The organism is Vibrio salinus, from assembly GCF_021272385.1.
Taxonomy (GTDB): domain Bacteria; phylum Pseudomonadota; class Gammaproteobacteria; order Enterobacterales; family Vibrionaceae; genus Vibrio; species Vibrio salinus.
This window is the reverse complement of record NZ_JAJSDZ010000005.1, coordinates 633613-691283: the sequence shown is the minus strand read 5'-3', so window position 1 is coordinate 691283 and position 57671 is coordinate 633613. Positions and strand designations below refer to the sequence as shown.

Annotated in this window: 53 protein-coding genes (2 of these 53 only partly in view); 24 read left to right on the top strand and 29 right to left on the bottom strand. The window is 42.8% G+C overall.

What is annotated here, in order from left to right:
- A protein-coding gene (gene leuS / locus LRQ06_RS03335; protein WP_232765022.1) for a leucine--tRNA ligase crosses the window boundary here: on the bottom strand, positions 1-1322 show its 5' portion. It extends 1252 nt beyond the left edge of the window; only the first 1322 of its 2574 coding nucleotides appear in the window; the start codon lies at positions 1320-1322; the stop codon falls past the left edge of the window.
- A gap of 122 nt (positions 1323-1444) precedes the next feature.
- Here leuS and LRQ06_RS03330 point away from each other — a divergent pair, with 122 nt between their 5' ends.
- Entirely contained in the window at positions 1445-1915 is a 471-nt protein-coding gene (locus tag LRQ06_RS03330) for a zinc ribbon-containing protein (RefSeq protein ID WP_232765021.1), read from the top strand.
- On the opposite strand, the gene lnt is transcribed toward LRQ06_RS03330, so the two are convergent.
- From lnt to miaB, 5 genes are all read right to left on the bottom strand, one after another.
- Positions 1912-3426, bottom strand: a complete 1515-nt coding sequence (gene lnt / locus LRQ06_RS03325; protein WP_373054804.1) for an apolipoprotein N-acyltransferase — start codon at positions 3424-3426, stop codon at positions 1912-1914. The two genes, LRQ06_RS03330 and lnt, sit on opposite strands and share 4 nt — an antisense overlap.
- A 56-nt stretch (positions 3427-3482) precedes the next feature.
- Positions 3483-4358 (bottom strand): CNNM family magnesium/cobalt transport protein CorC, encoded by an 876-nt coding sequence (corC, locus tag LRQ06_RS03320; RefSeq protein ID WP_232765019.1) that lies wholly within the window; start codon positions 4356-4358, stop codon positions 3483-3485.
- A gap of 84 nt (positions 4359-4442) precedes the next feature.
- On the bottom strand, positions 4443-4907 hold the full coding sequence (gene ybeY / locus LRQ06_RS03315; protein ID WP_232765018.1) for an rRNA maturation RNase YbeY: 465 nt from the start codon (positions 4905-4907) through the stop codon (positions 4443-4445).
- Positions 4904-6007, bottom strand: coding sequence for a PhoH family protein (locus tag LRQ06_RS03310; protein WP_232765017.1), 1104 nt, complete (start codon positions 6005-6007; stop codon positions 4904-4906). Before LRQ06_RS03310 ends, ybeY begins: the two co-directional genes overlap by 4 nt.
- Before the next feature lie 70 nt (positions 6008-6077).
- Positions 6078-7502: a tRNA (N6-isopentenyl adenosine(37)-C2)-methylthiotransferase MiaB gene (gene miaB, locus LRQ06_RS03305; protein WP_232765016.1), complete on the bottom strand. Its 1425-nt coding sequence runs from the start codon at positions 7500-7502 to the stop codon at positions 6078-6080.
- A gap of 237 nt (positions 7503-7739) precedes the next feature.
- Here miaB and LRQ06_RS03300 point away from each other — a divergent pair, with 237 nt between their 5' ends.
- Complete coding sequence (locus LRQ06_RS03300; protein WP_232765015.1) at positions 7740-8897, top strand: 2-octaprenyl-3-methyl-6-methoxy-1,4-benzoquinol hydroxylase; 1158 nt, start codon at positions 7740-7742, stop codon at positions 8895-8897.
- A gap of 66 nt (positions 8898-8963) precedes the next feature.
- Here LRQ06_RS03300 and crr read toward each other — a convergent pair whose 3' ends face one another.
- The 5 genes from crr to cysZ all read right to left on the bottom strand — a co-directional run bounded on the left by crr (position 8964) and on the right by cysZ (position 13863).
- A complete protein-coding gene (gene crr / locus LRQ06_RS03295) occupies positions 8964-9473 on the bottom strand; it encodes a PTS glucose transporter subunit IIA (protein ID WP_232765014.1) in 510 nt (169 codons plus the stop codon).
- Between the two features lie 102 nt (positions 9474-9575).
- Positions 9576-11300, bottom strand: a complete 1725-nt coding sequence (gene ptsI / locus LRQ06_RS03290; protein ID WP_232765013.1) for a phosphoenolpyruvate-protein phosphotransferase PtsI — start codon at positions 11298-11300, stop codon at positions 9576-9578.
- Between the two features lie 140 nt (positions 11301-11440).
- Complete coding sequence (locus LRQ06_RS03285; RefSeq protein ID WP_232765012.1) at positions 11441-11698, bottom strand: HPr family phosphocarrier protein; 258 nt, start codon at positions 11696-11698, stop codon at positions 11441-11443.
- Between the two features lie 289 nt (positions 11699-11987).
- Entirely contained in the window at positions 11988-12950 is a 963-nt protein-coding gene (gene cysK / locus LRQ06_RS03280; protein ID WP_232765011.1) for a cysteine synthase A, read from the bottom strand.
- A 172-nt stretch (positions 12951-13122) separates the two neighbouring features.
- Complete coding sequence (gene cysZ, locus LRQ06_RS03275; RefSeq protein ID WP_232765010.1) at positions 13123-13863, bottom strand: sulfate transporter CysZ; 741 nt, start codon at positions 13861-13863, stop codon at positions 13123-13125.
- A 236-nt stretch (positions 13864-14099) separates the two neighbouring features.
- Here cysZ and zipA point away from each other — a divergent pair, with 236 nt between their 5' ends.
- The 3 genes from zipA (at position 14100) to cueR (ending at position 17475) form a co-directional block, all read left to right on the top strand.
- Positions 14100-14969: a cell division protein ZipA gene (zipA, locus tag LRQ06_RS03270; protein ID WP_232765009.1), complete on the top strand. Its 870-nt coding sequence runs from the start codon at positions 14100-14102 to the stop codon at positions 14967-14969.
- Between the two features lie 63 nt (positions 14970-15032).
- Entirely contained in the window at positions 15033-17048 is a 2016-nt protein-coding gene (ligA, locus tag LRQ06_RS03265; protein ID WP_232765008.1) for an NAD-dependent DNA ligase LigA, read from the top strand.
- A 28-nt stretch (positions 17049-17076) separates the two neighbouring features.
- Positions 17077-17475, top strand: coding sequence for a Cu(I)-responsive transcriptional regulator (gene cueR, locus LRQ06_RS03260; protein ID WP_232765007.1), 399 nt, complete (start codon positions 17077-17079; stop codon positions 17473-17475).
- Between the two features lie 4 nt (positions 17476-17479).
- On the opposite strand, the gene LRQ06_RS03255 is transcribed toward cueR, so the two are convergent.
- The 4 genes from LRQ06_RS03255 to LRQ06_RS03240 all read right to left on the bottom strand — a co-directional run bounded on the left by LRQ06_RS03255 (position 17480) and on the right by LRQ06_RS03240 (position 21072).
- A complete protein-coding gene (locus tag LRQ06_RS03255) occupies positions 17480-17926 on the bottom strand; it encodes an NfeD family protein (protein ID WP_232765006.1) in 447 nt (148 codons plus the stop codon).
- Positions 17927-18193: 267 nt separating this feature from the next.
- Complete coding sequence (locus LRQ06_RS03250) at positions 18194-19048, bottom strand: co-chaperone YbbN (protein ID WP_232765464.1); 855 nt, start codon at positions 19046-19048, stop codon at positions 18194-18196.
- A gap of 267 nt (positions 19049-19315) precedes the next feature.
- Entirely contained in the window at positions 19316-20143 is an 828-nt protein-coding gene (locus tag LRQ06_RS03245; RefSeq protein WP_232765005.1) for an SDR family oxidoreductase, read from the bottom strand.
- Between the two features lie 14 nt (positions 20144-20157).
- A complete protein-coding gene (locus LRQ06_RS03240) occupies positions 20158-21072 on the bottom strand; it encodes a TIGR01777 family oxidoreductase (RefSeq protein ID WP_232765004.1) in 915 nt (304 codons plus the stop codon).
- A 283-nt stretch (positions 21073-21355) separates the two neighbouring features.
- On the opposite strand from LRQ06_RS03240, the gene LRQ06_RS03235 reads away from it, so the two are divergent.
- From LRQ06_RS03235 to yfcE, 5 genes are read left to right on the top strand one after another with little or no spacing between them, the layout of a single operon-like run.
- The gene (locus LRQ06_RS03235) at positions 21356-22090 is read left to right on the top strand and encodes a DUF1538 domain-containing protein (protein ID WP_232765003.1); all 735 of its coding nucleotides are present in this window, start codon (positions 21356-21358) and stop codon (positions 22088-22090) included.
- Complete coding sequence (locus LRQ06_RS03230) at positions 22087-22881, top strand: DUF1538 domain-containing protein (protein WP_232765002.1); 795 nt, start codon at positions 22087-22089, stop codon at positions 22879-22881. The genes LRQ06_RS03235 and LRQ06_RS03230 overlap by 4 nt, the downstream gene beginning before the upstream one ends.
- Positions 22871-23221 (top strand): P-II family nitrogen regulator, encoded by a 351-nt coding sequence (locus LRQ06_RS03225; RefSeq protein ID WP_232765001.1) that lies wholly within the window; start codon positions 22871-22873, stop codon positions 23219-23221. The genes LRQ06_RS03230 and LRQ06_RS03225 overlap by 11 nt, the downstream gene beginning before the upstream one ends.
- Positions 23218-23634: a CBS domain-containing protein gene (locus LRQ06_RS03220; protein WP_232765000.1), complete on the top strand. Its 417-nt coding sequence runs from the start codon at positions 23218-23220 to the stop codon at positions 23632-23634. The genes LRQ06_RS03225 and LRQ06_RS03220 overlap by 4 nt, the downstream gene beginning before the upstream one ends.
- Before the next feature lie 44 nt (positions 23635-23678).
- On the top strand, positions 23679-24227 hold the full coding sequence (yfcE, locus tag LRQ06_RS03215; RefSeq protein WP_232764999.1) for a phosphodiesterase: 549 nt from the start codon (positions 23679-23681) through the stop codon (positions 24225-24227).
- Positions 24228-24273: 46 nt separating this feature from the next.
- Here yfcE and LRQ06_RS03210 read toward each other — a convergent pair whose 3' ends face one another.
- Positions 24274-24795, bottom strand: a complete 522-nt coding sequence (locus tag LRQ06_RS03210) for a regulatory protein ToxS (RefSeq protein WP_232764998.1) — start codon at positions 24793-24795, stop codon at positions 24274-24276.
- A 5-nt stretch (positions 24796-24800) separates the two neighbouring features.
- A complete protein-coding gene (locus LRQ06_RS03205; protein WP_232764997.1) occupies positions 24801-25721 on the bottom strand; it encodes a winged helix-turn-helix domain-containing protein in 921 nt (306 codons plus the stop codon).
- Positions 25722-25993: 272 nt separating this feature from the next.
- Here LRQ06_RS03205 and htpG point away from each other — a divergent pair, with 272 nt between their 5' ends.
- The 4 genes from htpG (at position 25994) to rfaH (ending at position 30469) form a co-directional block, all read left to right on the top strand.
- The gene (gene htpG, locus LRQ06_RS03200) at positions 25994-27898 is read left to right on the top strand and encodes a molecular chaperone HtpG (protein WP_232764996.1); all 1905 of its coding nucleotides are present in this window, start codon (positions 25994-25996) and stop codon (positions 27896-27898) included.
- Positions 27899-28196: 298 nt separating this feature from the next.
- Positions 28197-28841 carry an adenylate kinase gene (adk, locus tag LRQ06_RS03195; RefSeq protein WP_232764995.1) on the top strand — a complete coding sequence of 215 codons (645 nt, stop codon included), beginning with the start codon at positions 28197-28199 and terminating at the stop codon, positions 28839-28841.
- Positions 28842-28959: 118 nt separating this feature from the next.
- Complete coding sequence (gene hemH / locus LRQ06_RS03190) at positions 28960-29916, top strand: ferrochelatase (protein WP_232764994.1); 957 nt, start codon at positions 28960-28962, stop codon at positions 29914-29916.
- Between the two features lie 61 nt (positions 29917-29977).
- Complete coding sequence (gene rfaH / locus LRQ06_RS03185; RefSeq protein ID WP_232764993.1) at positions 29978-30469, top strand: transcription/translation regulatory transformer protein RfaH; 492 nt, start codon at positions 29978-29980, stop codon at positions 30467-30469.
- 103 nt (positions 30470-30572) lie between these two features.
- Here rfaH and asnB read toward each other — a convergent pair whose 3' ends face one another.
- The 3 genes from asnB to nagC form a co-directional block, all read right to left on the bottom strand.
- The gene (gene asnB, locus LRQ06_RS03180) at positions 30573-32237 is read right to left on the bottom strand and encodes an asparagine synthase B (RefSeq protein WP_232764992.1); all 1665 of its coding nucleotides are present in this window, start codon (positions 32235-32237) and stop codon (positions 30573-30575) included.
- 179 nt (positions 32238-32416) lie between these two features.
- A complete protein-coding gene (locus LRQ06_RS03175) occupies positions 32417-34006 on the bottom strand; it encodes a cation:proton antiporter domain-containing protein (RefSeq protein ID WP_232764991.1) in 1590 nt (529 codons plus the stop codon).
- 73 nt (positions 34007-34079) lie between these two features.
- On the bottom strand, positions 34080-35294 hold the full coding sequence (gene nagC / locus LRQ06_RS03170; protein ID WP_232764990.1) for a DNA-binding transcriptional regulator NagC: 1215 nt from the start codon (positions 35292-35294) through the stop codon (positions 34080-34082).
- A 607-nt stretch (positions 35295-35901) separates the two neighbouring features.
- On the opposite strand from nagC, the gene glnS reads away from it, so the two are divergent.
- From glnS to purF, 8 genes are all read left to right on the top strand, one after another.
- On the top strand, positions 35902-37572 hold the full coding sequence (gene glnS, locus LRQ06_RS03165; RefSeq protein WP_232764989.1) for a glutamine--tRNA ligase: 1671 nt from the start codon (positions 35902-35904) through the stop codon (positions 37570-37572).
- A gap of 214 nt (positions 37573-37786) precedes the next feature.
- The gene (locus LRQ06_RS03160) at positions 37787-42775 is read left to right on the top strand and encodes a FimV/HubP family polar landmark protein (protein ID WP_232764988.1); all 4989 of its coding nucleotides are present in this window, start codon (positions 37787-37789) and stop codon (positions 42773-42775) included.
- 68 nt (positions 42776-42843) lie between these two features.
- Positions 42844-43644 (top strand): tRNA pseudouridine(38-40) synthase TruA, encoded by an 801-nt coding sequence (gene truA / locus LRQ06_RS03155; protein ID WP_232764987.1) that lies wholly within the window; start codon positions 42844-42846, stop codon positions 43642-43644.
- 158 nt (positions 43645-43802) lie between these two features.
- Positions 43803-44720 carry an acetyl-CoA carboxylase, carboxyltransferase subunit beta gene (gene accD / locus LRQ06_RS03150; protein ID WP_232764986.1) on the top strand — a complete coding sequence of 306 codons (918 nt, stop codon included), beginning with the start codon at positions 43803-43805 and terminating at the stop codon, positions 44718-44720.
- A gap of 43 nt (positions 44721-44763) precedes the next feature.
- The gene (gene folC / locus LRQ06_RS03145; RefSeq protein ID WP_232764985.1) at positions 44764-46035 is read left to right on the top strand and encodes a bifunctional tetrahydrofolate synthase/dihydrofolate synthase; all 1272 of its coding nucleotides are present in this window, start codon (positions 44764-44766) and stop codon (positions 46033-46035) included.
- A complete protein-coding gene (locus tag LRQ06_RS03140) occupies positions 46035-46625 on the top strand; it encodes an SPOR domain-containing protein (protein ID WP_232764984.1) in 591 nt (196 codons plus the stop codon). The genes folC and LRQ06_RS03140 overlap by 1 nt, the downstream gene beginning before the upstream one ends.
- Positions 46626-46689: 64 nt before the next feature.
- Positions 46690-47181, top strand: coding sequence for a CvpA family protein (locus tag LRQ06_RS03135; protein ID WP_232764983.1), 492 nt, complete (start codon positions 46690-46692; stop codon positions 47179-47181).
- 37 nt (positions 47182-47218) lie between these two features.
- On the top strand, positions 47219-48736 hold the full coding sequence (gene purF / locus LRQ06_RS03130; RefSeq protein WP_232764982.1) for an amidophosphoribosyltransferase: 1518 nt from the start codon (positions 47219-47221) through the stop codon (positions 48734-48736).
- Between the two features lie 79 nt (positions 48737-48815).
- Here the strand turns inward: purF and LRQ06_RS03125 are convergent, their stop codons facing one another.
- Positions 48816-50144: a Na+/H+ antiporter family protein gene (locus LRQ06_RS03125; protein ID WP_232764981.1), complete on the bottom strand. Its 1329-nt coding sequence runs from the start codon at positions 50142-50144 to the stop codon at positions 48816-48818.
- A gap of 37 nt (positions 50145-50181) precedes the next feature.
- Positions 50182-50835 carry a ribonuclease T gene (gene rnt, locus LRQ06_RS03120; protein ID WP_232764980.1) on the bottom strand — a complete coding sequence of 218 codons (654 nt, stop codon included), beginning with the start codon at positions 50833-50835 and terminating at the stop codon, positions 50182-50184.
- Positions 50836-51101: 266 nt separating this feature from the next.
- Here rnt and motY point away from each other — a divergent pair, with 266 nt between their 5' ends.
- Positions 51102-51989 (top strand): flagellar protein MotY, encoded by an 888-nt coding sequence (motY, locus tag LRQ06_RS03115; protein ID WP_232764979.1) that lies wholly within the window; start codon positions 51102-51104, stop codon positions 51987-51989.
- A 42-nt stretch (positions 51990-52031) separates the two neighbouring features.
- On the opposite strand, the gene LRQ06_RS03110 is transcribed toward motY, so the two are convergent.
- On the bottom strand, positions 52032-52454 hold the full coding sequence (locus LRQ06_RS03110) for a winged helix-turn-helix transcriptional regulator (RefSeq protein WP_232764978.1): 423 nt from the start codon (positions 52452-52454) through the stop codon (positions 52032-52034).
- A gap of 124 nt (positions 52455-52578) precedes the next feature.
- On the opposite strand from LRQ06_RS03110, the gene LRQ06_RS03105 reads away from it, so the two are divergent.
- A complete protein-coding gene (locus tag LRQ06_RS03105) occupies positions 52579-53430 on the top strand; it encodes an SDR family oxidoreductase (RefSeq protein WP_232764977.1) in 852 nt (283 codons plus the stop codon).
- 83 nt (positions 53431-53513) lie between these two features.
- On the opposite strand, the gene gloA is transcribed toward LRQ06_RS03105, so the two are convergent.
- The 6 genes in view from gloA to rsxC are tightly spaced (at most 15 nt apart) and all read right to left on the bottom strand, a layout consistent with a single transcriptional unit that may run on beyond the window.
- On the bottom strand, positions 53514-53933 hold the full coding sequence (gloA, locus tag LRQ06_RS03100) for a lactoylglutathione lyase (protein ID WP_232764976.1): 420 nt from the start codon (positions 53931-53933) through the stop codon (positions 53514-53516).
- A 10-nt stretch (positions 53934-53943) separates the two neighbouring features.
- Entirely contained in the window at positions 53944-54582 is a 639-nt protein-coding gene (gene nth, locus LRQ06_RS03095) for an endonuclease III (RefSeq protein WP_232764975.1), read from the bottom strand.
- A 15-nt stretch (positions 54583-54597) separates the two neighbouring features.
- Positions 54598-55296, bottom strand: coding sequence for an electron transport complex subunit E (locus LRQ06_RS03090; RefSeq protein WP_232764974.1), 699 nt, complete (start codon positions 55294-55296; stop codon positions 54598-54600).
- Positions 55296-55931 carry an electron transport complex subunit RsxG gene (rsxG, locus tag LRQ06_RS03085; protein ID WP_232764973.1) on the bottom strand — a complete coding sequence of 212 codons (636 nt, stop codon included), beginning with the start codon at positions 55929-55931 and terminating at the stop codon, positions 55296-55298. Before rsxG ends, LRQ06_RS03090 begins: the two co-directional genes overlap by 1 nt.
- A gap of 3 nt (positions 55932-55934) precedes the next feature.
- Positions 55935-56981, bottom strand: coding sequence for an electron transport complex subunit RsxD (gene rsxD, locus LRQ06_RS03080; protein ID WP_232764972.1), 1047 nt, complete (start codon positions 56979-56981; stop codon positions 55935-55937).
- Positions 56982-57671 carry the 3' end of an electron transport complex subunit RsxC gene (rsxC, locus tag LRQ06_RS03075; RefSeq protein ID WP_232764971.1) on the bottom strand. The gene runs 1647 nt beyond the window's last position, so only the last 690 of its 2337 coding nucleotides appear in the window; the start codon falls outside the window, past its right edge; the stop codon is at positions 56982-56984.

Genomic DNA, 57671 nt, shown 5'->3' with positions numbered 1-57671 from the left:
ACGTTACCGTCTTCTGTTGTCACCATCGGAATCGGTGCGCCCCAGTAACGTTGGCGGGATACGCCCCAGTCGCGGAGACGGAAGTTGACGGTTTTTTGTCCTTTCCCTTCTGATTCCAGCTTGGCTGAAATGGCATCAAACGCTTTTTGGAAGCTCAGGCCATCGAATTCACCAGAATCAAACAGTACGCCTTTTTCGGTGTAGGCTACTTCGCTGATATCTAACTCAGAGCCATCAGCGGGTTTAATTACCGGGATGATATCCAGACCATATTTTGTTGCAAATTCATAGTCACGTTGGTCATGGGCCGGTACCGCCATTACGGCGCCGGTTCCGTAATCCATTAACACAAAGTTGGCGATATAAATTGGCACTTCACGACCATTTAAGGGATGAATGGCGGTTAAACCGGTATTGATCCCTTTTTTCTCCATTGTCGCTAGTTCAGCTTCTGCCACTTTGGTATTTTTGCATTCATCAATGAATTTAGCCACATCAGGATTATTTTTCCCTGCAATCGTAGCAAGAGGGTGTCCGGCGGCAATACCGACATAAGTGACACCCATTAACGTATCCGGACGAGTGGTATAAACTTCCAGATCATCCTGACCGTCAACTTTGAATTTTAGTTCGACCCCTTCCGAACGGCCAATCCAGTTCCGTTGCATGGTTTTAACCATTTCCGGCCAGCCATCCAGATTATCCAGATCATCAAGCAGCTCTTGCGCGTAGGCTGTGATTTTGATGAACCACTGAGGGATTTCTTTTTGTTCTACTGGCGTATCGCAACGCCAGCAACATCCATCTTCAACCTGCTCGTTTGCTAAGACGGTCTGGTCGTTGGGACACCAGTTTACGGAAGAGGTCTTCTTATAAACTAAACCTTTTTCATACAATTTGGTGAAGAAGCCCTGTTCCCAACGGTAATATTCAGGGCGGCAGGTCGCAAACTCACGAGACCAGTCGTAACCAAAGCCCAGCAGCTTCAGCTGGTTTTTCATGTATTCAATATTTTCATATGTCCAGGGAGCGGGTGCCGTATTGTTTTTTACGGCGGCATTTTCAGCTGGAAGACCGAATGCATCCCAGCCAATCGGTTGCATTACATTTTTACCCTGCAGGCGCTGGAAACGGGAAATAACATCACCGATAGTGTAGTTACGAACATGTCCCATATGAAGTCGGCCACTTGGGTATGGGAACATAGACAGACAGTAAAATTTTTCTTTATTCAGGTCTTCAGTGACTTCGAAGATTTTATTTTTTTCCCAGTACTCCTGAACTTTTTGTTCAATTTCCTTTGGATTATATTGTTCTTGCATCGATGATATCCGGTTATCTTGGAATTTGTGAGTTCAATTAGAACAGATATTAGTAGATCCGCATAGAATACCTAAAGCGGGACAGCACAACAATAGCCAATATAGATTGTGGGAGCTCTGTTATGTCAAAACGTCAAAGTCAATACGAAAAACTGTTATCGGAAGTGATCAAAACGTTAAAGCAAAGCCCAAAGGAGATTGAAAATATTATTGATACCTCTGAAAAAGCCATTGAAGCCGCATCTGATATGACTAAAGATGAGCTGGAGCTGATGTCAGCCTATCTGCGCTCTGATTTAAAGGAATTTTCAGAGAGTTTTGAAGAAAGTAAAAGTGGCTCTTTCTATCTGATGATTGAAAATTCAATCTGGGAAGGGCTGGCATCCATCACTGATAAGACCTGTCTCGAATGGAATGAAATGTTCAGTGAACTGGAAAAGCGGGGAGTATACCAGAAAGGCGACCTGATTAGTTTCGGTACGTTAATCTGTGATAAATGTGGTCACAAAGAGGAATATAACCATCCTTGCGAAGTGATTGCCTGCACCCAATGCGGCCATAAAACGTTTAGCCGCATTGGTGTTAAGCACTAAAGCCATTTATCGGAGCGTTTACTGTTTTTTCTGCTGATAAGGCAGGCTGACAGTAAAATGAGTGCGGATAAACCATATAATGGCCATGAACCGAATCGGTAATAAGGCGTTTTGCCTTTTGTTGATTCTATTGTGGCCCGGAGCACTGCGGTTTTAAACTGTGGTAGTTGTTTTATTACTTGTCCTTTAGCGTTTGTAATAGCGGTAATTCCGTTGTTGGTCACCCGGATTAATGGTTTCCCAAGTTCAAGTGCCCTCATTCTGGCAATTTCCATATGTTGAAAAGGCCCTATGGAGTGGCCGAACCAGGCATCGTTAGATAATGTTAAAATAAAATCAGTCTCATTGGTGACATTTTCTCTGACTTGCTCGCCAAAGGCGATTTCATAGCAGAGGGCTGATACGAAATGTCTTCCGTTCACCGATAGGTTGGGCTGAATGTAACTGCCTGCTGTAAATGACGACATTGGCAGGTTAAAAAGGGGGGCCAGCGGTCTCAGCAACGTCTCAAAGGGAACAAATTCGCCAAATGGAAGCAGGTGATGCTTATGATAGCGGTCTTTCAGGTTGAGAGAGTAAGGGGCTTTTTGCCCTGCACCCATCGTCAAAATACTATTGTAGAACTTGCCCGTTTCACTCTGGTTTAATATTCCGGTAACAATCGAGCTGTGCTTTTGTCGGGCTGCATGATCTAAACTGGTAAGAAACCCCGGTAACTCATATTCAAAGGCCGGTACAGCAGCCTCAGGCCAAATGATAATGTTGGCATCCCAGTTTTCCTGAGTTAAATCGGTGTACTTAATGATGGTCGGCCAGCGTTCGCCCGGTAACCATTTTTTTGCCTGATCAATGTTTCCCTGAATCAGGGCAAAAGAGGTTTTGGTCGTATTATCCGGTGTTACCCAGCTTTGGGCATTCAGAAGACTTCCAAGGCTCCAGAATAAAACCGGAAAGATCAGCCACCGGAGTTGTTTTTTCAATATTGAGTTAGCGACAGCACCTGAACAGATAATAATGATAAAGCTAATGGCTTCTACACCTCCAATCGGGGCATATTGGGCGAATGGCGTGTCGACTTGGCTGTAGCCAATCCATAGCCATGGGAAACCGGTAAAAACCCATCCTCGTAACCATTCATTACACAGCCAGAGTACCGGTGCAATAAGTAACAGCCTGAAAGTCGTATTTTGGCTGAACCAGCGGTTTAATACCCAGCCAAATAATGCCGGGTAAATGGCGAGATAACAGGAAAGAAGAAGCATCAACGCAAAACTGACGATTCTCGGTACTCCCCCAAACGTATCAATGCTGACATGAACCCATGAAATGCCGACACCAAAATAAGCGACACCCCACAAAAAGCAAAGCCAGGCGGCATTTTTAGGGGGGCGATCCCTGAGAAGAATTAGTAATCCTGTTACAGATAAAAAGATGATAGGCCAGTAGGAATAGGGGGCAAAGGCCAAAGGGGCAATGGCACCAAAAATAACGGCCAGAAACGGCCGTATCATTATTTGAATTTTATGCATACCAAACTGAAGAAGTATTATGATTATGCAGAACTATATCAGTTCGTTGGTATTTCTGTCACATTTTCTGTATCAGGAGTGGTAACCTGAAGCTGGATAATACGTCGGTTATCCGCGCTGGAAACCTTAAACTGGTATTCGTTGATATGAACGACTTCTCCCCGGCTGGGCAGATGACCAAACGCCGTCATGACGATACCGCCAATCGTATCCACTTCATCATCTGAGAATTCAGTCCCAAATGTTTCGTTAAAGTGATCAATTTCTGTTAATGCGTTGACTGAAAAGGTATGTTTACTTAGCTGTCGAATTTCATTTTCTTCCTGATCGTCCGTTTCATCCTCTATATCACCAACGATTTCCTCAAGAATATCTTCGATAGTGACCAAGCCTGAAACACCACCGAACTCATCGACAACAATAGCCATATGGTAGCGTTCTTCACGAAACTCTTTCAGTAACCGGTCTACCCGTTTACTTTCCGGAACAACAACGGCAGTACGAATCACTTCTTCAATATTAAAAGGGGTGCTTTCCGAGCCAAGGTATTTGAGAAGGTCTTTGGCCAGAAGGATGCCTTCAACATGGTCTTTATCTTCACTGATAATGGGGTAGCGGGAATGTTGGGCATCAGTAATTAACGCAATTAGTGAATCCAAATCGTCGTTTCTATCGATAGTTACCATCTGAGAGCGGGGGATCATAATATCTCTTACCCGCATATCAGATATTTGCATGACACCTTCGAGCATGTCTTTTGTGTCATGGTCAATAAGGTCATTTTCTTCGGAATCCCGAATGACTTCAACCAGCTCTTGTCTATCTTTAGGGTCACCCTGAAAAAGCTGACCAATACGTTCAAGTAAAGTCTTTCGACTCGGACCATCTGAATTTTGCGAATTATCTTCGTTCATTTTTACTCTGTTGGATAACGCTATCAAACGTGTGATAGCTCACATTGTAGATCGGATAATCATTTGTGTGATCTGTTCAACGAACTACAGTTTTTCTATTAAATACGGGTCTTCAAATCCCATTTTTATTAGTATTTCAGCTTCAAGAGACTCCATCTCTTCCGCTTCATTGTCTTCAATATGATCATAACCTAACAGATGAAGACTACCGTGTACAACCATATGCGCCCAATGTGCAAATAAAGTTGTATTTTGTTCCCGGGCTTCTTTTTCAACCACCTGTTTGCATATGACCAGATCACCAAGCAGGTTAATTTCTATTTCTGGTGGCGCATCGAACGGGAAAGATAATACATTTGTTGGTTTATCTTTTCCCCGATATTGAAAGTTTAGCTGATGGCTTTCTTTTTCATCAACAATTCTGACGGTTACTTCTGCATTTTCTTGAAAAGGAGATATGGCGGAAGTTAGCCAGGACTGAAAGAGTTCTAAGGAAGGTAAATCATCTTCTGATTCCGATGCGATTTGTAAATCCAGTTCAATACTCATGATTGATCAGGCTCTTTGTTATGGGTTGAAGTAAGTTCAGATTTTTGGATTTCAAGGAGTTTGGCCTCTCTTTCTTCCCGCCGGCGCTGCTCATAGGCTTTGCGTTCTATCTGATCCTGACGTTCCCATCTTTCATAGGCATTAATAATACTTGCCACAACCGGATGACGCACTACGTCATCAGCCTGAAAGAAATTGAAACTGATTTCGTCAACATCACTTAGGACTTCAATCGCGTGGCGTAAACCGGATTTTGCACCACGAGGTAAGTCTATCTGGGTGACATCGCCGGTAATGACTGCCCGTGAATTAAATCCGATACGGGTCAGGAACATTTTCATTTGTTCTACGGTCGTGTTCTGACTTTCATCAAGAATAATAAAAGCATCATTCAGGGTACGGCCTCTCATATAGGCCAGAGGCGCTACTTCGATAACGTTTCGCTCAATCAGTTTTTCAACCCGTTCAAAACCCAGCATTTCGAAAAGTGCATCATAAAGAGGTCTTAAGTAAGGGTCGACTTTCTGACTGAGATCGCCGGGTAAGAACCCTAGTTTTTCACCGGCTTCAACGGCGGGGCGCGTTAAGAGAATGCGACGAATCTCCTGACGTTCTAAGGCATCCACAGCAGCTGCAACTGCTAAATAGGTTTTACCTGTACCGGCCGGACCAATGCCAAACGTAATATCATGAGTGACCATATGCACCAGATATTGCGCCTGATTTGGTGTTCTTGGCTTAATGATGCCTTTTTTTGTTTTTACGAAGACTTCCTTACCATGGCCAATCGAAGATTCTGTATTTTGTTCTAATACACCACATTCTTTGATCGCCAGGTGAATCTGTTCCGGTTCAATGTCAGGGGTATTGCCGCGTACCGGGGCAGTGTTCACATAAAGGGTTTTCAGAATATCAACAGCCGCGCTGGCTGTGTGAGGTTTCCCTAAAACAGTAAAATAATCACTGCGGTGATTGATTTCCACGCCCAGACGGCGTTCAAGTTGTTTAATATTATCATCGAAGGGACCACACAAGCTGGAAAGACGACGGTTGTCTGATGGTTCCAAAGTTACTTCTAGAGTAATGATTTTATTGCTCAAATTAGCCTCTCTGTTTTGTCATTCAGAAAGTCCGATTACGACCGGACTTCCAATGACAATGTATAGCAGATTAGGGAGTAAAAGTAGCGACTCCCAGTTCATCTTCACGTTTTGTTTTCTGCATCATTTCAGATGGTGACACCACAACACGAAGATTCATATCTTTTTCGGTTCTTACTAGTTCACCACGAAGAGAATTTGGAAATACATCTACAATTTTAACATCAACAAACTGACCGATCAGTTCCGGTACGCCTTCAAAGTTTACGATTCGGTTGTTTTCGGTTCGTCCCCGAAGCTCCATCACATTTTTCTTTGATGTCCCTTCAACCAGTATCCGTTGTTCTGTTCCAAGCATGAGTCTTGAATACCGCATGGCCTGGTTATTGATGGTTTGCTGAAGTTCGTATAAGCGTTCTTTTTTAACCTGTTCACTTAGATCACAGGGATAGTCCGCTGCCGGTGTTCCCGGGCGGGGGGAGAAAATGAAGCTGAAGCTCATATCGAAGTTGACATCTTTGATTAATTTCATCGTATCCTGAAAATCTTTGTCGGTTTCTCCCGGAAAGCCCACGATAAAATCAGAACTGATTTGGATATCGGAACGGGCCTTACGCAGTTTGCGGATGATGGACTTATATTCAATGGCCGTTTGCGGGCGTTTCATCATGGTCAGAATCCGATCGGAACCACTCTGAACCGGAAGATGAAGAAAACTGACCAATTCCGGTGTGTCTTCATAAACGGCAATAATATCATCGGTAAATTCCATCGGGTGACTGGTCGTAAAACGAATACGATCAATACCGTCAATGGAAGCGACAAGTCTAAGCAGTTCAGCAAACGAGCAAATATCGCCATCAAATGTTGGCCCGCGATAGGCGTTGACGTTCTGCCCAAGCAGGTTAACTTCCCGGACTCCCTGTTCGGCCAGCTGTGCAATTTCATACAATACATCATCCAGAGGTCGGCTGACTTCTTCCCCTCGGGTATACGGTACCACGCAGTAGGTACAGTATTTCGAGCAGCCTTCCATAATTGAAACGAATGCTGTCGGGCCTTCCGCTCTGGGTTCCGGCAAATTATCAAACTTTTCAATTTCAGGGAATGAGATATCCATCACCGGGCTATCGGTTGTCTGAGATTGTTGAATCATCTCAGGCATACGATGCAGGGTCTGGGGGCCCCAGATGACATCGACAAACGGTGCCCGATCCCGGATATGCTCGCCTTCCTGAGAAGCCACACAACCGCCCACACCAATGATAACACCAGGCCGGGTATCTTTTAGTGTTTTCCAGCGACCTAATTGGTGGAACACTTTTTCCTGAGCTTTTTCACGAATAGAACAGGTGTTAAGTAATAGGACATCTGCTTCATCTGGATTTTCTGTCAGTTCATAGTCATTTTCTGCACTCAGCAGGTCGACTATTTTTGATGAATCGTATTCATTCATCTGGCAGCCCCAGGTTTTTATTAGCAGTTTCTTACTCATCTCTCTTTCGCTCGTTTCGTTAGTAATAAAAATAAGAGCCGTTCGCTCATAAGCGGCGTATTGTACTGCTTTAAAACTCGGCTGACTAGTCGATCACTGCAATCCGGTACAGGAAAGGATGAATTTCATCTAACCCTTTATTTTTCATGGTTTATAAGAAAATTTAATTCACAATTCTGACCTGATACAATAGATGTCATTGATATGTTTTTATAACTCATTGAGCGGTAGTAAAAAATGAATAATCACCAGGTTGTAATTATCGGTGGAGGGATGGTTGGTGCGGCCCTTGCGTTAGGACTTGCGAAGCAGGGAATGGCGGTGGCGCTTGTTGAAAATAATCAGCCGGTTCCGTTCGAAAAGAGTCAGTCGGCGGATTTAAGGATTTCTGCTGTCTCAATGGCCAGTGTTGAATTGTTAACAGAGCTGGGGTGCTGGGAAGCCGTGGTTTCGATGAGGGCCTGCCCTTACCGGCGTTTGGAAACCTGGGAAGACCCTGAGTGTCGTACCCGTTTCAGTGCTGACCATCTCGGGCTCGAACAATTGGGTTTTATGGTGGAAAACCGGGTGCTTCAGCTGGCACTATGGCAGTCGTTAATCAACGAGCCGTCCGTGACGTTTTATTGCCCGGATATGCTTCAATCTTTCCGTCAGCGTGATGACAGTGTCGAATTAATTCTGGGGTCCGGTGAGAAAATAACGGCTCAGTGGATTATCGGTGCGGATGGGGCAGATTCGAAAGTTCGTCAGTTAGCCGGGATTGGGGTTACCGCCTGGGATTATCGCCAGCATTGTATGCTTATCAATATCGATACACATCGGGAGCAGCAGGATATAACCTGGCAGAGGTTTTATCCTTCCGGGCCCCGTTCATTTTTGCCGTTTGTGGGCAGTCAGGCTTCTCTGGTCTGGTATGATGCTCCTCAACGTATCAAACAGTTGATGATGATGGACAATTCGCATCTTGAAGAGGCGATCAAAGTGGCTTTTCCGGACGAATTAGGGGAATTTACCGTGTTAAACAAAGGAGGTTTTCCTTTAGTCAGACGTCATGCACAACACTACAGTAAAGGGAGAGCGGTGATTGTCGGTGATGCGGCTCATACCATCAACCCGCTCGCCGGTCAGGGCGTTAATCTGGGCTTTAAAGACGTGAAATCGTTATTACAGAAAATAAACAAAGCGTCGGGTATTACCGAAGAAGGGTTGAAAAAATATTATCGTCATCGGGTTGTGGATAACCTTGCGATGCAGTCGGGAATGGACTTCTTCTATAAGACATTCAGTAATGAACTGGGCCCGGTAAAGCTGGCAAGAAATGCATTGCTGAAATTTGCTGACAGGTCAGGGCCTATCAAAAAAGAAGTGCTTAAATACGCGATTGGTCTGAAGTGAGAAGACAACGACAAAAAGGCGCACGGTATGCGCCTTTAGTCTGAACGTCTTACTAAATAATAGGGATTACTTAGTTACACGAAGAACGGGGGTTTCACCAACAACAACAGAGCCTGATAATTTGTTTAGCTCTTTGATTTCATCCATGTTTGAAATAACAACAGGAGTCAGAGTTGATTTTGCTTTTTCTTGTAGGAAAGCAAGATCAAATTCAATGATGGTGTCACCTGCTTTTACGGTTTGACCTTCTTCAGCGATACGTGTAAATCCTTCGCCTTTTAGCTCAACTGTGTCGATACCAAAGTGTACAAACAACTCAACGCCATCATCGGATTCGATAGAAAATGCGTGGTTAGTTTCGAAAATTTTTCCGATAGTACCATTGACTGGAGCAACCATCTTATCGCCAGATGGTTTTACAGCTATGCCATCACCAACAATTTTTTCTGCGAAGACAACATCTGGCACGTCTTCAATGTTTACAATCTCGCCAGAAATTGGTGCGATGATTTCAATTGCACCCGTTTCGGTGTTTTCGTCTGACACTAGCTTCTTAAGTTTATCGAACAGCCCCATTATGCCATGCTCCTAAAAGTTAGAATAATTGTATGAATATAATATACCAGACATATGCAATAGACGAGAAATTTTCACGTCTATTGCATTGGTAAGTTTATATTATTGTGAGTTTTTAGCGATAAAATTGTCAACACAAGCCTGAATTTCTTCAGCTGTTGGCAATGAAAGTGCTTTATCTGCCATTGCTTTTACTTCAGCAAAGTTGGAATTGCGTATGATTTTTTTCACTTTAGGGATAGAAATACCACTCATTGAAAATTCATCCAGCCCCATACCTAACAGAAGTAAAGTTGCTCGTTCATCACCAGCTAACTCACCACACATACCCGTCCATTTACCTTCGGCATGCGATGCGTCAATGACCTGTTTGATAACCGACAGAACCGCCGGAGACAGTGGGTTATAGAGATGAGAAATCATTTCATTTCCCCGGTCAACAGCAAGAGTATACTGAGTCAGGTCGTTTGTTCCGATAGAGAAAAACGCGACTTCTTTTGCTAAATGATGAGCAATCGCAGCGGCGGCAGGTGTTTCAACCATGACACCAATTTCGATATTTTCATCAAATGCAAGGCCCTCAGTACGTAACTCTTCTTTGTATTGCTCGATAGCGGCTTTTAGTTCACGAATCTCTTCAACAGAGATAATCATAGGGAACATGATGCGAAGTTTGCCGTGTGCTGATGCACGAAGAATGCCACGTAATTGATCGCGCAGAATTTCGCGACGATCTAAGCTGATACGAACAGCACGCCAGCCAAGGAATGGGTTCATCTCTTTTGGTAGATCCATATATGGAAGGTCTTTATCGCCACCGATATCCATAGTACGGATGATAACAGCCTGATCACCCATCGCTTCAGCTACTTCTTTGTATGCTTCGTATTGCTCTTGTTCTGTTGGTAATTGGCTGCGATCCATAAACAGGAATTCTGTACGATAAAGTCCAACACCTTCACCGCCATTACGGATGACTCCGTCACAATCTTTAACTGTACCAATATTACCGCAGAGTTCGACCGTATGACCATCGGTTGTTTCTGCATGAAGATCTTTCAGTTTTGCCAGTTCTGCTTTCTCTTCCTGAACAGAGTTGCGAACCTGTTCGGCTTCTGCCAGTTCTGCTTCAGAAGGAGAAATAATGATTTTATTGTTGATTGCATCAACAATAATGGTCTCACCGTTTTTCACTTTTTTAGTGATGTCATTGGTTCCGACAATGGCAGGAAGCTCAAGAGAGCGGGCCATAATTGACGTGTGAGAAGTTCTGCCACCAATATCAGTCACAAAGCCCAGAACGTAATCCAGATTGATTTGTGCGGTTTCAGATGGTGTTAGATCATAAGCAACAAGAATAACTTCTTCATTAATTGCGCTTAGATTAACAACGTTAATGCCTAATGCGTTTTTTACAAAACGTGAACCGATATCTCGGATATCCGTTGCACGTTCTTTAAGGTATTCGTCATCTAAAGATTCCAGTGCAGATGCCTGTTCTTCTATAACGGTATGAATTGCGTTATCTGCGTACAGCTTCTCATTTTTGATCAAAGCCAAAATTTCTTCTTCCAGCTCTTCGTCTTCAAGAAGCATAATGTGGCCTTCGAAGATAGCCTCTTTTTCTTCACCAAAAGTTTCCAGCGCTTTTTGCTTTATCACTTCCAGTTGTGCTTTGGATTTGTTTCTTGCGTCATAAAAACGTTGAACTTCTGTATCAACCTGACTTTCAGAAATAGAGTTTGTATTTAGGACAATTTCATCTTCTTGAAGTAGTAGTGCCTTACCAATAGCAATACCTGGAGATGCTAGGATGCCTGAAATCATAGCTTTACCTTAAATGGTCAACTTTAGTATCGTTTTAAAAATAAGTATCAAATAAAAATATTTGATAAAAATGAAAAAAATCATGTATACATTAAGGCCATTTAGCAGAGCTAGATGGCCTTAATAGTATAGAACATGAATTATTCTAAGTGGTCCATCAGTGCAACCAAATGATCAACAGCTTGTTGGGCCTGTGCACCATCTGCAGAGATAGTGACAACAGTACCTTTAACTAAACCCAGAGTTTGTAGTTTGAACAAACTTTTCGCGCTTGCACTTTTACCGTTAGAAGTAACCGTAATTTCTGCATCGAAACCCTTTGCTTCTTTTACAAATTGTGCTGCCGGACGAGTATGAAGACCATTTTCTGCAGTGATTTCTACTTGCTTCTCGTACATTTTATTTACCCCAATATAATTTATTTTATGTTTGTTTTTTTAACTCTCGCTGTCTTAACCGATTAGCAAAACTAACAAAAAATGTCAGATTCAGATTGTGTCAGCATGAGTTGAAAACTGTTTCGTGGTTGTATCATGTCATTAGATACCCGACGAATTCTATAAATATATATCTTTATTTTGAAGCTTAAAATAAAGTACGCCCGATATTACCAAAGGTGTGCTAAGGATCAACAAAAAAGCCCCATAAATGGGGCTTTTTTTTAATTAAATTTGATTTGACCACGTATTATTGCTCATTCTCTTTGTCGGTAAATATGCCTGCAAAGAGAGCTGTACTTAAGTAACGTTCACCTGAACTTGGAAGAATAACAACTATATTTTTATCTTTAAATTCAGGCAGTTCTGCAAGTTTATTCGCGGCAACGACTGCTGCGCCAGAAGAAATTCCTGCAAGAATGCCTTCTTCTTTCATCAGGCGGCGTGACATTTCAATAGCATCGTCTGATTTTACCGCTTCAACACGGTCAACCAGATCTAAATCAAGGTTAGTTGGGATAAAGCCGGCACCAATACCCTGTATTTTATGTGGTGCAGGTTTTATTTCTTCGCCAGCCAGTGCCTGAGTGATAACTGGTGATTCTGCAGGTTCAACTGCGACGGAAATAATGTCTTTTTGCTTTTTCAGATATCGGCTTGTACCGGTAATTGTACCTCCGGTTCCCACACCTGCGACGAAAACATCAACTTTACCTTCTGTGGCTTCCCAAATTTCAGGTCCTGTTGTTTTTTCATGAATTTCAGGGTTCGCCGGGTTATCAAATTGTTGCAGCATTAAATATTTTTCAGGGGCACTGGCAACGATTTCAGAAGCCTTATCGATGGCTCCTTTCATGCCTTTTGCTGCTTCAGTCAGTTCTAGATTTGCACCAAGAGCTTTTAATAATTTACGACGTTCGATGCTCATAGATTCCGGCATTGTCAGAGTCAGCTTGTAGCCACGAGCTGCCGCGACAAAGGCTAATGCAATACCAGTGTTACCACTTGTTGGTTCAACAAGTTCGATTCCTGATTTTAATTTGCCAGATTTTTCAGCGTCCCAAATCATGTTTGCGCCAATACGGCATTTAACGCTGAAGCTTGGGTTGCGTGATTCTACTTTCGCAAAAATGTTGCCTTTGCTGACTTTATTTAAACGAACAAGAGGTGTATTACCGATTGTTAGTGAATTATCTTCGTAAATCTTACTCATTGCAAAATTCCTTTATTACACGTCTTACCCCGAAAGGGCCGGTGTTTATTTAACACCTTTAGGTTATGTGTATAGAGCTTAAGCACTAAAAAAAAATCGTAAAGAACTAAAAAGTTATATCTTATAGGTATAAAGGATACAGAATGACCAGTCTGTGATACCTATCTACGAGTTATTGATGATGTTGTTTAAACTGCTCAACCCACATCGCGGTTGCACCACAGATGGCGACAGGCATGACGAAGAGATTGATAAACGGAACGGTTGTAAAAAAGGCGACCAGAATACCGAAACTATAAACACATCCTTTCTTTTGTTTCAGATTCATTCTCATTGTATTGAAGCTGACTTTATGGTTATCAAACGGGTAGTCACAATATTGAATTGAGCACATCCAGGAAGCAAAGAGGAACCACACCACAGGTCCGATGGTTTGTCCGATGCCCGGTATAAGAAGTAAAATAAAAAGGCCGATCATTTTTGGCAGAGTATATACAAGTTTGCGCCATTCCCGGGCAAAAATACGGGGAATATCTTTGAAAAAAGCCCCCAGACCTTCGTCTGCCTGTTTATGCCCATCGAGCATACGTTCCACTTTTTCGGCTAACAGCCCGTTGAAAGGGGACGCGATAAAATTCGTTAATGTTGTGAAATAGTACATTGAAACCACTAAAACGGAGATGGTCAACAGTGGCCACAGCAGGTAACTGAGCCAGGATAAAAAGCCGGGTAAATAAGACATAATACTATCGACCCATACATTCATCTCTCCCAGAACGTAATAGAGACCTGCACCAATCAGAATTATATTGGCAAGTAATGGGAGAAGAACAAATCGGCGTAGGCCCGGAGTGGTTGCAAGCTTAATACCGTAGAAAAAATAACCAAAACCGGAACGTTTATTTGTCGACATCCTTTGTTTCCTGTAACTGACATAAAAATTTAGCGTATTCTAACACGCATGAAATCGCTCAAAAGGGATTAAAAGTTAGAAAAATATAAAGTTATATTTAAGTTCTTACATTTAATTGTTCAAAATAGAGCACAAATTTTGTTAAAGTGGGTAGATTAATTGGATAGTATTCTCATATATACTGTCATTTATAACAATATTGATCTCAATTAATCATCAGAAACTGAGAGTTTAAAATGCAGGAATTGCGATTCGTACTCATCGTCGTCGGCTTATTAGCGATTGCAGCGCTACTGTTTCATGGCCTATGGACAAGCAGAAAAGAAGGGAAGTCGAAATTTAATGATAAACCTCTTGGTAAAATGGAGAAGAACGCTTCCTCTGAAAAAACAAAACAAAAAAAGAAACGAAAAGAGCCTGGATTTTCAACTGAAGACTCAGAGGTAGATCCTCTGATTGACAGTTCATTTGATAATATTGACGATCCACTGGTTCAGTCATCTGATGCCGATTATTTAACAAAAACAATTGATGAAGTTGAACATGAACTTGATGAGCAGATAAGGGTATCAGAGCCTGATGTTGAAGATGAACTACCGGCATTTGATGCTTCTTTGCCTGATGATGTTTCTTTCCCAGTGGGTGAACAACCGGCGGCTAAAGAGGTTGCTCCTGATGAAGAGTTTGAAGTGATTGTGCTAAATGTTCATTGTGCCGGCACAACGCCTTTTGTTGGAACTGAGCTATTTGAAAGTATGCAGAATAACGGTCTTCTTTATGGCGAAATGGATATTTTCCACCGTCATGCAGATCTTTCTGGAACGGGTAAAGTTCTATTTAGTGTCGCAAATATTATGCAACCGGGAACATTAAAACATGATGACCCGGCAGAATTTACAACTAAGGGCATTTCTTTCTTTATGACCTTGCCCTGTTTTGGAGACCCGGAACAAAACTTTAAACTGATGCTGAAAACAGCACAGCAAATTGCAGATGATTTAGGTGGAAATGTGTTGGATGAACAAAGAAATCTGATTACACCTAATAAAATTGATCAGTATCGGAAGCAAATTCAACAATTTAAGGCCACAAAACAGAATAGTTAATTAGATTCGATGTTGAAAAGGCTCCTTATGGGGCCTTTTTTCATCATATCGAGAGAAAAATACATGCAAAACGTAGAAAAGCGAATTCAAGAGCTAAGAGAGACGCTCAATCATCACTCTATTTTGTATTATGTTGAGGATGACCCTCAGATACCAGATGTTGAATATGACCGGTTAATGAAGGAACTGATGCATCTGGAGCAGGAGCATCCTGAGTTAGTTACACCAGATTCTCCAAGCCAGCGGGTTGGTGGTGCGCCTTTATCCGGTTTTTCAACTGTTCAGCATGAGATTCCAATGTTATCTCTGGATAATGCGTTTGATGACGAAGGTATCGATAATTTCTTTCGAAGGGCGTCCGAACGTTTGTTGGGGAATGCTATCGATTCTTTTTGCTGCGAACCTAAGCTGGATGGGCTAGCGGTCAGTATATTGTACGAAAATGGTATTTTGGTCAGAGCTACAACACGTGGAGACGGTGCTGTCGGGGAAAATATCACGGAAAATGTTCGTACGATAAATTGCATACCGTTGAAACTGAGAGGTGATGATATACCAGACAGAATCGAAGTCCGTGGTGAAGTATTTATGCCGAAAGCGGGGTTTGATGCTTTGAATGAAGCGGCCGCGAAAAAAGGGGAGAAAACGTTTGTTAACCCCCGTAATGCGGCAGCAGGCAGTTTACGTCAACTGGATTCTAAAATTACCGCGACACGTCCTTTAAGTTTTTACGCATACGGACTCGGTGTTGCGGAAGGCGTTGAGTTAGCGGATAGCCATTACGGGCGTTTAGAACAATTAAGGCATTGGGGAATGCCCATGTGTCCGGAAACCAGGAAAGTGTCGGGTGGTCAGGATGTTAAGTCTTTTTATCAGTCTATAGCCGAAAGGCGGGATTCATTATCCTATGAGATTGATGGTGTTGTGATTAAGGTGAATTCCATTTCACTTCAGGAACAGTTAGGTTTTATTTCCCGGGCTCCTCGCTGGGCTATCGCGTATAAATTTCCGGCTCATGAGGAAATGACCCGGTTAAACGATGTTGAGTTTCAGGTTGGACGAACCGGTGCAATTACTCCGGTCGCTAAACTGGAGCCGGTTTTTGTCGGTGGCGTGACGGTCAGCAATGCTACGTTGCATAATGCTGATGAGATTGAGCGGTTAGGTGTCATGATCGGAGATACGGTGGTTATACGTCGTGCCGGTGACGTGATTCCTCAGGTTGTTTCTGTTGTGAAGGACAGAAGGCCGGAATCCGCAGAGAAGATAGTGTTTCCTGCCCATTGTCCGGTATGCCATTCGGATGTTGAACGTATTGAAGGTGAAGCCGTTGCAAGGTGCAGTGGTGGCCTTGTGTGTCAGGCCCAGAGAAAAGAGGCTCTGAAGCATTTTGTTTCCAGAAAAGCCATGGATGTGGACGGTCTGGGCGATAAAGTCATCGAGCAGTTGGTTGACAGAGAAATGATCGCCTCACCGGTCGACTTATTTAAGTTAACTGCCGGGCAACTGACCGTGCTGGATCGCATGGGACCGAAATCGGCCCAGAATGCGATTCAGGCGCTGAATCAGTCTAAAGAAACGACCTTACCGAAGTTTTTGTATTCTCTGGGCATTCGCGAAGTTGGAGAAGCGACGGCGACGAATCTGGCGAAGCATTTTGGCTCCTTGGACTTGGTGATGCAGGCTTCAAAAGAACAGCTTGTTGAAGTTACCGATGTCGGGGATATTGTGGCCAGTCATGTGATCGGCTTTTTTTCGGAAGAGAAAAACCGACAAGTTGTACAGCAGTTGGTTGAGCAAGGTATTCGTTGGGAGAACCTTGATACGATGGATGTCGATGAGACACCAAAACCGTTAGATGGAAAAGTCGTTGTTCTTACCGGCTCATTATCAAAATTGACCCGTAGCGAAGCGAAAAATGCTTTAGAGCAACTTGGTGCTAAAGTCACGGGAAGTGTATCGAAGAAAACCGATATTCTGTTTGCTGGTGAGAATGCCGGTTCCAAGTTAACCAAAGCCGAAGCTCTCGATATTGAAATCAGGTCGGAGCAGGATTTGTTGGATTTGATCAGTAATTAGTCCGTCTACTATTTAAGGGGAAGTGGATATGAATATCAGTGAAGTGGTAAAACTGACAGGTTTGACCGCTAAGTCGATTCGCCTATATGAAGACAAAGGGTTAATTACCCCGCCTCCCCGGGGTGAGAACGGTTATCGCCACTACAACCGTACTCACTTAGACGAGTTACAACTGATAGGAAGAGCGAAGCGCGTTGGCTTCAGTCTGGAAGAATGTCGTGCCTTAGTGGCTCTGGCGAATGATCCGGAAAGACGAAGTGCTGCTGTAAAAGAAAAAGCTCAGGAAAAACTTGTGCAGGTAGAAGCGAAACTCAGCGAGCTTGAACAGATCAAACAACAACTGGAGCATTGGATCATGGAATGCCCGGGCAATGACGATAGTGATTGTCCTATTATCGATGACCTGACAGGAAGCTGTCATCAGTAGAGAATCATTTTTTTCTGACAACGAGTCTGAATCCATCGTAATCCGAAATCGTCACGATCGAACCGGCAATAATAGGTGTTTTTGTTGTTGCCAGCCAGTTTACCTGACCAATTTGCATTGAAAAGTCACCTTCTAAAACAATTTCGTCTAAACGAAATGTGCGGCCTATCAGTTGTTCTGCATATGGATGTGGAAAATCACTCTTTTTTACCGGGCGGTGATAAAGATTGTTTCTCAGCCATAACCAGCATGTCAGAATGGAAAAACCGGCAAAAGCCTGCCATTGAATATCCCAGGAAACATCATGAATACATAAAAGAATCCCGATGGATAACGCCGAGAATCCGAGCCATAAAAAATAACCGCCGGTGTTGATTAATTCTAAGGTAAGCAAAACCAGCCCTAAACTTAGCCAGTGTATAAAATTGATTTGTTCTACAAGTTCCGCCATTTTGCCCTCACAATGATTTATGCGAAAAATTAAGCGGGAGATTTCTCATGCGCATTTGTTAGCAAATTAAGATAGGTAAAACTGTTGTCTCAAATGTTAGGAAATATGAAGTTTCTTATGTTAGAAACAGGTTGTTTTACTGTAATGATATTACCCCGTTATTCAGAATGATAAGCGAAAGAGGAAGTTCAGAGTTGAGACAAATAAAAAAACAGGCCAGTGTAACCGAAATTACACTGGTTTATCGAAGAGCGGATAATTTCTGAATTAGTAAAGCAGAGAATATAACTGGCGGCGATATTTGTTTGCTAAAGGATTTCCCTGACCAAGTGCATTTAAAATATCCATAAAGATTCGTTTCATTTCACCATCAAGAACGTTTAAATCTCTGTATAAGAATGACCAAAGTAGCTCAAGCGCTTCTTCATCACGATTAACTTCGTGATATTTTGCGGCCAATTCTTTAGCAATGTCCGGGTTACAGTCTGAAGTCGAGAACGAATTTTCCAGTGCTGCAATCTCCGGGCTGTTAGCAGCCTCTGCGTGAAGCTCCAGTTTTGATATCAGACTTTGATAATACGTATCTTTATATTCCAGAGGAATATGTTCAAGAAGCTGAGCCGCAATATCAAATTGATTGGTTTCAATATAACATTCTGCCAATGCCAGTTTCACATCCCCTTTTTCTTTCATTGGTTCTGGTAATGCAGTCAGAATGGGTAACGCATTTGTATGATCTCCGGAGCTGACCATCTGCAGAGCTTGCGTTAGATTCATTTCATCCTGACTGGGTAGGTGTTTTTCCAGCATATTTTTCACGGATTCAAGGGTTTGTGGGCCACCAAGACCATCGACTGGCTGTCCCTTGGAAAATAATGCCAGTGTTGGTAATTCCTGAACACCACATTGCATTGCAATGGTTTGATCAGCCTGGCAATCTATCAGAGCTAGCAGGAAAGCGCCATTGTACTGGTCTGCTAATTGTTTTAGTGGTGCGAGTAGCTGTTGGCTTTCTTCACTTGCCGGAGCCCAGAAATACAAAAGAACGGGTTTCTGTAAGGACCCGGTAATGATATCCCGAAAATTTTCCTGGTTCACATCGACGTAATTATTATTTTGCAGCATAGGGATTCCTTGGCTAAAGCGATTTCAACTTATTAACAAATATGGGCTGAATGCATTAAATTCAAGAGTAAAAAAACCATCCACAAAAGAGGATGGTAACAAAGTAGTAATGCTGTGCGAAATTGTCTTATAGGGAGATTATGACAAGTATTGCAATAAATAGTCCTAGATAATTTAACTGATTAATGCTCATGGTGACTCTGCTAAAATACGCTGATAAAACACGTTCAATGTAACTGGAAATTATTATGACTTGATGACATTTTAAGCAGCTTTATAAAGAATTTTATCGATCATCTTTGTCGGCAAAATTCGTTTTAATATTGCAAAGACCTTTGTTGGTGTCGTTATCCGGTAACGAATTTTGGGTTTCCCTGACTCCAGTGCATGGATCAATGGTGCCATACATGACTCCGGTGGAAGCGTGAACTTATTCGATGATTTTTCTTTATTTAGCCTGGTTAATTGTTTTTTATATTCTTCTTTGTGAACACTGGACTCGATATCGATCCAATGTTGAAAAGCATTCAGTGCATTGGATCTGAACTGAGTTTCTATTGGCCCGGGTTCTAATAACGAGATATGGATATTACTCCCCGTTAATTCAAGTCTTAATGTATCTGTCCAGCCTTCAATAGCAAATTTTGATGAATTGTAGGCACCACGGTATTTCATCGCAGCAAATCCAAGAATGGAACTAATCTGAATGATTCTTCCCGCTTTTTGTTTGCGAAAGTAGGGCAGTAATAGGGTTGTTAGCTCGTGCCAGCCAAAAAAGTTGGTGGTGAACTGGGCTTTTAATGCTTCAATGGGGAGATCTTCAATTGCTCCCGGCTGACCGTAAGCCCCGTTGTTAATGACGGCATAAAGATTATTACCACATATTTCCAGTGCCTGAGCAACACCTTGTCGGATACTGGATGAATCGGCCAAATCTAATTGAATACAGGTTAATCCGGACTTTTGGAGCATTTGAACATCTTGTTCCTTTCTGCAGGATGCAATTACGTTGTATCCTCTTTTCTGCAGCGTTAACGCGGCACAGAGTCCGATACCGGAAGAACAGCCTGTAATTAGAATATATTTTGTCATTATTTTGCCAATGTTTATTTGTGATGTTTTAGAATATCTTCCAGTGCCGGCCTAAGTCTAGGAAAGTTGAATATGAACTTTAAATCCGTCAGGGCTTTGGGTTTTGCCCGGGTGCTGTCAAAAAGCAGACAGGAAGACTCTCCCATAATAAGTGTCAGGACTTCTTTCGGAGTCCAGAGTAAATGTGGTCGGTGCAGTGTTGCAGCCAGTGACTGGCTGAAAAATTTATTGGTCACAGGATGTGGTGCTGTTAGATTAAATACCCCGTGAGCGTAAGGTGTTTTGATTAAAAATAAAATCGCCTGGATCATGTCATGAATATGAATCCAGGGCATATATTGCTTTCCTGAGCCCAAACATCCGCCAATTCCCAGTTTATAAGGTACCATCATTTTTTTTAATGCCCCTCCATTGGCAGAAAGTACAATTCCGGTTCGTAGGATACAGACTCTGGTATTTTCTGATGAAGCCTTTAAAGCGATATCTTCCCAGGTTTTGCATACGGTGTGAGTGAAAGAATTTGAATGTACTTTCAGGGTTTCGTCAAATGGATGCGCCTGTTGATCACCATAATAACCAACGGCTGAACCACTGATAAAAACACTGGGAGGATTAGTACTGGCATGCACTAAAGAGACCAGTTCTTGCGTGATATCCCAGCGGCTTGAACATATTTTTTCCTTTTGCAGTTTTGTCCAGCGTTTGTCTGCGATGGGTTCGCCTGCCAGATTGATGACCACATCAACATCATTGAGATGATCCAGCTTTTTCAAATCAGGAAGAAACGACAAATTCTGAGCGGGAAGATGTCTCAAAATGTGCTTGGCTCTGGGAATATTCCTAGTCAGAACAGATATCTGATTAGTACTTAACTGTTTTAGAAGTGTTGAGCCTATCAAACCGGTACCACCAGTAATCAGTATATTCATGTTCGCTCTTCCTGTTTCCGTATTCATACCCTTAAGGATAATTGATTCAGATATATCTACCAAACACTTAGTTTTATCATGTTGATGCTTTGTAATTAATTTAAGATCACACCACCAGATTATTTCTTCTGCCATTATTTATTAGGGTCAACAGACCCGTATGATTCTCAGCTAAGTTTTTAATCCGTGTCTTGTCCTGAAAAGTCTCTTTTTTGCTGAATAAGTATTTTGGAATTTGGGAAGATAGGATCTGATCTCTGTTATTCTTTCTGGTGGAGGATGGATGAAGCCAATAGTAGCGCTCATTAAAGCATTGATTGACAGCTTTAAAGATTTGTTACCGATTGTGTTCGTTGTTTTATTTTTCCAGATGATCGTCTTAAAGCAGCCAATGCCAAATTATTTTCATATTTTGTCTGGTGTCGGTTTGGTTATTGTCGGACTAACATTTTTTGTCTTCGGTCTCAATATGGCGTTGTTTCCGATTGGTGAAACACTCGCTCATGGGTTAGCGAATAAAGGCAGTGTGACTTATTTGCTGATTTTTGCTTTTTTTCTTGGATTTGGTACAACCATTGCCGAGCCGGCTTTAACGTCTGTCGCTGATAAAGCTGCGGAAGTGGCATCGCAGGGTGGGGTAATTGCCAGTGATCTGTCTGCTCAGGAAAGCTATTCTCACGGACTCAGAATTACCGTCGCTCTGGCCGTTGGTGTGGCGATTGTTTTGGGTGTGCTGAGAATTCTGGAAGGCTGGCCAATTCATATTATGATTATTGCGGGGTATCTGCTGGTTGTGATTCTGACGATATTTGCACCGGCTTCCATTATCGGTATTGCTTATGATTCTGGAGGGGTAACGACATCAACGATTACAGTTCCTTTAGTGACGGCGCTTGGCGTTGGTTTATCCTCAGTAATTAAAGGCAGGAATCCAATGATCGATGGATTTGGATTGATTGCGTTTGCATCGTTACTTCCCATGATATTCGTTCTGGTCTATGGGATGGTTATATCATGATGAGTTTTGAGCATTTCTGGATTACTTTTCTTTCGACAATCTCTGATGTTTTACCCATTGCTTCTGTTCTATTTCTTTTTCAGGTGGTTATTCTGAGAAAGCCGATTTCTCAGTTACCCAAGATAGTTTTAGGTTTTGGTTATGTGATTCTGGGGCTGACATTGTTCTTAATGGGACTGGAGGTGGCTCTGTTTCCTGTAGGGGAAACCATGGCTCATCAGCTGACTGCACCGGATTTTCTTTCGGCAGTTAAAATCAGCCAGGGTCTTGATGTTAAGTGGTTTGATTATTACTGGATTTATATTTTTGCATTTTGTATTGGTTTCAGTACGACAATTGCAGAACCATCGCTGATTGCCGTTGCAATAAAGGCGAATCAGGTTTCCGGGGGGGCGATTGGTACAACCGGGTTGCGATTATCTGTCGCTTTGGGAGTTGCGATAGGCATTTCATTGGGTTGTTATCGAATCGTTGTCGGTGATCCAATCCAATATTATATTATCGGCGGGTATATTATTGTTGTCATTCAAACGCATTTTTCGCCCAAATTAATCGTACCTTTAGCTTACGATTCTGGTGGTGTGACAACATCTACCGTCACTGTACCGATTGTCGCCGCTTTAGGTGTGGGGTTGGCTTCGACGGTTCCGGGACGTAGTCCGTTAATTGATGGATTTGGACTCATTGCTTTTGCCAGCTTATTTCCAATCATTTCAGTCATGGGATATGCACAGGTAACTCAGTGGCTAAATCGTAGAGCCCAGGAAAAGGAGAACAACAATGCGGTTTAAGTTAATCATTGCTTTTGTAGAAGATACAAAAACAACAAAAGTTTTGGATGCAGCCCGGGATGCCGGTGCGACCGGAGCAACAGTTATCAATAATGCGAGGGGGGAAGGGCTTAATAAGAAAAAAACATTTTTAGGATTAACACTTGAAGTTCAGAGAGATGTGGTTCTTTTGGTCGTGGAAGAACATCTGGCCCGCCATATTCTAGAAACGATAGACGATGTGGGAGAATTTGATACGGAGTCAGGTCAGGGTATTGCTTTTCAGATTGATATTGAAGATGTGGTTGGTATCTCGCACCAACTGAGTAAATTAACAAAAGTTGTCGAGGATGAGCTATGACGAAGCATGATATTTTAAAAGTCAGGGATGTCATGATGGATAATACGTACGCGATGGTTGATGGATTAACAACAGTTCATGAAGCAATACATATAGCAAAAAAGACAGAGGTTAAAGCTTTGCTTGTCCGGAAGCGCTATGATGACGATGAGTATGGCATTGTATTAATGAATGATATTGCTAAAAAAGTACTGGCAAAAAATCGTTCTCCGAAACGAACGAATATTTACGAAATAATGACGAAACCTGCGCTATCAGTGAGTCCTGATATGAAATTAAAGTATTGTGCCAGACTGTTTGAGCATTTCGGTATAAGCCGGGCTCCTGTTGTAGAAGATGGGGAAGTTATCGGTATGGTCAGTTACAACAACATTGTGATGAACGGTATGGTAGATGATGACGTTAAGGATTAAAAACCTTACAATCTTTAAATAATTAAAAGAGATAGGGTTGTAGTATGCGTATTTTAATTGCTTCAGATCTTCATGGTTCTTTACCGGCAACAGAAAAGGTATTAAAGGCTTATAAAGAACTGAATGCGGACCATTTAATCCTGTTAGGCGATTTGCTCAATCATGGTCCGAGAAACCCGATACCTGATGGTTATGCACCGGCGAAAGTTGCTGAAAAATTAAATGAAATGGCTGACCATATTCTGGCTGTAAGAGGGAATTGCGATAGTGATGTAGACCAGATGTTACTGAATTTCCCCATGATGAGTGATTTTTCATGGTTAATACTCGAATCTGGTGTTCGTTTGTTTTTGACTCATGGACATCTTTACCATAAAGATGTGTTGCCGCCACTGGCTAATGGTGATGTTTTCGTTCATGGTCATACTCATATTCCGGTAGCCGATCCAGAACGTGAAATTTGGATTTTTAACCCTGGGTCAACCACTTTCCCTAAAGCGAATTTTGTCACCAGCTTTGGTTTATATGAGAACAATACGTTAAAAGTGATGGATTTTGATTATCAGGTGATTAAAGAACTAAAACTGAAGTAACTGAGGTGAAAGAAAAAAGTGCCAGAATGAACTCCGGCACTTTTTATTAATCTGAGTATAATAAAGTTGAATCATGGTTAAGGCCGGTGAAAAGTAAGGTATGATCATTCACGATATCCACTCTCCGGCTTTGTTGAGCATCCATTTTGAAAAACTGGGTAACGATATCCAGTTGTTCAGGTGAAAAGTCTTTACTTTGTTTTGAAGAAATATCTTTGAACTGATTGGGAGAAATCAGGAGATAATTTTCACTCATACTCCATGTACCCGTCTCAGAAATATTGATTGTGCTTTCCGGCTCTTTGCCATTCTCTGCAGAAAATAATTTTATCACGGAAACCCGGATATAATTGGAATTAGGCAGGTATTTGACGTTAGAAGTTATAACCACTTTTTTTAAAGAGTTGACGGATAATTCCTCGTCTTTAGTTTTAATAATGGTGATCATTCTGGATTGCCATTCACGTGACATGACCAACTGCTTTAATTTGACGTTGCTACCCAGATAGATCCATAGACTTAATCCAACGGACAGCAATAATAAAATAACAGCTACTTTTTTATTCATACTTTTTACCGGCAGACTCTAGAGAGTTCATCATGATCAGCGACAATGGTTATTGTAACATTTCTTTCCTGATTCTCAGGCAGGAATACATAATTAAGAGACAGCTTATCTTCCAATCCACCAGTTGCAATCAGACGAGCTGGAGACGGTTGGTCTTTATGCATCTCTTCATATCTGTTCAGGCATAGCTCAATAGATGGAAGCCAGGAAGCTAGCTCTGGATTATTGGCTGGGACTTCAATGCTAACATTTTTATAAATATCAAGTTGATGAAAGGTTGTTGCTTTGGGGTCTCCGGACGAAAAAGCCAAAATTGGAATTAATATGGCTAAAAATAGAGATATGATGGCAGTTTTAGGCCAGTGTTTTGCAGGGTGGGTACCCTTATCCGATAAATTTCCGGTCCCGCGAGCAGACAATTTATTGATTGGCTCCTGTTGTTGTTCTTTGACAATTTGTTTATCCGGTGACTCAGAATGAAGTGGCTGACTGTTGGTGTCTTGGTCAGATGTCTGATGATTGCTGGATTCTGATAATAGTTCTGCGTCTTCTTTATCCTGTGCTTGTATTGCGCTTTTGGATGCGGTTGTTTTTTCGACCGTCGCAATAAATTGATAACCGCGTTTGGGAACTGTCTTCACAAACGCCGGAGATTTAGTCGAGTCGTCCAGAATTTTTCTTAATGTTGATATTGCCTGAGTCAGGCTGGAGTTATCGACTTCAAACCCTTGTTGTCTCCACACAAAGTCATGCAGCTCATCTCGTTTTATTACATCCAATGGGTGGAGAACAAACATTAAGAGTATACGACTTTCATTGCTTCCGAGGCGGACAGACTCTTCACTTGTCTTATTGAAAAGCGTATTGCTGTTTGGGTCAAATATAAATTGATTTGCCAGGATGAACTTTGTGCCTAAGGTATTCATCGATATCTTCTTAATAAGCTTGTGATCAAAATGATTGATTCTGAAAAATTATGCAGAATTCAGAGTTAAGAGCGAGTTAATAAATATATGTTTGTGCTCTCAATGAAGTTGGTTTGGTACTAAGTCTACTGATATTGATGAAAAAAAACAGAGTTTTTTAAATATTCACATCTTGAATTCCGAATTTCCACCCTTATGTTACTAACAATGACATTATTTATTGCTTTAAATTATGCAATAAGACTAATAAACGAATGCTTGTGGAGTAAGAAATGAGCGAAACTGCAACCAGCAATAAAGAAACACGTGGGTTTCAATCAGAAGTTAAGCAATTACTACATCTAATGATTCACTCTCTTTATTCGAATAAAGAGATTTTTTTACGTGAGTTAATTTCTAATGCGTCTGACGCAGCTGATAAATTACGTTTTCAGGCATTGTCTGATTCGGATTTATATCAGGGAGATGCCGATCTTTCCGTGAGGATCGCTTTCGATTCAGATGCTAATACGTTGACCATCTCAGATAACGGTATCGGTATGAACCGTGAAAGTGTGATTGAAAACCTGGGAACCATTGCCCGCTCCGGAACTAAGGAATTTTTTGCTCAGCTTTCCAGCGATCAGGTTAAAGATTCACAATTAATCGGTCAGTTTGGTGTTGGTTTTTATTCTGCATTTATTGTTGCGGATGCTGTGACAGTAAGAACTCGTGCGGCTGACGAAAGTCCGGAACAGGGTAGTCAATGGCATTCACAAGGTGAAGGTGAATATACCATTGAAACTATCACCAAAGAAACGCGTGGTACCGATATTGTTCTGCACATGCGTGAAGAAGGTAAAGAGTTTCTATCTGAATGGCGTCTTAAAGAATTAGTTTCAAAATATTCTGACCATATTGGTATTCCGGTTTATATTCATATTGCGAAACGTGATGAGGAAGGTAAAGAAACCGGGGAAAAAGAGTGGGAAAAAATTAATAAGGCGGAAGCGCTTTGGACCCGCAATAAATCGGATATTTCTGATGAGGATTATAAAGAATTCTACAAACATGTTTCGAATGATTATGGTGACCCACTAGTCTGGAGTCATAACCGTGTTGAAGGCAAAAATGATTACACCAGCTTGTTGTATATTCCTTCAAAAGCACCATGGGATATGATGCAGCGAGATCACCGTCATGGTTTGAAACTTTATGTTCAGCGCGTGTTTATTATGGATGACGCTGAGCAGTTTATGCCATCTTATTTAAGATTTGTCCGTGGTCTGATTGATTCAAATGATCTGCCATTGAACGTATCTCGTGAGATCTTACAGGACAGTAAAGTGACTCAGTCTCTGAGAAATGCATGTACTAAGCGTGTATTGACCATGCTGGAGAAACTGGCCAATAAAGACAAAGAAAAATATCAGAGTTTCTGGAAAGAATTCGGTCTGGTCATGAAAGAAGGCCCGGCGGAAGACATGTCTAATAAAGAAAAAATTGCCGGATTACTCCGTTTTGCGTCAACGCATACAGACAACTCAGAACAGAGTGTTGATCTGAAATCGTACGTTGAGCGTATGAAAGAAGGTCAGGATAAGATCTATTACATTACGGCCGACAGTTACGCCGCGGCAAAAAACAGCCCGCACCTTGAGCAGTTCAAGGCGAAGGGGCTGGAAGTGATTCTGATGTACGATCGTATTGATGAATGGCTGATGAACTATCTGACCGAATTTGACGGTAAGTCCTTCCAGTCTATTACGAAAGCCGGTCTGGATTTATCTCAGTTTGAAGATGAAGCGGAAAAAGAAAAACATAAAGAGACTGAGGAAGAATTTAAATCGGTTGTTGAAAGAACTAAAGAATACCTTGGTGAACGCGTTAAAGATGTTCGCACGACGTTCAAACTGGCTTCGACTCCGGCCGTTGTGGTAACGGATGATTATGAAATCGGTACTCAAATGGCGAAATTACTGGAAGCGGCCGGTCAGGCTGCACCGGAAGTGAAGTACATTTTAGAACTGAATCCTGAGCACTCGCTAGTTAAGAAAATGGCCGATGAGCCTGACGAAGAGTTATTCGGTCGTTGGGTTGAATTGCTATTGGGTCAGGCAACGCTGGCAGAACGTGGTTCTATGGAAGATCCGTCTCAGTTCTTGTCTGCTGTCAATGACTTACTGGTAAAATCTTAATGATTACCGGAATGAATTATCGATGATAGCTGAGAGCTCGCAACCTGCGAGCTCTCACTGTTTTGTACGTTAGTGATTTAATCCGTATTCTGAAGGTGACGACGATTGGAATCTTTATTCTAATTTCGATCCGAACTGACATTTTTTATGGTAGTATTCGTGCCCTGATTTCTTTGTTAGCGGAGTTTTCTTTCCGTCAATAGAAAGAAGGACGTCTGATTTTATACCGAAATTTATCGTTGCTTACTGTATCTCTGTAAGTTTCGGTATAACACATTATTTTTAAAGAGGATTTAACATGCGCATCATTCTTTTAGGTGCTCCTGGTGCTGGTAAAGGTACACAAGCTCAGTTCATTATGGATAAGTATGGTATTCCGCAAATCTCAACGGGTGATATGTTGAGAGGAGCAATTAAAGCCGGTACGGAGCTTGGACTTAAAGCGAAATCGGTAATCGATGCAGGTCAGCTTGTTTCTGATGATATCATTTTAGGACTGATCAAAGAGCGTATAGCACAATCCGATTGCGAGAAAGGCTTTTTGCTGGATGGCTTCCCACGCACAATTCCTCAGGCAGATGGTCTGAAAGAGCTTGGTGTTAATATTGATTACGTTATCGAATTTGATGTTGCGGATAATGTTATTGTTGAACGTATGGCTGGACGTCGGGTCCATTTAGCCTCTGGACGTACTTATCACGTTGTTTACAATCCGCCGAAAGTGGAAGGTAAAGATGATGTGACCGGCGAAGATCTGATTGTTCGTGAAGATGACAAAGAAGAAACTGTTCGTGCACGCCTCGGTGTGTATCATGAACAAACTGCACCATTAATTGAATATTATGGAAAAGAAGCTGTTGCCGGTAATACTAAGTATTTGAAATTTGATGGAACAAAACCGGTTGCAGATGTTAGTGCTGATATTGAGAAAGCCCTTGCTTAATCATTGCTTACATTTCATAAGAAAGCGACTACAAATAGTCGCTTTTTTTATCTTTTAAGCATGATAGTATTTTTAATGTTTCAGGGGATGGGTTTAGGGTAAATGAAAAGGAGGAGTGATGAAGTCTGAACAGGTAGGCGTTCTTTTAGCGAATTTAGGCACACCTGCACAACCGAATACTTCGGGTGTCAGAGCGTTTCTGGCTCAGTTTCTGCACGATAAGAGAGTGGTGGATTTAAGCCGTTGGCTATGGTGCCCGCTTTTGCACGGCATTATCCTTCCTTTGCGTTCTCCTAAAGTGGCTAAATTGTACCAGTCTATTTGGATGGAGGAGGGGTCTCCTCTGATGGTGTATTCAAAACGACAGCGAGATAAATTATCGGCGCGTCTGAATATCCCGGTCGAGCTGGGGATGACCTATGGCGAACCCTCGGTTGAACAGGGGCTAAAAAAATTATTAGATCAAGGGGTAACGTCAGTAAAAATACTCCCGTTATACCCTCAATATTCCGGTTCTACAACGGGGGCCGTTTTTGATGCTGTTGCGAAAGTCTTTATGAATTGCCGTATTGTTCCTGATTTTAACTTTATCCGGGATTATTATTCACACCCGCTTTATATTCGCGCATTAGCCTCTTCCGTCAAGGAATACTGGGAGAAACACGGGAAAGGCGACTATTTGCTGTGTTCTTATCATGGTATTCCCCAACGTTATGCAGATAACGGCGATATTTACCCTGCTCACTGTGAGCAAACAACCCGGTTATTAGCAAAAGAGCTTGGACTCGATAATGATAAAATCGGGCATAGTTATCAGTCGAGATTCGGCCGGGAAGAGTGGATGAAACCCTATACCGATGAAACGTTACAATTATTACCGGAAAAAGGAATTCAAAATCTTGATATTATTTCGCCTGCGTTTTCCGTGGATTGTCTGGAAACGCTGGAAGAAATTGCTGAACAGGGAAAGTCTCAGTTTTTGGAGGCAGGGGGGAAATCGTATCAATTTATCCCTTGTCTGAACGATTCCGATTTGCACATTGATATGATGCAATCACTGATAGAAGCACTCTAAACTAACAGAAGTGCCTGAGAAAAAAGAGATTATAGCCTGAAAAATCGGTTGGCGTAGAATTATGAAAAAATGGTATTTGTTGTATTGCAAACGGGGTGATCAAGCCAGAGCAAAGCAACATCTGAGTCGTCAGAATGTTGAGTGCTTTTATCCGGAAATTAAGGTTGAGAAAATTCTCCGGGGGAAAAAACAGGTTGTTCAGGAGCCATTATTCCCATCTTATGTTTTTGTCAATTTTGACTATGAGGCGGGGCCGTCGTTTACTACGGTTCGTTCAACCCGAGGCGTTGTGGATTTCATTCGATTTGGTAATCATCCGGCAGAAGTGAATGAGCAGCTGATTGATGAGTTACAGGCTTTTGAACCTGAGCTCAGTGAGACGAAAGTGATGATGCCTAAAAAAGGGCAGGCTGTAAGAGTCAAAGCCGGACAATTTGCCGGTATCGATGCTATTTATCAGGAGCCCGATGGAGAAACACGGTCTTTTATGTTGATTAAACTGATCAACCGCCCGGTATCGTTAAGTATTGATAATAAAGATTTGGAGCTATAGGTTACTCCTTTATCAGGTTGGTATTTTGTTTCACATAGTGGAAGTAAGAAAAAGGCGCTTGTTCAGCGCCTTTTTTGTCATTCGTTATTACGAAATGTATGTATTAGTAAGCGTCTTTATGGACGCTTTTTACTGCCCGGCCGGATGGATCGGCCATTGACTTAAAGGATTCATCCCATTCGATGGCTTTCGCTGAAGAACAAGCAACAGATGGCCCGCCAGGAACGCAGTGTACCGCTGATTCCAGAGGGAACAGTTCTTCGAAGATTTCCCGGTATACGTACGCTTCTTTCGTTGTTGGCGTGTTGTATGGGAATCGGTACTGAGCCGTTTCCATTTGTTGGTCGGTGATTTTTGCTTCGGCCGTTTCTTTCAGAGTGTCAATCCAGTTATATCCGACACCATCAGAGAATTGTTCTTTCTGACGCCATGCGATAGATTCCGGAAGATAGTCTTCAAAGCACTCACGTAGGATGTGTTTTTCCATTTTTCCGTTACCACACATCTTATCTTTTGGATTCAGACGCATGGCAACATCAATAAATTCTTTGTCCAGGAAAGGTACACGGCCTTCCACTCCCCATGCTGCAAGAGACTTATTGGCGCGTGCACAGTCAAACATGTTTAGTGCTAATAATTTACGAACAGTTTCCTCATGGAATTCTTGTGCGTTTGGAGCTTTGTGGAAGTAAAGGTAGCCACCAAAGATTTCGTCTGCGCCTTCACCGGAAAGCACCATCTTGATGCCCATGGCTTTAATTTTGCGTCCCATCAAAAACATCGGGGTCGATGCCCGGATGGTTGTGACATCATAAGTTTCAATATGATAAATCACATCCCGGATCGCATCCAACCCTTCCTGAATGGTGTAGGTCATTTCATGATGAACCGTGCCGATCTGTTCAGCGACTTCTCTTGCTGCCTTAAGATCGGGTGCACCTTCCAGTCCGATGGCAAATGAGTGCAGTTGTGGCCACCATGCGGCTGATTTTTCATCATCCTCGATACGCATGGCCGCGAAACGTTTGGCAACAGCTGATGTGATCGAAGAGTCCAGTCCACCGGAAAGTAATACGCCATAGGGCACATCTGTCATTAACTGGCGTTTCACTGCCGCTTCAAGTGCTTCGGTTAGTTCTTCTTTGCTACTGACATTATCCTGTACTGCTGCGTATTCCATCCAGTCACGGGCATAATAGCGTACGGGTTCGGCATCTTTTGAGCCGTAGTAACAACCTGGAGGGAATTCGCTAATGGTTTTACATACCGGGGTCAGAGCCTTCATTTCAGAGGCGACATAGTAGTTTCCATGCTCATCGGTTCCCTGATACATCGGAATGATACCGATGTGATCACGGCCGACTAAATACTCATCTTTTTCTTCATCATACAGAACAAAAGCAAAAATACCGTTGAGTTCTTCAAGAAGGTCGGCACCTAAATCTTCGTATAGCGCAAGAATGACTTCGCAATCAGACTGGGTTTGAAAATCGTATTTACCGGCATAGCGGGCACGAATTTCTTTGTGGTTGTAGATTTCACCGTTGACGGCAAGAATGTGTTTTTTATTTGGGCTGTATAGAGGTTGTGCGCCACTATTCAAATCAACGATAGACAGGCGTTCATGGGCAAGAATTGCGTGATCTGAGGCATAGATACCAGACCAGTCCGGTCCCCGGTGGCGTAATTTTTTTGACATTTCAAGCGCAACCGGTCTTAACGCCGCTGCATCACTTTTGATGTCCAGAATCCCAAATATAGAACACATACTCATTCCTTTTTTTATATTATTTAACTTGATGGCTTAAATTTGCCACTTTCATTAAAAAAAACAACCCAAAAATAGTAAAAATCTTTAATTGATTCTCTGTTGGTGAATTTTTTTTAAAAGTAAACCAATAATGATAAATATTTTTTAATGAAAGCTAGTATTTAATCAACACCTCATCAATCAGCCGGGTGAAATGAGGGATCTAATTCATGACAGACATGTCTGGCAAAACCGCTTCCGGCTTCACTATACACATTAAATGCCGCATGCGCTCCGGACGCCAATAAGGTATCTATCTGGTCCGGGTAATTTGCTATCGCTGCAATTTTGCCTTTAAACCCCTGGCTTTTAAGTTGCTCAAGTGCAATTTGATTGGCCTGATGATGGGGCATAGAAAGTAAAATGAGGCTTACCTGACCGGTATCGACAATTCTGGACCAGAAATCACTGTCTGTGGCGTCCCCCCGGATCACATTGCGTCCTTTCGCCTGATGGTGTTTCACGGATTCTTCTACCAGTTCTACTCCCAGACAAATAGGTCCGTATTGCCTTTCAAATTCATCATAGGCTCCCGCGCCAATTCTTCCCATTCCCAGAACCAAAATTTGAGATTGACCCGGAGAGATCAACTGATCTTTAGAATGAAGCTCTTCCATACTGACTTCTTTCAGGAATTTGCGATTATTGAAATACAGGGTATTACTGAATTTATTGAGCGGAACGGAAATGAGAAACGAGAGGGGCACGGCGACCGCCAATGCGACCAGAAGATCCGAATTTATCCACCCACTTCGGTAGGCGAGCCCCCCGACAATTAGCCCAAATTCACTAAAGTTCAGTAAGGTGAGGGTGGCAAGAAACGTCGTTCTTACCCGGAAATGGAATCGGTTTATCACCTGATAGTACAACAATGCTTTTACCGGCAGCAGTAAAATCAAAATAAAGGCCAGCAAAATACCGGCCAGAGTGGGTTCGGCATCCAGACCGATGTTAAGGAAAAAACAGACCAGAAAGAGCTCTTTTAAATTTAACAGCGATTTTGATAATTCTGAGGCTTTTCTGTGTCCTGCCAGCAGCATGCCAAGAATGATTGCCCCTAAATCCGGCTTTAATCCAACCAGATGAAACAGCCCGGCCCCCGTGACAAGAGCAAAGAACATCCCGGAAAGCACCAGCATTTCGCCATGGCCGGCGTGATCAAGCAGTTTATAAAAAAGAGGCCGGATAAACGGCAGGATAAACAGGGCGACGGCATACCATTCCGGTATTTTTCCTGTTGAGGCCGTCAGAAACAAGACGGCGAATATATCCTGCATGACTAAAATACCGATGGTCAGATTGCCATACGTTGCATTAAATTCACCTTTTTCCTGTAATGTTTTGACGGCAAAAACAGTACTGGAAAAGGAAAGAGCAAAGCCAATAATGGCCAGACTACCAAGAGACATGCCTGCAAAACTGGCAATCCCGAGATTTTTGAGCATGACTAACAGCAGGCTAAAGGCTGCGGTAGAGAGAAGATTGTGTACGGTGGCGCCTAACCAGACTTCTTTCGAAAGCAGTGTTTTGACATCCAGCTTTAAGCCAATGGTAAAAAGAAGAAGGGTAACACCGAGGTCGGAAAGTGTGGATGTCGCTTCCGTTGGTCGGAATCCATAAAGATGAAGGATAAACCCGGCAGCGAGAAATCCAACCAGAGGCGGGAGTTTGACTTTTAGGGCTGCATACCCTGCTAAAAATGCGGCAGAAAGAACAATAAGATCCATTTTGATAATCTATTGATAATTAAAGGCGACGTTTATAGTAACACATCGCCTTAACAGGAGTGCATCAAGATGATCATTCACCCATCAATTTTTGCAGTAAGACACCATTCAACATGGCTCTTTTTATCATGGCAAACGCCGCAATAGTGGGTTGTTTGTACACTTCGGATGCAACAATAGGTAAGTTTTTATAGAAGGCTTTGAGCGACTGGCTTTCAACATTTCGCTCAATGGCGGGGAAAATCAAATCTTTTGCTGTCGTGATCTGACCGGCAATCACAATTTTCTGTGGGTTAAATAGGTTTACGGTGATAGCAACGGCTTTGCCAATATGGTTTCCGACATTGAACAGGATTTGACGTGATAATTCGTCACCTAAATTGGCATGAGCGCAAATATCTTCAATGGCAATACTACTCAGTTCAGCAAGTGACGAAGGGTGGCCTTGTTCCAGAAGTTGGTGAACACGTCTCAGTATAGCCGGGTTAGAGGCGACCGTTTCCAGGCACCCAAAGTTACCACACTGACAGCGGTCTCCCAAAGGATCAATCTGAATGTGTCCGATTTCACCAACATTACGGTTATACCCAAGAAATATCTGACCATTAACAATCATCCCGGCACCGGTTCCTCTACCAACACTGATCAAAATGGAATCTTGGCTGTCTTTGCTTGCACCAAAGTAGTGTTCAGCAAGTGCTAAGCCTCTGATGTCATTACCAATGAAACATTCAACACCAAAATGATCATGGATAATATCGCCGAGAGAAAGTGCATCAATTTCGACATTGTGCATGTACTCAACGACACCCAGCTCCGGGTTTACTAAGCCAGGGAGTACAATACCAATAGCAATGAGTTGCTCCATCTGCTCTTTGTAGGAATGAATAAAAGAACGTATATAGTCAATCAGACCTTCGATAAGTTCGTTTTGGTGAAGATAATTGAATTCATGATATTCCGAGGCGATTTCGTTTGCACCAAGATCATATAATGATACTTGTACATAGTCACGCCCCAGCCGGACAGCTATAGAGTGGAATGGCGACGTTTCTGTCTTTAAAGAAATGGCTCTTCTGCCACCGGTTGATGCTTGCTGAGCGACTTCTTTTATCAATCCTTTTTCGAGTAATTGGCGGGTTATTTTTGTTACGCTGGCCGGAGCCAGTTGACTTAACTCTGCAACCTGAATTCTTGAAATTGGTCCTTTCTGGTCGATAAGCCTGTAGACTGCAGCACCGTTTAATTGCTTAACTAAATCAACGTTGCCTTTTTGTGTACCATTCATTACTTGATTGCTCGACTTGCATTTATAATTGTATATAGTATGAAAAATGAGCTAATTCTGACTCATTTCTGGTTTCTGTTAATGAAGTAATGACTTGATATATTGATGTCGCTGAGCTTATTCAGAAAAGGAACAGCGTAAAATTACGGTCATATACGATTGATAGAAAAATCAGTCCATGATTTTGTATCATATCGTTACTTTCAACAACTTCACGCATTAATATACTTTTTTGATCATAAAAATAAAGTAATCTGAATACCGATAGGTTCAGGCTGTGGAATACATCACTATATTATGTATTTTGTGTGACGCCCTGACTGTTTCTTTGGATATCCGGTTTGTAAAAAGATTCCGCAGATTATGAACTCACAATAAAGTGTGAGCGATATTTAAACATAATGAGTTGTTTGGTATGAGCGATTTATAGTTGTTAGTGACTAAATCAGGAAGAATCTTTATCGAAATAAGGAAATATTGATAAATATTCGAGAGATAATATTGTGCAATGAGGCATAATTGTGGATCATTACGGGCAATTTAGGTTTGTACTCGTTAAATTTTCAACAAGTACTCTGGCAATACTAACGTTTTTGAGGTGATATAGATGAGTGAAGCTGAGGCTCGTCCATCGAATTTCATCCGTCAGATCATAGATAAAGATCTAGCGGAAGGTAAACATACAAGTGTTCATACTCGTTTCCCACCGGAGCCAAACGGTTATCTTCATATCGGACACGCAAAGTCAATTTGTTTAAACTTTGGTATTGCACAGGATTATCAGGGGCAGTGTAACTTACGTTTTGATGATACTAACCCTGAAAAAGAAGATATTGAGTACGTTGATTCCATTAAAGAAGACGTTAAGTGGTTAGGATTCTCCTGGGCCGGTGATATTCATTATTCTTCTGATTATTTTGATAAACTTTATGAATATGCCCTCGAATTGATTGAAAAGGGTCTGGCTTACGTTGAAGAATTGACGCCTGAGCAAATTCGCGAATACCGGGGAACATTGACTCATCCAGGTAAAGATAGCCCATTCAGAGACCGCTCTGTTGAAGAAAATCTGGCATTGTTTGAAAAAATGCGTTCTGGTGGTTTTAAAGAAGGTGAAGCTTGTCTGAGAGCGAAGATAGATATGTCGTCATCTTTCATGGTGATGCGTGATCCTGTTATTTATCGTGTTCGTTTTGCATCTCATCACCAGACTGGAGACAAATGGTGCATTTACCCAATGTACGATTTCACCCACTGTCTTTCAGATGCGCTTGAAGGAATTACACACTCTATATGCACTCTTGAGTTTCAGGATAACCGTCGTTTATACGACTGGGTTTTGGATAACCTTTCGGTTGGTTGCCATCCTCGCCAGTATGAATTCAGCCGTTTGAATCTTGAGTATACGGTGATGTCCAAGCGTAAACTGAATCAATTAGTGACAGAAAAATTAGTTGAAGGCTGGGACGATCCAAGGATGCCGACCATTTCTGGTTTACGCCGTCGGGGATTTACTTCGGCTTCGATTCGTGAATTCTGTAAACGCATTGGTGTGACAAAACAGGAAAATACGATTGAGTTTAGTTCATTAGAATCGTGTATTCGCGATGATTTGAATGAAAATGCACCACGGGCAATGGCGGTTCTTGACCCGGTTAAAGTCGTTATTGAAAACTATGATGCAGATAAAGTTGAATACCTGAAGCTGGCAAATCATCCAAATAAACCTGAAATGGGTGAGCGGGAGGTGCCATTTACCCGCGAACTTTGGATTGAACGAGAAGATTTCAGAGAAGAAGCAAATAAAAAGTACAAACGTCTTGTTCTGGGTAAAGAGGTTCGTTTACGTGGTGCTTATGTGGTGAAGGCTGAACGGGTTGAGAAAGATGAAAATGGTGAAATTACCACGATTTTCTGTACCTGTGATCCGGAAACGTTGGGTAACAATCCAAGTGATGGACGTAAAATCAAAGGGGTTATTCACTGGGTTTCTGTTGAAAAAGGTCTTCCTGCTGAGATTCGTGTATATGATCGTTTATTTACGATACCGAATCCTGGGGCTGCCAGCGATTTCAAGGCGACGATTAACCCGGATTCGCTAATCAAAAAACAGGGGGTTGTTGAAGCCGGTCTTAAGAAAGCACAAGCCGGAGAAACATTCCAGTTTGAGCGTATCGGTTATTTCTGTCCTGATAACAAAGATTCGACTGCTGATGCATTAGTGTTTAACCGTACGGTTGGTCTGCGTGATACATGGGCAAAAATTGAAGCTAAATAATTTTTACATAAATTATTCCCTTAATGATAAAAGCCAGCATAGCTGGCTTTTATTGGTTTGGATATGTAAAAAGGCAACAAATATGTGAAAAAAAGAATAAATATTGAAGTCGAAACACATTTTTTCCTGTTCTACTATAGTTTTGCTCTCGTAATCCGATATATTTAACAGAATATTAATTTTTATATTATCAAAGCACATAGCTGAGCCTTTTATGCGTCAATTTTTAAAACGTCTGTTGGTCGTCGTGATTCTAACAGTTGTGACACAGTCTTCTTTCGTTAGTGCGGCTGGCATTCGGGTGATTGGTCCGTCAGGACGGATACAGGATGCGCCTGAGTATAAGCTGCCAGTCAACCAGCAACCATCGAAGTTTTATGGTCCTACAAAGGGGGATGAAACGCTGTGGTCTATTGCATCAAAGTTACGTCCATCCAGACAGGTTACCGTTCAACAAACTTTGTTAGCTATATTCGAGCTAAACCCCGGCGCTTTTGAAAATCAGAATATTCACAGTCTGATTCCGGGAAGTACCATTAGAATCCCGTCACTGGCTCAGGTCAGAAGTGTTACGACGCAACAAGCTGTTGCTGTGATGAAGACTCACCAGATTCGTCTGGACAGAGAGGCTGAAAGCCAGAGAATTGCTAAATCAAAACCTGCTCCTAAGCCGAAAGCTATTCTTACGCAGAAAACATCAGAGCAGAAAATAGCTGAGGTTAAAAGTAAGCCGGAAGTTGTCGGAACGGAGACAACACCTGTTGAGGAGGCAGGAAAAAATACAGCTAATAGTCTGCAAAGTAAGTTAGCTGAGATGGCGACGAATACAAAAGACCAGGAAAATTTGCTGGCTCTGGAGGAAAAAAATCACCATTTGATGTTAATGCTTTCTAAGGTTCAGTCCGAAGTCGAACATTTAAAAAGCAATCTGGATGATGAAACACGAATTCGAACTGAAGTCGAAAAACTGTTGTCTGAAGAAAAAAGAAAAAGTGAAGAGGCCGCCAAGCTGGCACCGACTTCTCTGGATATGCTGCTTTCAAAATGGTGGTTTATTTTAGGTCTTGGTTTAATACCTGGAGCGCTGATCGCTTATCTGATCATCATGTTTATTCGTAAGCGGGGTGAAAAAGAAGAAGAGATTACAGAGACGGTTAAGGAAACTGAAGAACCGGAGGCAATTAATATCGGAGAAATCCCATCTGAAGGTGTTGATGATCTGATGTTGGATGATGATCTTTTTGCAGCAGATGATAAGGATGAAGATGATGTTAATGCAGACGATGTTTTCGCTGAGCTGGAAGACAGCGATCTAAGCATTAGTCTTGAAGATGGGGAAGATGCTGAGGACCCATTTGCGGCAGTGGGTGATGATGGCGATTTCATAGGCGTTGATATAGACGATACTTTATCCGGTGAGAGTGCGAATGGCATCAGTGTCAATGCCGATGACAAGGCTGTTGGCCTTGAAGAAATGGAAAAAGCTCTGGATGAAGTTGCCAATGATCTTGATGATGATTTTGATCTTTCTGATGAACCCAAAGAGAGTGCGGAAGATTCAATTATATCGCAGGATGATATTGAGAGTTTGCTATCAGGAGTTGAAGATTTAGACAATCTTGAAGAAGCATCAGAATCGTCTGAATCTGCCGAGGATGTAACCGGTAAAGAAGCCGGGGAATTTTCTAATCTTGGTGTCGGTGATGCGTCTATCGCATCAGATAGTGAGCTTGATGATCTGTTCGATAATATTGAATCTCAGGCTAATCTTGATGAAATTGAAGATAATGCGCTAAGTGAAGAAGATTATAACCTTGATAGTGATGATGATTACGAAGAAAGCCTTCTGAGTGATGATGACACATCTTTATTAGATGAACTGGTTGATGCCGAAGATGATAATGCAGAGCAAACTGATTGGGATAAAGAATTAGATGAACTTTCTTCACAGTTTGATTTATCCAGTGACGATGATGACTTTGATGAAGATCTTTTAAATTCAGCGGCGACTCTGGATGAACTTCTTGAAGAATCCGATATTTCAGAAGCAATATCTGATGGGGAAATTGAAGATAATGAAACATTAAATAATGTTTCTGATCCTGAATTATCTAATGATCCCATTGATGATGGTACAGAATTCTTAGATGAACTGATTGAAATTGAGAAGAATGCTCAGGAATCTGAGCCTGATGCTACTGTTGATGATGATTCGGAAGATTTCAATAGCGATGATTTTCTCGATGATTTACTTGATTCGGTGCCTGAAAACGATCCGTTACTGGATGATATGGACCTCGATGGAAGTACCCTTGAGGATGATTTTGATTTTAATCCTGAAATTGAAGGTCATGATACCGAAGAAACTCCGGTTGCTGACGATGTTGAGGTGCAGGAAGATGTCCAGGCTAATGAGTTTGGAGTGCCTCAGGATGATGATTGGGATATTGGTGATGAAGATGATAGCGTAACTTCTGGTGTAGTAGAGAACGAATTTCAACCGGACGTTGTTGAAGACGTTTTATCCGAAGAACCTGAGCCAGTTACAGAGGCAGAAGTTAGCGAACCTGAAATGGTGCCACAGCCGTTGGATCCTGAGTCCGTTGTGGAAGCTGAAGAGCCGGTAGCATTGGCAGATGAAGAGTTACCGGAATTTACCGAAGAAGATAGTCTGGCTGGCGAGGAAGTCAGCGAGCCCGAGTTATCAACGCCGGAAGATGATGAAACGCTGTTGGATGAAGAAGTCGCGTTAGATGAGGCGTTGACGGCTGAGCCGGAGCCGACTGAAACCGTATCACAGCCGTTGGATCCTGAGTCCGTTGTGGAAGCTGAAGAGCCGGCGACGCTGACGGATGAAGAATTACCGGAATTTACCGAAGAAGATACTCTGGTTGGCGAGGAAGTCAGCGAACCCGAGTTATCAACGCCGGAAGATGATGAAACGCTGTTGGATGAAGAAGTCGCGTTAGATGAGGCGTTGACGGCTGAGCCGGAGCCGACTGAAACCGCACCACAGCCGTTGGATCCTGAGTCCGTTGTGGAAGCTGAAGCACCGGCGACGCTGACGGATGAAGAATTACCGGAATTTACCGAAGAAGATATTCTGGCTGGCGAGGAAGTCAGTGAACCCGAGTTATCAACGCCGGAAGATGATGAAACGCTGTTGGATGAAGAAGTCGCGTTAGATGAGGCGTTGACGGCTGAGCCGGAGCCGACTGAAACCGCACCACAGCCGTTGGATCCTGAGTCCGTTGTGGAAGCTGAAGAGCCGGTAGTATTGGCGGATGAAGAGTTACCGGAATTTACCGAAGAAGATAGTCTGGCTGGCGAGGAAGCCAGCGAACCCGAGTTATCAACGCCGGAAGATGATGAAGCGCTGTTGGATGAAGAAGTCGCGTTAGATGAGGCGTTGACGGCTGAGCCGGAGCCGACTGAAACCGTATCACAGCCGTTGGAGTCTGAGTCCGTTGTGGAAGCTGAAGCACCAGCGACGCTGACGGATGAAGAATTACCGGAATTTACCGAAGAAGATAGTCTGGCTGGCGAGGAAGTCAGCGAACCCGAGTTATCAACGTCGGAAGATGATGAAGCGCTGTTGGATGAAGAAGTCGCGTTAGATGAGGCGTTGACGGTTGAGCCGGAGCCGACTGAAACCGCACCACAGCCGTTGGAGTCTGAGTCCGTTGTGGAAGCTGAAGCACCAGCGACGCTGACGGATGAAGAATTACCGGAATTTACCGAAGAAGATAGTCTGGCTGGCGAGGAAGTCAGCGAACCCGAGTTATCAACACCGGAAGATGATGAAGCGCTGTTGGATGAAGAAGTCGCGTTAGATGAGGCGTTGACGGCTGAGCCGGAGCCGACTGAAACCGCACCACAGCCGTTGGAATCTGAGTCCGTTGTGGAAGCTGAAGCACCGGCGACGCTGACGGATGAAGAATTACCGGAATTTACCGAAGAAGATACTCTGGCTGGCGAGAAAGTCAGCGAACCCGAGTTATCAACGCCGGAAGATGATGAAGCGCTGTTGGATGAAGAAGTCGCGTTAGATGAGGCGTTGACGGCTGAGCCGGAGCCGACTGAAACCGCACCACAGCCGTTGGATCCTGAGTCCGTTGTGGAAGCTGAAGAGCCGGTAGTATTGGCGGATGAAGAGTTACCGGAATTTACCGAAGAAGATAGTCTGGCTGGCGAGGAAGTCAGCGAACCCGAGTTATCAACGCCGGAAGATGATGAAGCGCTGTTGGATGAAGAAGTCGCGTTAGATGAGGCGTTGACGGCTGAGCCGGAGCCGACTGAAACCGAGCCACAGCCGTTGGAGCCAGAATCCGATGTGGAAGCTGAAGAGCCGGTAGCATTGGCAGATGAGGAATTACCAGAGTTTAGTGAAGAAGATGCCCTGGATAGTTATGATTCAGAAACAGAATATGCACCTGAAATTATTGAGCCTATAAGTGAACAGAATGAGCGGTTTGAGCTTGATGACGATGAGCTTCCTGATTTTGATGAATATGAATTACTGGAAAAAACAACCGAAAACGCTGCTGGTACTAATGATCGTCTGAAAGAGGTTTCGCGGGCTGTTTTTGATGAAAAAGCGCTTGATGAGCTTTTATCAGAAGAGGAGGCTTCAGATCATTACACCATATCATCTTCGATGGATGATGATTTTATTGACAGTGGCGGTATGAACATCGAAACGATGTTAGAAGGTTTGGATGGTGAAGATTGGAATGGATTTAAGCTTTCCCCTGAGCAGCAGAATGATATTGCGTCAGATATTCCGGATGATGAACAGGATATTTGGCGGGAAGATATTCAAACGGCTGAGCCTGAATTAGAAAATGAAAACTGGGCTGTTCAGGATAATATCGTTGATGATGATCCAAAAGAGAAAAATTATATGAGCATCGATGAACTGATGGCTCAGGTTGATGCTGATGGCGGTGAATTTGAAGAACAGGATTTAAAACTGGATGTTGGTCTGAATGAATTCCCTGATGTGATCGGTAATATTAGTGATATTGATGTGGATAGTAATGCAGAGGCATCTGGTAAATTGGATCTTGCTAAAATTTATATGGAAATGAATGATGAGCAGGGTGCAATCAAATTATTGGAAGAAGCGATTGTTGACGGGGATGATGGTATCCGCCGTCAGGCAAAAGAATTGATAGATCGGATAAATGGTTCTGATGAGTAAAGAAGTTGGTTAGATATTTTTACTGATTAATATTATACTTCCGACCCCATTTCTCAGAGAACAATACAATGAGACTCGCTTTAGGCATAGAATATAATGGTGCGAATTATTATGGATGGCAGAGGCAAAGGGATGTTTCCAGTGTCCAGCAGAAATTGGAAACAGCGCTTTCAGTTATTGCAAATCATCCGGTAGAAGTCTCTTGTGCAGGGCGGACTGATGCTGGTGTTCATGGAACCGGACAAGTTGTCCATTTTGATACGGAAGCAGAACGTAAGTTGATTGCCTGGTCCATGGGGACGAATGCGCATTTACCTGGTGATATTGCCGTTAAATGGGTAAAAACTGTTTCTGATGATTTTCATGCCCGGTTTTCAGCTACAGCACGCCGGTATCGTTATGTTATTTATAATCACCAGTTAAGACCGGCTATTTTATCTTCTGGTGTCAGCCATTATCATGGCGAGCTTGATGAAAAGAAAATGCACGAAGCAGGACAGTATCTCCTTGGTGAAAATGACTTTACCTCATTTCGTGCTGTGCACTGTCAATCGAAAAGTCCTTGGCGTAATATATCGCACTTAAATGTTTTTCGGTTAGGTAATTATGTGGTGATAGACATAAAAGCAAATGCTTTTGTTCATCATATGGTGAGAAATATTGCCGGTAGTCTGATTACTGTTGGAAAAGGTGAGCAATCAACAGAATGGATAAAATGGCTATTGGAACAGAAGGACCGGAAATTGGCGTCGGCAACGGCCAAAGCAGAAGGATTGTATCTGGTTAAGGTAGATTATCCCGATGAGTTTGGTATACCTGATCAGCCGTTAGGTCCTGTTTTCTTGCCAGAGAATCTGAACTCTTTGTAAATATGTCACTCCAATAATTCAGATTAAAGTCGTGTATCAGAATAGGTACTACCAGTTTTTTATCCACACATCGGTATTATTATGGTTTAATCCGGTGTGTTTTATTTCGAAAGAATGCCCTTTATCTGTATAAAAGGGTTAGGAGAGAAAGGTCTTCCATGAGTTGGCTCGAAAAGATTTTAGAGAAAAGTAACATTGTTAGTTCAAGAAAAGCATCCATACCAGAAGGTGTGTGGACCAAGTGTTCTTCTTGTGAACAGGTACTTTACTACGCCGAACTAGAGCGTAATTTAGAAGTTTGCCCTAAATGTAATTTTCATATGCGTATGCATGCACGTAAGCGTCTGGAGACGTTTTTAGATGAAGATAACCGGGTGGAACTGGGAGGGGATCTTGAACCTCAGGATAAACTGAAGTTTAAAGACTCTAAACGGTATAAAGAACGTATTGCTACTGCCCAGAAATCAAGTGGGGAAAAAGATGCGCTTGTGGTAATGAAAGGTGAGTTATTAGGTTTGCCAATTGTTGCCTGTGCTTTTGAATTTTCCTTTATGGGCGGCTCAATGGGGTCGGTTGTCGGAGCTCGTTTTGTTAAAGCGGTAGAAGCGGCGATGGAACACAATTGTGGATTAGTCTGCTTCTCTGCCAGTGGTGGTGCCCGTATGCAGGAGGCACTAATGTCACTGATGCAAATGGCGAAAACCAGCGCGGCGTTGGAAAAATTGTCAGAGAAAGGACTGCCATTTATTTCCGTTATGACGGATCCGACAATGGGCGGTGTTTCTGCGAGTCTGGCCATGCTAGGAGATATTAATATTGGTGAACCTAAAGCATTGATTGGTTTTGCAGGACGTCGTGTTATTGAACAAACCGTACGGGAAGATCTTCCTGAAGGATTCCAGCGCAGTGAATTCTTGCTGGAGCATGGTGCTATCGACATGATTGTTGACCGTCGTGAAATGAGAGAAAAAATTGGTGGTTTGATTGCAAAATTAACCAATACTGCTTCTCCTCAGGAAGAAATTGAAGAAGAAATTGCACCTTCTGCAGTATCAGAAGAAGAGAAAAAAGGGTAAAGTAGGCGCTAACAAAATCCATAATTGAATGGTTTAACGTTAGATGACAAAGATCCCAACACCACAAGCCACATCTTCTTTATCGGTGTGGCTTGATTATCTGAGCAGTATTCACACATCTGCTATTGATCTGGGTTTAGAAAGAGTTCAGATTGTTGCCGGCGAAGCCGGTTTGACAAAACCTGCCCCCAAAGTGATTACGGTTGCAGGAACAAATGGAAAAGGTTCAACTTGCGCTTTACTTGAAGCGATCCTTTTGGATGCCGGCTATACAGTTGGTGTCTATAGTTCCCCCCATCTTATCCGCTATACAGAGCGTGTTCGTATTAATGGTCAGGAGTTATCCGCTCAGGAGCATACTGATGCTTTTTCTGTGGTTGAGAGTGCACGCGGAAACACCAGTTTAAGTTTTTTTGAATTTGGTACTCTGGCTGCGTTACAGCTTTTTAAATCTAATCAGGTGGATGTCGCCATTTTAGAAGTCGGCCTGGGAGGTCGTCTTGATGCGACAAATGTGGTTGATCACGATGTGTCTGTCATTACCAGTCTGGCCGTGGATCACGTCGATTGGTTGGGCGACGACATCAATGTTATTGGCTATGAGAAAGCTGGCATATTTCGTTCTGAGAACCCCGCCGTTTGTGGGCAGCCAAATCCTCCTGCGACAGTTGCGGCACATGCAGATGAGATTCATGCAAACCTTTATCAGGTTGGTATTCAGTTTACGTATAAAGTTAACGATAATGAGACCTGGGACTGGCGAAGCGGAGCTTTTGATTTAACGGATTTACCGGTGCCTGTCCTGCCACTTCCAAATGCGGCCACTGCCTTGATGGCATTAGGTTGTTCTGATCTTGATATTAGCGACATTAATATTGTTAATGGGCTAAAAAAAGCCCATTTGCCTGGTCGCATGCAAGTTCTTTCTGATTGTCCAATCATTTTAATTGATGTGGCACATAACCCTCATGCGGCAAATTATCTCAGCGAACAATTAAAGAAACAATATCCGGGTAAAGTGATTCATGCTGTACTAGGCATGCTACATGATAAAGATATTAAGCAAACGATATCCAATTTATCACCTGTTATAACGCATTGGTATCCATGCTCACTGACTGGACCAAGAGCAGCAACAGCATCTGAGTTAGTCTGTCATATTTCTGGTAAGGTCAGTGAATATGAGAATCCGGTCACAGCATTTAAAGCCGCTCTGACACAGGCAGAAGAAACTGATGTCATTGTTGTTGTCGGGTCTTTCCATACTGCTGGAGAGGTTTTGGAGTATTGGCAAAGTAAGGAGAGAAGTGTGTAATGGCGAGTCGGTTTCAAAATCGCTTAGTTGGCACCATAATCTTAGTATCCATTGGCGTTATTATTCTTCCGGATGTATTTGATGGAAAAAAAACGCACTTTCATGAGGAGATTGCAAGTGTTCCTCTGAAACCAGAGATGGCGGATAGTGATGCAACTACTACCTACGAAGTGCTTGAGCCCAAAGAAGTTGATGTTAATCTTCCTGAATCTCCTGTTAAGGTGAAAGAAGTCCAATCTTCTGTAAATCAACATTCAGAATCGTCTGAACCATCAGTAAAACCTCGTACAGTGAATGAAAAGTCAGAAATTAATACTGAAGTACGTGAAGTCGCTGAGAAGAATAACTATAAGGACAGTGCCTGGCTTATTCAGTTAATGGCTCTGAAAAATGCAGATAATGCAAAAAAACTGGTCAGTGATCTGCAAAAAAGAGGATATCAGGCTCATACAAAAGTTGAGAATGGGTTTACCAGAGTCATTATTGGTCCTGATGTATCCAAAAGTAAGCTTGAGCGTCAATTAACCGAATTGGAAAAAATAACCGGTGCAAAAGGTCGATTGATTAAATTTAAACCACTAAATCCGTAAGAAAACGTTTGCGTGCGCGTTTTTTCTGTTAAAATGCGCCCCAACTTAAGCTGTAAGTGCATATATGAATTGGTTAGATATTGTCATTTTAAGTGTGATTGGCCTGTCAGCGCTAATCAGCTTAATTCGTGGTTTTTCTAAAGAAGCCTTATCGTTAGTTACTTGGTTAGCTGCATTTTTCATTGCGGGACATTACTACCCGAAGCTTGCAGTCTATTTTACCAATATACATGATGCGTTATTTAGAAATGGTGCTGCAATTGCGGCGTTATTTATCGCAACATTGATTGTTGGTGCTATTGTTAACTACGTTGTTGCTCAGTTAGTTCAGAAAACAGGACTATCGGGTACTGATCGTGTGCTGGGCGTCGTATTCGGCGGTCTCCGTGGTGTCATGATTGTTGCTGCTGTTTTGTTTTTTTTGGATGCATTTACTGCATTTCCGGATTCAGATTGGTGGAAGAATTCACAGATTGTCCCGCAGTTTAGCTGGATTATTAATTTATTCTTTGATCATTTAAAAACTTCATCAAGTTTTTTATCAGGCCGAATTTGAGAGCCTGTTAATTGTCGCAAATCGAGGATTAAGACATATGTGTGGTATTGTTGGAATCGTTGGTACAACACCTGTAAACCAGTCTATTTATGACGCTTTGACGGTCTTACAGCATCGTGGCCAAGATGCCGCTGGTATTTGTACCATAGATAGCAATCGTTTTCGTCTACGTAAGGCGAACGGTTTAGTGAAGGATGTATTTGCTGCTAAGCACATGCAACGCCTTCAGGGAACGGTTGGAATTGGTCATGTTCGTTATCCTACAGCAGGGAGTTCAAGCGCATCCGAAGCCCAGCCTTTCTACGTTAACTCTCCTTTTGGTATCACACTTGCTCACAATGGTAACCTGACTAATGCAAAAGAAGTCAGAGAAAAACTGTTTGATAAAGATCGTCGTCATATTAATACGACGTCTGATTCGGAAGTTCTTCTGAATGTGTTAGCTCATGAAATTGATACTGTTAAGGGAAATGTTGGGGATGATGATGTTTTTCGTGCAGTAACCAATGTACACCGGACGATTCGTGGAGCCTATGCTGTTGTAGCGATGATTATCGGGCATGGTTTGATTGCATTCAGAGACCCTCACGGTATCCGGCCTTTGTGTCTTGGAAAACGAGTGAATAAAAAAGGGAAAACCGAGTATATGGTTGCCTCCGAATCCGTTGCATTGGACGCGATTGGTTTTGAATTTATGCGTGACGTTGCTCCCGGTGAAGCTGTTTATGTGACATTTGATGGTGAGTTGTTTACTAAGCAATGTGCGGATAATCCAAGCCTGAATCCTTGTATTTTTGAATACGTATATTTCGCCCGCCCAGATTCATTTATCGATCAAATTTCAGTTTATGCTGCCCGCGTTGAAATGGGTAAAAAATTGGGTGAGCGGATAAAAAGCGAGTATTCAGAACTGGATATTGATGTTGTGATTCCTATTCCTGAAACGTCGAATGATATTGCTTTACAGATTGCACAGGCGATAAATAAACCTTATCGTCAGGGCTTCGTTAAGAACCGCTATGTAGGGCGTACTTTCATCATGCCAGGTCAGGAGCAACGGGTGAAGTCTGTCCGTCGTAAACTAAATGCGATTCGTTCTGAGTTTAAAGATAAGAACGTTCTGTTGGTGGACGATTCAATTGTACGTGGTACAACTTCGGAACAAATTGTTGAAATGGCACGTGATTCCGGCGCAAATAAAGTTTATATGGTCTCTGCTGCACCAGAGATACGATTCCCTAATGTGTATGGTATCGATATGCCAAGTGCTCATGAATTGATTGCTCATGGCCGAGATTCAGATGCAATTTGTGAAAAAATTGGAGCAGATGCTCTTATATTCCAGAGGCTGGGTGATTTGGTTGAAGCGGTTGGCCTTGGAAATCCAGAGATAACGAATTTTGAAACATCGGTATTTAATGGTGAATACGTTACCGGTGATATCGATAATGATTATTTGCAGTATCTTGAAGATATGCGCAATGATGATGCTAAGACTCAACGTGAAATACAGCAAGAGCTGGCTAATCTTGAGTTGTATAACGAAGGTGCATAATAAAAATACTGGCAACGTGGTTAGTTGTTAATAAAAAAGGCTTCCGAATGGAAGCCTTTTCATTTTGTTGTTGATAATTCTACAGAGTCATCGCAGCAATCCAGCCAAAGATAATGAGCGGGATGTTGTAGTGAATAAACGTTGGTACGACCGTTTCCCAGATATGTTCATGTTGCCCATCTGCATTCAGGCCCGCTGTCGGACCCAGTGTTGAATCTGATGCCGGAGAACCTGCGTCCCCAAGTGCAGCCGCAGTACCAACAAGCGCAATGGTTGCAAGTGGTGAGAACCCAAATGCAGCAGACAGAGGAACGTAGATGGTTGCAATTATTGGAATCGTAGAAAAGGATGAACCGATCCCCATCGTTACCAGAAGTCCGACAACAAGCATAAGCAGTGCAGCAAGAGGTTTGTTATGACCGATAGTGCTTGATAGTGAAGAAACCAACGATTCAACACCTCCGGTTTGTTTCATTACAGCTGCAAAGCCAGCCGCTGCAATCATAATAAAGCCGATCATTGCCATCATGTGGACACCCCGGGTGAATACATCATGTGTCTCTTTCCATTTGATAATGCCACCAAGAGCAAACACCATAAAGCCCGTAAGAGCACCGACAACCATAGATTCTGTCATTAACTGAATGGAGAGTGCGGCAATGATACCCAAAAAGGCAACAAAGATATTTTTCTTATTAATCTGAACGGTCGTATCGTGGCTGACTACCGTCATATCATTTTCCTGGTATTCGCGAGGTTTGCGATAAGAGAAAAAGACAGCCAGCAGAAGCCCAAATACCATACCTAACCCTGGGAGCAACATTGCAGTAGGAATTTGGCTGGCAGTAACATTAGCGAGTCCGTTATCGTGCAAATTTTTAAGCAGGATATCGTTCAGGAATATACCTCCGAAACCGATTGGAAGAACCATATAGGGTGTGATTAGACCGAATGTCAGAATACAGGCGATAAGTCGGCGGTCAATTTTTAATTTTGCAAATACACCAAGGAGTGGTGGGATCAAAATAGGAATGAAAGCAATATGGACCGGGATGATGTTTTGTGAAGACATGGTGACAAGTACTAAAGCAAATAACATAGCGTACTTAAAGCCAAGGCTTGCGGTATCATGTCTTCGGCCGGATATTTTTTTTACGACGCTTTGTGCGACCAGATCCGTGACACCTGACTTGGAAATAGCAACAGCAAATGCTCCAAGCATTGCGTAGCTTAACGCAATATTGGCACCGTTTCCAAGACCACTTTCAAAGGCGGAAACCGCTTCATTCAGTGACATGCCGGAAACCAAGCCTCCGACAATAGCACTAAATGTGAGTGCTACGACCACGTTTACTCGCATCAATGCAAGTATCAGCATGACGCAGACGGATATTACAACAGGATTCATACTACTCTCGTTTGTTAAGTCTAACTATCGTTATTTATTAATTGTTTTGGGTATTGTCGGCTAATGGCCAGCCACCGAGGTCTTTCCATTTATTGACAATGCCGCAGAATAATTCAGCGGTTTTTTTTGTATCGTATAAAGCGGAATGGGCTTCGTTTGCATCGAACTCCATACCTGCAACTTTGCATGCTTTCGCCAAAACAGTTTGTCCGTACGCCAGCCCACTTAACGTGGCTGTATCAAACGTTGCAAAAGGATGAAAAGGGACCCGCTTTAATTTTGCCCGTTCACTGGCTGCTTTTATAAAGCTATGATCAAATTGAGCGTTATGAGCAACGATAATGGCTCTTTGGCAACCGGCATCTTTCTGTTCTTTACGAATCTGTTTGTAGATTTCTTTTAATGCTTCTGCTTCACTGACAGCGCCTCTGAGTGGGCTGTAGGGATCTGGCATACCTATGAATTCCAGTGCTTCTTTTTCCAAATTTGCGCCTTCAAATGGCATGATATGGAAGTGCATTGTTGTTGCCGGTTGCAGATAGCCCTGTTCATCCATTTGAGTTGTGATTGCACAAATTTCTAACAAAGCGTCTGTTGCCGCATTAAAGCCGGCCGTTTCAACATCGATTACGACAGGTAAATATCCCCGGAAACGTTGCCTTAACAGTGAAGTATCGCTATGAGTCGCCATGATTTCCCTAGATAATAAAACAGGGGACGCATTATTGCAGATTATGGGTATGATCAAAACCACTATCATAAAAACAATAGGGCTTTTTACATAGGTCATTTCAGGTTACGGGATTCAGAGCATCAACAACAAGACTGGTTGGTATCATTCCTTTTCAACTCTGGTACTTTAAATTAATTGGCAAGATATTTGCTGTATTTTTGGTACTGACGAGATAACGGCGAATTGTTGCCGTCATAAGTGGTTGTTTGGAGTAATTGAGCGTCATGAATAAGTGGTATCGTTTAACATTGACTGGAGCTGCAATTTTTATTGCAACATCTTCTTATGCTATGGAGATGCAGACCCGTTATGTCGCCAAACCTCTTGAGTCTCATTGGAACATAATTAAGGATACCCCTCTCGAGTGTCAGTTAACTCATCCTATTCCGCATTTTGGTACGGCTCAGTTTACATCACGGGCAAGTAAAAAAATTAATCTCGATTTTGAGCTGAAGATGAACCGCCCAATGGGGAAAACACGTAATGTTACTTTAATCTCAATGCCTCCTTCCTGGCGCCCGGGAGAAAAAGCTGACAGGGTAACTGAAATCAAATTTTTTCAGCAATTCGATGGATATATTGGCGGTCAGGTTGCCTGGGCTTTATTGAGTGAGTTGGAGAAGGGAAGGTTCCCGACCTTTAGCTATCAGGCGTGGAGAAGCCGAAATGAGAGAGTGGAAGTCGCTTTGTCATCGGTTCTCTTCCAGAAAAAATACGACGAATTCAGTCAATGCATTCACCGACTATTACCGTACAGCTTTGAAGATATTTCATTTACGATATTACACTACGACCGGGATAGCCTTCAGGTAAACAAAGCCTCACAGAAGCGTCTTGCTCAGATCGCTCAGTATATCCGTTATAACCAGGACATTGATTTGGTTCTGGTATCAACTTATACCGATGGAGATGGAACAAAAAGTGAGCGGCAAAATTTATCCGAACGCCGGGCGAAAATTTTGCGTGATTACTTTAAGTCTTTAGGACTCCCTGAAAACCGGATTCAGGTTGAAGGTTATGGGAAACGACGTCCTATTGCTGATGATTCATCTCCGGTAGGAAAGGAAAAAAACCGTCGTGTAGTTATTTCTCTCGGACGAAACCGGGTATGATTTCATATTCATGATATCAAGACGTTTCCGGAGAGTGCTTTTTTAGCGCTCTCTGCTTTTTCTGATTTCGTCATAATGACTTCGTGCGTTCAGAATATCGTTAATATTCAATTCAATCCAGTTTACCAATTCTTCCAGTCTGTGGGCGACTTCAATCCCGTTTTCGGTTAGTTGATATTCAACATGAGGAGGAATAACCGGATGAGCAATACGCAGCACAAATCCATCGGCCTCTAAAGCCTGCAATGTTTGTGATAGCATCTTTTCGCTTACGCCTGAGATTTTTTTCCGCAGTTCGCTAAACCGGTGAGTGCCGTTTAATAGTGAAAATAAAACCAATACTCCCCAACGACTGGTGACATCCTGTAAAATACTGCGAGAAGGGCACTCTTTAGCCAGAACATTTCCCCGGTTGTATTTCTTCGCAAAGGAGTCATCTATCGACTCTGTTTTCTTATATTCCATGTTTTTCTCCGAAAATTGAGAAGAAAATTAATACTTACAAAAAAGTACGTACTTACAATTAGTAAGTATACGTGGCAAGCTATAGAAAATCGAGTGAAATAAAATGAAATACAGGAGAAAGAATATGATTGCAGTCACCGGTGCAACAGGTCAATTGGGACAACTTGTTATTAAACATCTGCTTAAGCATATACAGGCAGATAATATTGTTGCCTTGGCCCGGGATGTAAACAAAGCGGCACCGTTAAAAGCGTTGGGTGTTGAAGTTCGGCAGGCTGATTATTCTCAGCCTGAGACCCTTGCAACGGCATTAACGGGGGTGGAGAAGGTATTATTGATTTCTTCCAGTGAAATCGGGCAACGTTTTGTACAGCATAAGAATGTTATCGATGCCGCTAAATCGGTCGGTGTCGCTCTTATTGCGTATACCAGCCTGCTCAATGCAGAGACTTCACCGCTGGCGCTTGCTACGGAACACAACGAAACCGAAGATTATCTGAAAGAAGCGGCGGTGCCGCATGTCCTGCTGCGTAATGGCTGGTACACAGAGAATTATTTAGCCAGCATTGCTCCGGCACTGGCTAATGGTGCTTTTATTGGTTGTGCGAAAGAAGGGAAAATCAGCTCCGCGGCACGGGAAGATTATGCAGAAGCCGCTGCATTGGTTCTTGTCAGTGAAAAAGACCAAAAAGGAAAAGTGTATGAACTGTCCGGTGACGAAAGTTATTCTTTGTCAGAACTTTGCACAATAATAAGTGAAGAGTCAGGCAAAGAGATTCCATATCTTGATATGCCGGAAGCTGAGTTTGCCAAAGCACTTGAAGGTGCCGGTCTTCCTGCGCCATTTGCTGAACTTCTCGCTAATTCGGATACAGGTGCCTCTCAGGGAGGATTATTTGACGATAGTCATACACTGAGTGAACTGCTTGGCCATCCGACCACATCATTACGCGAGCTTGTCAAAGCCTCACTGTAAAAAACAAATGTCGGCCTGTCTCAGGCCGACATGTTTATAATGTTGATACTGAATTTGTCGATGTCGTGACACATTCGTTTAACTCAGTTATTTCCAAGCCCCTGACCGGCAAATTTATTTTCAATCAGTTCAATCATATAACCATCAGGGTCTTTGATAAACGCAATGTTCGTGGTGCCACCTTTAACCGGGCCCGGTTCCCGGGTTACGATGCCACCAACGGATTTCGCGTGTTCACAGGTTTTTACCAAATCATCCACGCCAATCGCAATGTGACCATAAGCATTGCCCATTTCGTATTCAGATGTTCCCCAGTTATAGGTCAGTTCGATAACGGTGCTTTCCGATTCTTCAGCGTACCCCAGAAAGGCCAGTGTGTATTTATACTCACTGTTGTCACTTTTGCGCAGTAGTTTCATGCCCATGACATCTGTATAAAAAGTAATGGAACGATCAAGATCGCCGACTCGTAGCATCGTGTGCAGAATTCTTGTATTTGACATGTTGTTGCTCCTATTCAGGGTCTGTTTTGTCTTTATATTCACATAAGTCTTCAATTATACAACTGCCACAACGCGGTTTTCTCGCAACACAGGTGTAGCGACCATGAAGAATCAGCCAGTGATGAACGTCAACTTTAAACGCTTTGGGAACCGTTTTTAACAGTTTTTGTTCCACTTCATCGACGTTTTTTCCCGTTGCAAATTTGGTCCGGTTTGACACTCGGAAAATATGCGTATCCACAGCAATGGTTGGCCATCCGAAGGCGGTGTTCAGAACAACGTTTGCTGTTTTTCTGCCTACACCGGGTAATGCTTCCAGAGCATCCCGGTTTTCCGGAACCTGACTGTTGTGATTTTTCACCAGTATTTGACAGGTTTTAATGATGTTTCCGGCTTTTGAGTTAAACAGTCCTATGGTTTTGATATAGTGTTTTACCCCTTCCACACCAAGTTCAAGCATGGCTTCCGGTGTGTTGGCGACTGGGTAGAGTTTAGCCGTGGCTTTATTGACACTGACATCGGTTGCCTGAGCTGACAATAAAACTGAGATAAGTAATTCGAATGGCGAACTCCAGATTAACTCGGTTTCCGGTTTGGGGTTGCTGGCTCTAAGCCGTTCCAGTATTTCTATGCGTTTTTGTTTATTCATTATTATATGCTGACATTAATGAGTAACATTGGTTACTCTTGCTCTCTCTATTTTGGGTTTTGCTTTTTTAGGTTTACGTTGCTCGATTTTTGTATCGATTATATTTTTTATCGCAATAAGCAATCCAACAAAAATAAATGCCCCGGGAGGTAACATTGCTAACAAAAATCCATTGTCCAGATGTAGCAGATCGATTCGTAATGATTTTGCCCAGTCTCCGAGAAGAAGGTTAGCATTATCGAAAAGTGTACCTTGACCGAGAATTTCTCGTATTCCACCCAGAATAACCAGAACGCTGGTCATACCAAGTCCCATCCAAAACCCATCTAATACTGCGGGTAGAGGTTTATTTTTTGAAGCAAATGCTTCCGCGCGGCCAATAATAATGCAGTTTGTCACTATCAGGGGAATGAATATTCCCAGAGATAAATACAGCCCGTATGCGTAGGCATTCATTAGCAACTGGACACACGTTACCAACGAGGCAATGATCATAACAAAAATAGGTATCCGGACATCTTTAGGAACGTAATTCTGAACCATTGATACGGTAAAATTTGATGCGACCAGGACAAGAAGTGTTGCAATACCGAGTCCGAGTGCATTTGTGACCGTCGATGATACAGCCAGTAATGGACATAATCCCAGAAGCTGTACCAACGCCGGGTTATTTTTCCACATCCCGTTGGACATGAGTTCTTTATATGAGCTCATTATTTTTCTCCTTCGGAACAATTAAATGGTTGAGCGTAGATATCATCCCGTTTTGCATGTACGAATTCTAGTGTGTGTTTTACCGCCTTGACCACTGCCCGGGGGGTGATGGTTGCTCCGGTAAACTGATCAAACTGCCCACCATCTTTACGTACATGCCAGGTGGATTCATTTTCAGGTGTCAGATATTTCCCTGTGAAATTCAGAATCCAGTTGGATACCCGTAAATCAATTTTATCACCTAGCCCGGGAGTTTCATTTTGCGATAAGACTCTGGTGCCGGTAATTATGCCCCGGTTGTTGATTCCGATAATGAGTTTTATTTTTCCATTATAACCATCTGGTGCAATAGATTCGATTGCCATCCCATTTATAGTGCCATCTTTTTTAGCGATATAGGCGTGCACCATAGGTGCATTTTTTAAATAAGGCAGAGAAACCAGAGTACAGGCTTTATACAAATCGTTGTTATACGCATTTTCGGGGATCACCTGACTCAGTACCGACAGAAGCTGCTTTCTTTCCTGATGGGTTATTTGGTCCTGTGTTAAATACTGGGTTATGGCAACTAAGCCAGTTGAAACACAGGCAAAAATAGCGAGAATCAGGCCGTTTTTTTTGATTGCATTTAACATTGTTCAGTGTCCATACGTTCTGGGTTTCGTGTAGTAGTCAATAAGTGGTACACCCATGTTGCCAAGTAATACCGCGAAAGCAACACCATCGGGGAAGCCTCCCCAGGTTCTGATGATAAAGATCATCACGCCAATAAACAGACCGAAAATCAATCGGCCTTTTATCGTTGTTGATGCAGTAACCGGATCCGTAGCAATAAAAAAAGCACCCAGCATGGTCGCGCCGGAAAACAGGTGAATGACAGGTGAGGAGATGGTTTCCGGGGAAAGCAAATGCCCCACAAAACTGCTGAGCACCAGCCCTGCGATCACAGTGACCGGGATGTGCCATTGAATGACTTTGAGTTTCAGCAGCACCATTCCGCCAATCAGATAAGCGATATTCACCCATTGCCATCCGATACCGGCAATAGCACCAAATTGTGGTTTTGACAGAGCGTCATGCAACGAGAGTCCGGCATGAAGTGATGTCTTAATGGTGTCCAGAGGCGTTGCCATTGTGACACCATCAACGCCAAGACGAAGTTGTTGTACAGACAGACCTGCACCATTATAACCGGTAAAGATGACCTTAATCGCATCAAGAACTGAACTGTGGTTGCTGCTTAAACTCATGGGGGGTAACCAGCTTGTCATCTGCAAAGGAAAAGCGATTAACAGCACGATATAGCCAATCATGGCGGGATTAAACGGGTTTTGTCCCAGTCCCCCATATAACTGCTTGGCGACAATGATTGCGAATAATAAACCAATGGTTATCATCCACCAGGGAGCCAGAGGGGGAATGGCGACCGCCAGAAGCCAGGCGGTAACAATCGCACTATAGTCGTTTAGCATGGAGCCTGGTGCTCGTTTTCTTAATACCGCGACGACGAATTCCATGATTAAAGCCAGTGCAATGCCAAGAATGAGCTGAACCAGAGTTCCCCATCCGAAAAAATACACTTGAGCAAGCAATCCCGGGAGCGCTGTAATGGCAACCCATTTCATGACATCGGGTGTTTTACGACGCGTATGAGTGTGGGGAGAGCTGGTAATAAAGAAAGCCACTTATTCTTTCTCCTGTAAATTTTTATTTTGCAATTGTTGAGCTTTACGGGCTTTAGCGCGGGCGACGGCCGCCGCGATGGCGGCTTTTTTAGGGTCGCTGTTAGCGGCTTTGGTCTCCGTAGCCTCTTGCTGCACTACCGAGTCAGCCGAATCGTTTTGCTGAGCTTTGCGTGCTTTTGCACGGGCGACGGCTGCCGCGATGGCGGCTTTTTTAGGGTCGCTGTCAGTGGCCTTGGTCTCCGTAGCCTCTTGCAGCGCTACCGAGTCAGCCGTCTTGTTTTGCTGAGCTTTGCGTGCTTTTGCACGGGCGACGGCTGCCGCGATAGCGGCTTTTTTAGGGTCACTGTCAGCAGCCTTGGTCTCCGTAGTCTCTTGCTGCGCTACCGAGTCAGCTGTCTTGTTTTGCTGAGTTTTACGGGCTTTTGCGCGGGCGACGGCTGCCGCGATGGCGGCTTTTTTAGGGTCACTGTCAGCGGCCTTGGTCTCCGTAGCCTCTTGCTGCGCTACCGAGTCAGCTGTCTCGTTTTGCTGAGCTTTACGGGCTTTTGCGCGGGCAACGGCAGCGGCGACAGCAGATTTTTTATCCGATGTACTTTCAGGCGCCCGTTCCTCATTGGTTTGAGCATCCTGATGCTCTTTCTCCGCCTTTCTTTCCCGGGCAATGCGTTTTCGTTCTTCTCTTTGTTTGGC

Coding starts and splice junctions, on each gene's coding strand:
- LRQ06_RS03330 (WP_232765021.1), top strand. CDS start 1,445: ATGTCAAAACGTCAAAGTCAATACGAAAAACTGTTATCGGAAGTGATC.
- lnt (WP_373054804.1), bottom strand. CDS start 3,426: ATGATACGGCCGTTTCTGGCCGTTATTTTTGGTGCCATTGCCCCTTTG.
- corC (WP_232765019.1), bottom strand. CDS start 4,358: ATGAACGAAGATAATTCGCAAAATTCAGATGGTCCGAGTCGAAAGACT.
- ybeY (WP_232765018.1), bottom strand. CDS start 4,907: ATGAGTATTGAACTGGATTTACAAATCGCATCGGAATCAGAAGATGAT.
- miaB (WP_232765016.1), bottom strand. CDS start 7,502: ATGAGTAAGAAACTGCTAATAAAAACCTGGGGCTGCCAGATGAATGAA.
- LRQ06_RS03300 (WP_232765015.1), top strand. CDS start 7,740: ATGAATAATCACCAGGTTGTAATTATCGGTGGAGGGATGGTTGGTGCG.
- crr (WP_232765014.1), bottom strand. CDS start 9,473: ATGGGGCTGTTCGATAAACTTAAGAAGCTAGTGTCAGACGAAAACACC.
- ptsI (WP_232765013.1), bottom strand. CDS start 11,300: ATGATTTCAGGCATCCTAGCATCTCCAGGTATTGCTATTGGTAAGGCA.
- LRQ06_RS03285 (WP_232765012.1), bottom strand. CDS start 11,698: ATGTACGAGAAGCAAGTAGAAATCACTGCAGAAAATGGTCTTCATACT.
- cysK (WP_232765011.1), bottom strand. CDS start 12,950: ATGAGTAAGATTTACGAAGATAATTCACTAACAATCGGTAATACACCT.
- cysZ (WP_232765010.1), bottom strand. CDS start 13,863: ATGTCGACAAATAAACGTTCCGGTTTTGGTTATTTTTTCTACGGTATT.
- zipA (WP_232765009.1), top strand. CDS start 14,100: ATGCAGGAATTGCGATTCGTACTCATCGTCGTCGGCTTATTAGCGATT.
- ligA (WP_232765008.1), top strand. CDS start 15,033: ATGCAAAACGTAGAAAAGCGAATTCAAGAGCTAAGAGAGACGCTCAAT.
- cueR (WP_232765007.1), top strand. CDS start 17,077: ATGAATATCAGTGAAGTGGTAAAACTGACAGGTTTGACCGCTAAGTCG.
- LRQ06_RS03255 (WP_232765006.1), bottom strand. CDS start 17,926: ATGGCGGAACTTGTAGAACAAATCAATTTTATACACTGGCTAAGTTTA.
- LRQ06_RS03245 (WP_232765005.1), bottom strand. CDS start 20,143: ATGACAAAATATATTCTAATTACAGGCTGTTCTTCCGGTATCGGACTC.
- LRQ06_RS03240 (WP_232765004.1), bottom strand. CDS start 21,072: ATGAATATACTGATTACTGGTGGTACCGGTTTGATAGGCTCAACACTT.
- LRQ06_RS03235 (WP_232765003.1), top strand. CDS start 21,356: ATGAAGCCAATAGTAGCGCTCATTAAAGCATTGATTGACAGCTTTAAA.
- LRQ06_RS03230 (WP_232765002.1), top strand. CDS start 22,087: ATGATGAGTTTTGAGCATTTCTGGATTACTTTTCTTTCGACAATCTCT.
- LRQ06_RS03225 (WP_232765001.1), top strand. CDS start 22,871: ATGCGGTTTAAGTTAATCATTGCTTTTGTAGAAGATACAAAAACAACA.
- LRQ06_RS03220 (WP_232765000.1), top strand. CDS start 23,218: ATGACGAAGCATGATATTTTAAAAGTCAGGGATGTCATGATGGATAAT.
- yfcE (WP_232764999.1), top strand. CDS start 23,679: ATGCGTATTTTAATTGCTTCAGATCTTCATGGTTCTTTACCGGCAACA.
- LRQ06_RS03210 (WP_232764998.1), bottom strand. CDS start 24,795: ATGAATAAAAAAGTAGCTGTTATTTTATTATTGCTGTCCGTTGGATTA.
- LRQ06_RS03205 (WP_232764997.1), bottom strand. CDS start 25,721: ATGAATACCTTAGGCACAAAGTTCATCCTGGCAAATCAATTTATATTT.
- htpG (WP_232764996.1), top strand. CDS start 25,994: ATGAGCGAAACTGCAACCAGCAATAAAGAAACACGTGGGTTTCAATCA.
- adk (WP_232764995.1), top strand. CDS start 28,197: ATGCGCATCATTCTTTTAGGTGCTCCTGGTGCTGGTAAAGGTACACAA.
- hemH (WP_232764994.1), top strand. CDS start 28,960: ATGAAGTCTGAACAGGTAGGCGTTCTTTTAGCGAATTTAGGCACACCT.
- rfaH (WP_232764993.1), top strand. CDS start 29,978: ATGAAAAAATGGTATTTGTTGTATTGCAAACGGGGTGATCAAGCCAGA.
- asnB (WP_232764992.1), bottom strand. CDS start 32,237: ATGTGTTCTATATTTGGGATTCTGGACATCAAAAGTGATGCAGCGGCG.
- LRQ06_RS03175 (WP_232764991.1), bottom strand. CDS start 34,006: ATGGATCTTATTGTTCTTTCTGCCGCATTTTTAGCAGGGTATGCAGCC.
- nagC (WP_232764990.1), bottom strand. CDS start 35,294: ATGAATGGTACACAAAAAGGCAACGTTGATTTAGTTAAGCAATTAAAC.
- glnS (WP_232764989.1), top strand. CDS start 35,902: ATGAGTGAAGCTGAGGCTCGTCCATCGAATTTCATCCGTCAGATCATA.
- LRQ06_RS03160 (WP_232764988.1), top strand. CDS start 37,787: ATGCGTCAATTTTTAAAACGTCTGTTGGTCGTCGTGATTCTAACAGTT.
- truA (WP_232764987.1), top strand. CDS start 42,844: ATGAGACTCGCTTTAGGCATAGAATATAATGGTGCGAATTATTATGGA.
- accD (WP_232764986.1), top strand. CDS start 43,803: ATGAGTTGGCTCGAAAAGATTTTAGAGAAAAGTAACATTGTTAGTTCA.
- folC (WP_232764985.1), top strand. CDS start 44,764: ATGACAAAGATCCCAACACCACAAGCCACATCTTCTTTATCGGTGTGG.
- LRQ06_RS03140 (WP_232764984.1), top strand. CDS start 46,035: ATGGCGAGTCGGTTTCAAAATCGCTTAGTTGGCACCATAATCTTAGTA.
- LRQ06_RS03135 (WP_232764983.1), top strand. CDS start 46,690: ATGAATTGGTTAGATATTGTCATTTTAAGTGTGATTGGCCTGTCAGCG.
- purF (WP_232764982.1), top strand. CDS start 47,219: ATGTGTGGTATTGTTGGAATCGTTGGTACAACACCTGTAAACCAGTCT.
- LRQ06_RS03125 (WP_232764981.1), bottom strand. CDS start 50,144: ATGAATCCTGTTGTAATATCCGTCTGCGTCATGCTGATACTTGCATTG.
- rnt (WP_232764980.1), bottom strand. CDS start 50,835: ATGGCGACTCATAGCGATACTTCACTGTTAAGGCAACGTTTCCGGGGA.
- motY (WP_232764979.1), top strand. CDS start 51,102: ATGAATAAGTGGTATCGTTTAACATTGACTGGAGCTGCAATTTTTATT.
- LRQ06_RS03110 (WP_232764978.1), bottom strand. CDS start 52,454: ATGGAATATAAGAAAACAGAGTCGATAGATGACTCCTTTGCGAAGAAA.
- LRQ06_RS03105 (WP_232764977.1), top strand. CDS start 52,579: ATGATTGCAGTCACCGGTGCAACAGGTCAATTGGGACAACTTGTTATT.
- gloA (WP_232764976.1), bottom strand. CDS start 53,933: ATGTCAAATACAAGAATTCTGCACACGATGCTACGAGTCGGCGATCTT.
- nth (WP_232764975.1), bottom strand. CDS start 54,582: ATGAATAAACAAAAACGCATAGAAATACTGGAACGGCTTAGAGCCAGC.
- LRQ06_RS03090 (WP_232764974.1), bottom strand. CDS start 55,296: ATGAGCTCATATAAAGAACTCATGTCCAACGGGATGTGGAAAAATAAC.
- rsxG (WP_232764973.1), bottom strand. CDS start 55,931: ATGTTAAATGCAATCAAAAAAAACGGCCTGATTCTCGCTATTTTTGCC.